The sequence below is a fragment of the Pseudoalteromonas sp. P1-13-1a genome (genome assembly GCF_001401875.1).
In the GTDB taxonomy this organism is placed as follows: domain Bacteria; phylum Pseudomonadota; class Gammaproteobacteria; order Enterobacterales; family Alteromonadaceae; genus Pseudoalteromonas.
Map to the genome: position 1 here is coordinate 1 of NZ_LKDV01000004.1, position 57,671 is coordinate 57,671.

At 40.3% G+C, this 57,671-nt stretch carries 56 protein-coding genes, 3 tRNA genes and 1 pseudogene; 34 read left to right on the forward strand and 26 right to left on the reverse strand.

Annotated elements, in window-relative coordinates; all coding sequences use genetic code 11:
- Positions 1-88, reverse strand: a tRNA-Ser gene (locus AN391_RS04455).
- Positions 89-339: 251 nt separating this feature from the next.
- Between AN391_RS04455 and AN391_RS04460 the strand changes: the two genes are divergently transcribed.
- Genes AN391_RS04460 through AN391_RS04490 form a run of 7 tightly spaced genes read left to right on the forward strand, consistent with a single transcriptional unit; the run spans position 340 to position 3,485 of the window.
- Entirely contained in the window at positions 340-1,005 is a 666-nt protein-coding gene (locus AN391_RS04460; RefSeq protein ID WP_004586716.1) for a Bax inhibitor-1/YccA family protein, read from the forward strand.
- Positions 1,006-1,060: 55 nt separating this feature from the next.
- A complete protein-coding gene (gene tusD / locus AN391_RS04465) occupies positions 1,061-1,414 on the forward strand; it encodes a sulfurtransferase complex subunit TusD (protein ID WP_055014280.1) in 354 nt (117 codons plus the stop codon).
- Positions 1,411-1,767, forward strand: coding sequence for a DsrE family protein (locus AN391_RS04470; RefSeq protein ID WP_055014281.1), 357 nt, complete (start codon positions 1,411-1,413; stop codon positions 1,765-1,767). Before tusD ends, AN391_RS04470 begins: the two co-directional genes overlap by 4 nt.
- On the forward strand, positions 1,764-2,030 hold the full coding sequence (tusB, locus tag AN391_RS04475) for a sulfurtransferase complex subunit TusB (protein ID WP_055014282.1): 267 nt from the start codon (positions 1,764-1,766) through the stop codon (positions 2,028-2,030). The genes AN391_RS04470 and tusB overlap by 4 nt, the downstream gene beginning before the upstream one ends.
- A gap of 3 nt (positions 2,031-2,033) precedes the next feature.
- The gene (locus tag AN391_RS04480) at positions 2,034-2,363 is read left to right on the forward strand and encodes a TusE/DsrC/DsvC family sulfur relay protein (RefSeq protein ID WP_055014283.1); all 330 of its coding nucleotides are present in this window, start codon (positions 2,034-2,036) and stop codon (positions 2,361-2,363) included.
- Positions 2,363-3,049, forward strand: coding sequence for a pseudouridine synthase (locus tag AN391_RS04485; RefSeq protein WP_055014284.1), 687 nt, complete (start codon positions 2,363-2,365; stop codon positions 3,047-3,049). The genes AN391_RS04480 and AN391_RS04485 overlap by 1 nt, the downstream gene beginning before the upstream one ends.
- The gene (locus tag AN391_RS04490) at positions 3,042-3,485 is read left to right on the forward strand and encodes an NUDIX domain-containing protein (RefSeq protein WP_055014285.1); all 444 of its coding nucleotides are present in this window, start codon (positions 3,042-3,044) and stop codon (positions 3,483-3,485) included. Before AN391_RS04485 ends, AN391_RS04490 begins: the two co-directional genes overlap by 8 nt.
- 54 nt (positions 3,486-3,539) lie before the next feature.
- Here the strand turns inward: AN391_RS04490 and AN391_RS04495 are convergent, their stop codons facing one another.
- Positions 3,540-4,808 (reverse strand): diguanylate cyclase, encoded by a 1,269-nt coding sequence (locus tag AN391_RS04495; RefSeq protein WP_055014286.1) that lies wholly within the window; start codon positions 4,806-4,808, stop codon positions 3,540-3,542.
- Between the two features lie 339 nt (positions 4,809-5,147).
- Here AN391_RS04495 and mnmA point away from each other — a divergent pair, with 339 nt between their 5' ends.
- The 5 genes from mnmA (at position 5,148) to AN391_RS04520 (ending at position 9,944) form a co-directional block, all read left to right on the forward strand.
- The gene (gene mnmA, locus AN391_RS04500) at positions 5,148-6,248 is read left to right on the forward strand and encodes a tRNA 2-thiouridine(34) synthase MnmA (RefSeq protein ID WP_055014287.1); all 1,101 of its coding nucleotides are present in this window, start codon (positions 5,148-5,150) and stop codon (positions 6,246-6,248) included.
- The gene (gene hflD, locus AN391_RS04505) at positions 6,248-6,850 is read left to right on the forward strand and encodes a high frequency lysogenization protein HflD (protein WP_055014288.1); all 603 of its coding nucleotides are present in this window, start codon (positions 6,248-6,250) and stop codon (positions 6,848-6,850) included. Before mnmA ends, hflD begins: the two co-directional genes overlap by 1 nt.
- Positions 6,851-6,882: 32 nt before the next feature.
- A complete protein-coding gene (gene purB / locus AN391_RS04510; protein ID WP_055014289.1) occupies positions 6,883-8,253 on the forward strand; it encodes an adenylosuccinate lyase in 1,371 nt (456 codons plus the stop codon).
- A 77-nt stretch (positions 8,254-8,330) separates the two neighbouring features.
- Positions 8,331-9,476, forward strand: a complete 1,146-nt coding sequence (locus AN391_RS04515; RefSeq protein ID WP_055014290.1) for a cupin domain-containing protein — start codon at positions 8,331-8,333, stop codon at positions 9,474-9,476.
- Between the two features lie 9 nt (positions 9,477-9,485).
- Complete coding sequence (locus AN391_RS04520; protein ID WP_055014291.1) at positions 9,486-9,944, forward strand: GNAT family N-acetyltransferase; 459 nt, start codon at positions 9,486-9,488, stop codon at positions 9,942-9,944.
- A gap of 45 nt (positions 9,945-9,989) precedes the next feature.
- Here the strand turns inward: AN391_RS04520 and AN391_RS04525 are convergent, their stop codons facing one another.
- Together AN391_RS04525 and AN391_RS04530 are read right to left on the reverse strand one after the other, a co-directional pair.
- Complete coding sequence (locus AN391_RS04525; protein ID WP_029772653.1) at positions 9,990-10,436, reverse strand: DUF4826 family protein; 447 nt, start codon at positions 10,434-10,436, stop codon at positions 9,990-9,992.
- A 141-nt stretch (positions 10,437-10,577) separates the two neighbouring features.
- Positions 10,578-11,981: a M28 family peptidase gene (locus tag AN391_RS04530; RefSeq protein ID WP_055014292.1), complete on the reverse strand. Its 1,404-nt coding sequence runs from the start codon at positions 11,979-11,981 to the stop codon at positions 10,578-10,580.
- Between the two features lie 229 nt (positions 11,982-12,210).
- On the opposite strand from AN391_RS04530, the gene AN391_RS04535 reads away from it, so the two are divergent.
- Positions 12,211-13,008 (forward strand): spermidine synthase, encoded by a 798-nt coding sequence (locus AN391_RS04535; protein ID WP_055014293.1) that lies wholly within the window; start codon positions 12,211-12,213, stop codon positions 13,006-13,008.
- Position 13,009: 1 nt separating this feature from the next.
- On the opposite strand, the gene AN391_RS04540 is transcribed toward AN391_RS04535, so the two are convergent.
- Positions 13,010-13,408 carry a GFA family protein gene (locus tag AN391_RS04540; protein ID WP_055014294.1) on the reverse strand — a complete coding sequence of 133 codons (399 nt, stop codon included), beginning with the start codon at positions 13,406-13,408 and terminating at the stop codon, positions 13,010-13,012.
- A 197-nt stretch (positions 13,409-13,605) separates the two neighbouring features.
- Here AN391_RS04540 and AN391_RS04545 point away from each other — a divergent pair, with 197 nt between their 5' ends.
- The 4 genes from AN391_RS04545 (at position 13,606) to AN391_RS04560 (ending at position 18,378) form a co-directional block, all read left to right on the forward strand.
- Complete coding sequence (locus AN391_RS04545) at positions 13,606-14,445, forward strand: hypothetical protein (RefSeq protein WP_055014295.1); 840 nt, start codon at positions 13,606-13,608, stop codon at positions 14,443-14,445.
- Between the two features lie 91 nt (positions 14,446-14,536).
- Positions 14,537-16,384, forward strand: a complete 1,848-nt coding sequence (locus AN391_RS04550; protein WP_055014296.1) for an ABC transporter ATP-binding protein — start codon at positions 14,537-14,539, stop codon at positions 16,382-16,384.
- Positions 16,385-16,558: 174 nt separating this feature from the next.
- Positions 16,559-17,071 carry an outer membrane beta-barrel protein gene (locus tag AN391_RS04555; RefSeq protein WP_055014297.1) on the forward strand — a complete coding sequence of 171 codons (513 nt, stop codon included), beginning with the start codon at positions 16,559-16,561 and terminating at the stop codon, positions 17,069-17,071.
- Between the two features lie 32 nt (positions 17,072-17,103).
- Positions 17,104-18,378 (forward strand): Ig-like domain-containing protein, encoded by a 1,275-nt coding sequence (locus AN391_RS04560; protein WP_055014298.1) that lies wholly within the window; start codon positions 17,104-17,106, stop codon positions 18,376-18,378.
- A gap of 441 nt (positions 18,379-18,819) precedes the next feature.
- Here AN391_RS04560 and AN391_RS04565 read toward each other — a convergent pair whose 3' ends face one another.
- Together AN391_RS04565 and AN391_RS04570 are read right to left on the reverse strand one after the other, a co-directional pair.
- Positions 18,820-19,242, reverse strand: a complete 423-nt coding sequence (locus AN391_RS04565) for an MAPEG family protein (protein WP_055014299.1) — start codon at positions 19,240-19,242, stop codon at positions 18,820-18,822.
- A 144-nt stretch (positions 19,243-19,386) separates the two neighbouring features.
- Positions 19,387-20,532, reverse strand: coding sequence for an endonuclease/exonuclease/phosphatase family protein (locus AN391_RS04570; RefSeq protein ID WP_055014300.1), 1,146 nt, complete (start codon positions 20,530-20,532; stop codon positions 19,387-19,389).
- A 241-nt stretch (positions 20,533-20,773) separates the two neighbouring features.
- On the opposite strand from AN391_RS04570, the gene AN391_RS04575 reads away from it, so the two are divergent.
- Positions 20,774-22,036, forward strand: a complete 1,263-nt coding sequence (locus AN391_RS04575; RefSeq protein WP_055014406.1) for a valine--pyruvate transaminase — start codon at positions 20,774-20,776, stop codon at positions 22,034-22,036.
- 78 nt (positions 22,037-22,114) lie between these two features.
- Here AN391_RS04575 and AN391_RS04580 read toward each other — a convergent pair whose 3' ends face one another.
- Entirely contained in the window at positions 22,115-22,561 is a 447-nt protein-coding gene (locus AN391_RS04580) for a hypothetical protein (RefSeq protein ID WP_055014301.1), read from the reverse strand.
- Here AN391_RS04580 and AN391_RS04585 point away from each other — a divergent pair.
- Positions 22,546-23,733: a PQQ-dependent sugar dehydrogenase gene (locus tag AN391_RS04585; protein ID WP_055014302.1), complete on the forward strand. Its 1,188-nt coding sequence runs from the start codon at positions 22,546-22,548 to the stop codon at positions 23,731-23,733. The two genes, AN391_RS04580 and AN391_RS04585, sit on opposite strands and share 16 nt — an antisense overlap.
- A gap of 146 nt (positions 23,734-23,879) precedes the next feature.
- On the opposite strand, the gene AN391_RS04590 is transcribed toward AN391_RS04585, so the two are convergent.
- The 4 genes and pseudogenes from AN391_RS04590 to AN391_RS04605 all read right to left on the reverse strand — a co-directional run bounded on the left by AN391_RS04590 (position 23,880) and on the right by AN391_RS04605 (position 26,534).
- Positions 23,880-24,272, reverse strand: coding sequence for a hypothetical protein (locus tag AN391_RS04590; protein WP_055014303.1), 393 nt, complete (start codon positions 24,270-24,272; stop codon positions 23,880-23,882).
- Positions 24,260-24,553: a hypothetical protein gene (locus AN391_RS04595; RefSeq protein WP_055014304.1), complete on the reverse strand. Its 294-nt coding sequence runs from the start codon at positions 24,551-24,553 to the stop codon at positions 24,260-24,262. Before AN391_RS04595 ends, AN391_RS04590 begins: the two co-directional genes overlap by 13 nt.
- Positions 24,554-24,764: 211 nt before the next feature.
- Positions 24,765-25,811: pseudogene (locus AN391_RS04600) on the reverse strand (transposase).
- A 354-nt stretch (positions 25,812-26,165) separates the two neighbouring features.
- Entirely contained in the window at positions 26,166-26,534 is a 369-nt protein-coding gene (locus AN391_RS04605) for a DUF6794 domain-containing protein (RefSeq protein WP_055014305.1), read from the reverse strand.
- 127 nt (positions 26,535-26,661) lie between these two features.
- Here AN391_RS04605 and AN391_RS04610 point away from each other — a divergent pair, with 127 nt between their 5' ends.
- Positions 26,662-27,816 (forward strand): IS110 family transposase, encoded by a 1,155-nt coding sequence (locus tag AN391_RS04610; protein ID WP_055014306.1) that lies wholly within the window; start codon positions 26,662-26,664, stop codon positions 27,814-27,816.
- Between the two features lie 993 nt (positions 27,817-28,809).
- Here the strand turns inward: AN391_RS04610 and serS are convergent.
- The 6 genes from serS to lrp all read right to left on the reverse strand — a co-directional run bounded on the left by serS (position 28,810) and on the right by lrp (position 35,621).
- Complete coding sequence (gene serS, locus AN391_RS04615) at positions 28,810-30,114, reverse strand: serine--tRNA ligase (RefSeq protein WP_055014307.1); 1,305 nt, start codon at positions 30,112-30,114, stop codon at positions 28,810-28,812.
- 9 nt (positions 30,115-30,123) lie between these two features.
- Complete coding sequence (gene crcB / locus AN391_RS04620) at positions 30,124-30,504, reverse strand: fluoride efflux transporter CrcB (protein ID WP_004586743.1); 381 nt, start codon at positions 30,502-30,504, stop codon at positions 30,124-30,126.
- Positions 30,497-31,840, reverse strand: coding sequence for a replication-associated recombination protein A (locus AN391_RS04625; protein WP_055014308.1), 1,344 nt, complete (start codon positions 31,838-31,840; stop codon positions 30,497-30,499). The genes crcB and AN391_RS04625 overlap by 8 nt, the downstream gene beginning before the upstream one ends.
- A complete protein-coding gene (gene lolA / locus AN391_RS04630) occupies positions 31,833-32,459 on the reverse strand; it encodes an outer membrane lipoprotein chaperone LolA (protein WP_055014309.1) in 627 nt (208 codons plus the stop codon). The genes AN391_RS04625 and lolA overlap by 8 nt, the downstream gene beginning before the upstream one ends.
- Positions 32,459-34,987, reverse strand: a complete 2,529-nt coding sequence (locus AN391_RS04635; RefSeq protein WP_055014310.1) for a DNA translocase FtsK — start codon at positions 34,985-34,987, stop codon at positions 32,459-32,461. The genes lolA and AN391_RS04635 overlap by 1 nt, the downstream gene beginning before the upstream one ends.
- A gap of 154 nt (positions 34,988-35,141) precedes the next feature.
- Positions 35,142-35,621 carry a leucine-responsive transcriptional regulator Lrp gene (lrp, locus tag AN391_RS04640; RefSeq protein ID WP_004586747.1) on the reverse strand — a complete coding sequence of 160 codons (480 nt, stop codon included), beginning with the start codon at positions 35,619-35,621 and terminating at the stop codon, positions 35,142-35,144.
- Between the two features lie 142 nt (positions 35,622-35,763).
- On the opposite strand from lrp, the gene ald reads away from it, so the two are divergent.
- Positions 35,764-36,885 carry an alanine dehydrogenase gene (gene ald / locus AN391_RS04645; RefSeq protein WP_055014311.1) on the forward strand — a complete coding sequence of 374 codons (1,122 nt, stop codon included), beginning with the start codon at positions 35,764-35,766 and terminating at the stop codon, positions 36,883-36,885.
- Between the two features lie 115 nt (positions 36,886-37,000).
- On the opposite strand, the gene pssA is transcribed toward ald, so the two are convergent.
- Positions 37,001-38,326 carry a CDP-diacylglycerol--serine O-phosphatidyltransferase gene (gene pssA / locus AN391_RS04650; RefSeq protein ID WP_055014312.1) on the reverse strand — a complete coding sequence of 442 codons (1,326 nt, stop codon included), beginning with the start codon at positions 38,324-38,326 and terminating at the stop codon, positions 37,001-37,003.
- A 287-nt stretch (positions 38,327-38,613) separates the two neighbouring features.
- Between pssA and trxB the strand changes: the two genes are divergently transcribed.
- The 4 genes from trxB to infA all read left to right on the forward strand — a co-directional run bounded on the left by trxB (position 38,614) and on the right by infA (position 41,383).
- Positions 38,614-39,564, forward strand: coding sequence for a thioredoxin-disulfide reductase (gene trxB / locus AN391_RS04655; protein ID WP_024033489.1), 951 nt, complete (start codon positions 38,614-38,616; stop codon positions 39,562-39,564).
- A 96-nt stretch (positions 39,565-39,660) separates the two neighbouring features.
- Positions 39,661-40,377, forward strand: coding sequence for a leucyl/phenylalanyl-tRNA--protein transferase (aat, locus tag AN391_RS04660; RefSeq protein ID WP_055014313.1), 717 nt, complete (start codon positions 39,661-39,663; stop codon positions 40,375-40,377).
- Complete coding sequence (locus AN391_RS04665; RefSeq protein WP_055014314.1) at positions 40,370-41,074, forward strand: arginyltransferase; 705 nt, start codon at positions 40,370-40,372, stop codon at positions 41,072-41,074. Before aat ends, AN391_RS04665 begins: the two co-directional genes overlap by 8 nt.
- A gap of 90 nt (positions 41,075-41,164) precedes the next feature.
- Complete coding sequence (gene infA / locus AN391_RS04670) at positions 41,165-41,383, forward strand: translation initiation factor IF-1 (protein WP_002962494.1); 219 nt, start codon at positions 41,165-41,167, stop codon at positions 41,381-41,383.
- 242 nt (positions 41,384-41,625) lie between these two features.
- On the opposite strand, the gene clpA is transcribed toward infA, so the two are convergent.
- Positions 41,626-43,887 (reverse strand): ATP-dependent Clp protease ATP-binding subunit ClpA, encoded by a 2,262-nt coding sequence (gene clpA / locus AN391_RS04675; protein WP_055014315.1) that lies wholly within the window; start codon positions 43,885-43,887, stop codon positions 41,626-41,628.
- A 68-nt stretch (positions 43,888-43,955) separates the two neighbouring features.
- Positions 43,956-44,264 carry an ATP-dependent Clp protease adapter ClpS gene (clpS, locus tag AN391_RS04680; RefSeq protein WP_004586754.1) on the reverse strand — a complete coding sequence of 103 codons (309 nt, stop codon included), beginning with the start codon at positions 44,262-44,264 and terminating at the stop codon, positions 43,956-43,958.
- 209 nt (positions 44,265-44,473) lie between these two features.
- Here clpS and cspD point away from each other — a divergent pair, with 209 nt between their 5' ends.
- Both cspD and AN391_RS04690 read left to right on the forward strand, forming a co-directional pair.
- Positions 44,474-44,692: a cold shock domain-containing protein CspD gene (gene cspD, locus AN391_RS04685; RefSeq protein ID WP_004586755.1), complete on the forward strand. Its 219-nt coding sequence runs from the start codon at positions 44,474-44,476 to the stop codon at positions 44,690-44,692.
- A 447-nt stretch (positions 44,693-45,139) separates the two neighbouring features.
- Positions 45,140-47,362, forward strand: a complete 2,223-nt coding sequence (locus AN391_RS04690) for an NADP-dependent isocitrate dehydrogenase (RefSeq protein ID WP_055014316.1) — start codon at positions 45,140-45,142, stop codon at positions 47,360-47,362.
- Positions 47,363-47,482: 120 nt separating this feature from the next.
- On the opposite strand, the gene AN391_RS04695 is transcribed toward AN391_RS04690, so the two are convergent.
- The 3 genes from AN391_RS04695 to AN391_RS04705 all read right to left on the reverse strand — a co-directional run bounded on the left by AN391_RS04695 (position 47,483) and on the right by AN391_RS04705 (position 51,006).
- On the reverse strand, positions 47,483-48,727 hold the full coding sequence (locus AN391_RS04695) for an amidohydrolase family protein (RefSeq protein ID WP_055014317.1): 1,245 nt from the start codon (positions 48,725-48,727) through the stop codon (positions 47,483-47,485).
- A 10-nt stretch (positions 48,728-48,737) separates the two neighbouring features.
- Positions 48,738-50,120, reverse strand: a complete 1,383-nt coding sequence (locus AN391_RS04700) for an amidohydrolase (RefSeq protein ID WP_055014318.1) — start codon at positions 50,118-50,120, stop codon at positions 48,738-48,740.
- A gap of 100 nt (positions 50,121-50,220) precedes the next feature.
- Positions 50,221-51,006, reverse strand: a complete 786-nt coding sequence (locus AN391_RS04705) for a hypothetical protein (protein ID WP_055014319.1) — start codon at positions 51,004-51,006, stop codon at positions 50,221-50,223.
- A 250-nt stretch (positions 51,007-51,256) separates the two neighbouring features.
- Between AN391_RS04705 and AN391_RS04710 the strand changes: the two genes are divergently transcribed.
- Positions 51,257-51,622, forward strand: a complete 366-nt coding sequence (locus tag AN391_RS04710) for a DUF3718 domain-containing protein (RefSeq protein ID WP_055014320.1) — start codon at positions 51,257-51,259, stop codon at positions 51,620-51,622.
- Between the two features lie 49 nt (positions 51,623-51,671).
- On the opposite strand, the gene AN391_RS04715 is transcribed toward AN391_RS04710, so the two are convergent.
- Positions 51,672-52,364, reverse strand: a complete 693-nt coding sequence (locus AN391_RS04715) for a hypothetical protein (protein ID WP_055014321.1) — start codon at positions 52,362-52,364, stop codon at positions 51,672-51,674.
- Positions 52,365-52,473: 109 nt separating this feature from the next.
- Between AN391_RS04715 and AN391_RS04720 the strand changes: the two genes are divergently transcribed.
- On the forward strand, positions 52,474-53,337 hold the full coding sequence (locus AN391_RS04720; protein WP_055014322.1) for a fructosamine kinase family protein: 864 nt from the start codon (positions 52,474-52,476) through the stop codon (positions 53,335-53,337).
- A gap of 195 nt (positions 53,338-53,532) precedes the next feature.
- Positions 53,533-53,736 carry a CPXCG motif-containing cysteine-rich protein gene (locus AN391_RS04725; RefSeq protein WP_055014323.1) on the forward strand — a complete coding sequence of 68 codons (204 nt, stop codon included), beginning with the start codon at positions 53,533-53,535 and terminating at the stop codon, positions 53,734-53,736.
- Here the strand turns inward: AN391_RS04725 and AN391_RS04730 are convergent.
- A complete protein-coding gene (locus AN391_RS04730; protein WP_055014324.1) occupies positions 53,733-54,359 on the reverse strand; it encodes a riboflavin synthase in 627 nt (208 codons plus the stop codon). The genes AN391_RS04725 and AN391_RS04730 overlap by 4 nt on opposite strands.
- Positions 54,360-54,487: 128 nt before the next feature.
- Between AN391_RS04730 and AN391_RS04735 the strand changes: the two genes are divergently transcribed.
- The 4 genes from AN391_RS04735 to AN391_RS04750 all read left to right on the forward strand — a co-directional run bounded on the left by AN391_RS04735 (position 54,488) and on the right by AN391_RS04750 (position 57,189).
- A complete protein-coding gene (locus tag AN391_RS04735; RefSeq protein ID WP_055014325.1) occupies positions 54,488-55,837 on the forward strand; it encodes an MATE family efflux transporter in 1,350 nt (449 codons plus the stop codon).
- Positions 55,830-56,876 (forward strand): DUF3080 family protein, encoded by a 1,047-nt coding sequence (locus AN391_RS04740; RefSeq protein WP_055014326.1) that lies wholly within the window; start codon positions 55,830-55,832, stop codon positions 56,874-56,876. The genes AN391_RS04735 and AN391_RS04740 overlap by 8 nt, the downstream gene beginning before the upstream one ends.
- A 114-nt stretch (positions 56,877-56,990) precedes the next feature.
- Positions 56,991-57,067: transfer RNA gene (locus tag AN391_RS04745), tRNA-Val, on the forward strand.
- 45 nt (positions 57,068-57,112) lie between these two features.
- Positions 57,113-57,189, forward strand: a tRNA-Val gene (locus AN391_RS04750).
- Positions 57,190-57,671 lie beyond the last annotated feature (482 nt).

Consider the following 57,671-nt stretch of genomic DNA (forward strand, 5'->3'; position numbering starts at 1 on the left):
TGGAGAGATAGGGATTTGAACCCTAGATAGGCTACAAACCTATGCCGGTTTTCAAGACCGGTGCATTCGACCACTCTGCCATCTCTCCGCACGGCCTGCATAATAGGGAAACCCATTGGCTTTGTGAAGCTTTTTTTTAAAAAAATTGTTTAAGTGCTTAAAAAACAATTAATTTGTTTAAAGATAAAACAAAAAACTCATTTTTGGTGGTTAAATGAACTTTAATTAAAAAATAACACTCTATTGATCTACAAAGGTTTGCCCAAACATATAAGAGTTGGTAATCTAATTTTAGTTAAATTATCGAAACAAACATGTTTCACTTAAAGGAGCTCTACAATGGCATTTAATCATTCGTACAATACCGCTAAACCGGTAATGTCGACCATTGAAACAAACAAGGTACTTAAAAACACCTATTTCTTACTGGCCATGACATTAGCATTTAGTGCTGTTACGGCGGGTATTTCAATGGCATTACAATTACCTTACTTTATGGGAATTGTGTTCACACTGGTTTCGTTTGGTTTATTATTTGTTGTAAACAAAAAAGCAGACTCAGCTTCAGGCGTATTTTGGGTGTTTGCTTTTACAGGCTGTATGGGCGCAGGCCTTGGCCCACTTCTTAACTATTATGCGGCTATGCCTAATGGCCCAATGCTTATTATGCAGGCGCTTGGTTCTACTGCATTAATATTTTTTGGACTATCGGCTTATGCATTAAACACTAAAAAAGACTTCTCATTTATGGGTGGTTTTTTAACAGTAGGTTTATTAGTGGTTATTGTCGCAAGCATAGTTAACATATTCATTGGCAGCTCGCTAATGTTTATGGTGCTTAACGCAGCTGTTGTGTTAATTATGTCTGGCTTAATCTTATTTGATACTAGCCGTATTATTAATGGCGGCGAAACTAACTACATTCGCGCTACAGTGGCTTTATACTTAAACGTGTACAACTTATTTACTTCTTTACTGCACCTTCTTGGCGCAAGTGATGACTAATTAAATAGTTCTGTTAAAATAGCCCCTTTATTGGGGCTTTTTTATTGGAATTGTTTTGGCGCGATTTGTTCTTTCTTTACATACTCCTCCTTCAGATCATGACTCAACGCAACGTATTATAAAGTTTGCACATGCATGTTTAGCACAAGGCCACACCATAGATGCACTTTTTTTGTATCAAAATGGTATTTATCACGCATCAACTCATTTTGAGCTGGCCTCTGACGAGCTGCAAATCCCTATGCACTGGCAACAACTTGCAGACAAAAATATTAATTTAATGCTTTGCGTTACTGCAGCAGAAAAACGCGGTTTAAGTACAAGCCAAACCGGTGTGTTTACAGTTGCTGGGCTTGCAGAATTTGCCATGCTAGCCAGTGATGCAGATAAATGGATACAGTTTAAATGAAAAATGTTTTAGTCATGAGCCAATCCAGTCCCTTTGATGAACTTAATACCCGCGATGCCCTAGACATGTCGCTTATATTTGCCGCAGTTGATCAAAATATTAGCTGGCTATTTAGCGGCCCCGCCGTGCTTGCTTTAAAACATAATCAATCAACAGAGCAACTGGGTGTAAAAGATTTTTTTAAAAACATCAAAACGCTTGAAATCTATGAAGTAGAAAACATATACGTATGTGAAAAATCATTACTTGATTACAACTTAAACAAATCTCAATTAATTATTGATTCAATCAGCCTCAATTACACTGAGCAACAACAGTTGATCTGCCAGCAAGATTTTGTGGTGAACCTATGAGTACATTACATATTTTTTCTAAGCCACTGGCTTATTACGACTCAACCCAGCTTGAAAACTTAATCAAAGACACTGATAAAGTACTCCTTGTTGGTGATGCCTGTTACGCTGCTAAGCAATATTTTCAATTAAACGATTCGCTATTGTTGCTTTTAGAGGATGCGCATGCACGCGGGGTTAAACTAAGTCCTGGCCAATCAATTATTAATTACGATGAGTTTGTTGCCCTGACACTATCTACTAACCAATCTATTACCTGGTAACCTATGCTTGAATTTAATAATCAACAAATCGATACAGATAAACAAGGCTACTTGCTCGATTACACCATATGGACAAAAGAGTTGGCCCCTATTATTGCCGAGCAAGAAAACATTATCTTGAGCGAACAACACTGGGAAGTGATTAATTTTGTTCGCGATTTTTATTTAGAATATAACACCAGCCCAGCGATAAGAATGCTTGTTAAAGCCATGGCTAAAGCACTTGGCGAGGACAAAGGCAATAGTATTTATTTGTATAAATTATTCCCGAAGGGGCCTGCAAAACAAGCGACTAAAATTGCCGGATTACCTAAGCCCGCTAGGTGTATTTAATGGTGAATAAACCAATGCATAACCGCGCAACTAAAAGCACTAACAAACGCACTACAGGTAGAACTTACTCACGCAGTGCATTCACTAAAAAAAGCACAACTTCGCGTGAAGTTAAACCCGCGATAGCAGCTAAAGATAGAAAAATTGTTTTATTTAACAAACCCTACGATGTGCTTTGTCAATTTACAGATGATGCCAATAGAAAAACGTTAGCTGAATTTATTCCCATTAAAGATGTATACGCAGCAGGCAGACTCGACCGCGACAGTGAAGGGTTATTACTTTTAACAAACTGCGGAAAGCTTCAAAATACCCTTACCGCACCAAGTAAAAAAACCAATAAAACCTATTGGGTGCAAGTTGAAGGCGAGCCAAGTGCAGACGCTATTAATGCCCTATGTAAAGGTGTTGAACTAAAAGATGGTATTACCTTACCCGCAAATGTAAAAATTATTGATGAGCCTGAAGTTTGGCCTCGCGTGCCACCGGTTAGAGAGCGCAAATCGATTCCTACAACGTGGTTAAGCATTACAATTAACGAAGGACGTAATAGGCAAGTTCGTCGTATGACTGCGCATGTTGGGCACCCCACATTAAGGCTTATTCGCTACAGCATTGGTAATTATACGCTTGATGGCATTGAGAGCGCTCAGTACAGTGTTATCAAAGGTGGTAAAAATGCATAAGCCCCATGTGACGGTTGCTGCTGTAGTAAAAAAAGGAGACCGCTTTTTACTAGTAAAAGAGCGAGATAAATTTACTGCTACTATTTGCTATAACCAACCTGCCGGCCATTTAGAACTAGACGAAACACTGGCTCAAGCAGCCAGCAGAGAGCTTTTTGAAGAGACAGGTTTAACCTTAACCCCAATTGGTTTAGTCGGTATTTACAACTTACATGCAGCAAACGGAATACATTATTTGCGCTTTTGTTTTCTGTTTGATGGCGCTCAAATCACTACTGAGCCCTGCCCAAAAGATGCAGATATAATGAGTGCTGACTGGCACACTTTAGAGGACATAAAAACGCTGCCTCTCAGAAGCCATCTCGTTTTAAAATGCATTGAAGACAGCCTGAATCGCCCTATTCAGGACGTTAGCTTTATTTATGACGATAATTAAACATTTTCACTTTGTATAATTCTCAAATCTATATAAATAGTCCAACGCTATAAATTAACTTAATGCTAAACAATTTCGTCCCTGCCTTTTTGAATAATAAAGTGCGCTATCGGCGGCCTTAACAAACTCTTTTTGATCGCAATTATCATCTTCACCAATCGCGTTAATACCCATACTAAGGGTTAAGTAACCGGTAAAACTATCTTCATGAGGGATACGGAGCTCTTCAATTGCCTTTTGAATATGCTCAGCTATAAACAAAGCCCCTTGTTTATCTGTTTGTGGTAGCAATACAACAAACTCTTCACCGCCATAACGCGCTACAAAATCTTCGGTACGGCTTACCGTACACGCTATTGCTTGCGCCACGTTATACAAACATAAATCACCTTCAACATGTCCGTAGCGGTCGTTAAATAGTTTAAAGTGATCAATATCAATTAAAATAATCGCTAAATCGTCACCACATTCAACAGCTTTTTCAAACTCTTTACTTAGCTTTTCATCAAAACGACGTCTATTTGCTATTTGCGTTAGTGAATCTAAAAACGCCATATCGCGTAAAATATTTTGATCTTCCAAACGTTTGGTCGCATCGTTAAATACAGCAATATATTCATCCCCTAAGTTAATGCCAGATACTTCCATCGTAATCGTATTACCGTTTTTACATGTAACATGATAATCATGCGCGGGGATGTCTTGCCCTGTTTCATTGCCCACTTCTAACGCCGCTTGCCACGTTTTTTTCACAGATTCTCGATAGTGAGGGTCTGGGTATGCATTAACCCACCATTGCTCTAAGTTAGGTAAGTCATCGACGGTATAACCAAATACATCTATAAAGCGTTGATTAACCCTAATAATATCACCTGTTTTCGCACATACATTAGAGATAGGCATAGGCAAAATAGTAAATAAATGGGCGTAGTGGCTCATCTCGTGGCGCTTCATAGGATGATGCATTTTTTTAGATAAGAAGCTGTACGGCGCATCTTCTTTTTTACAAGAGAGCGAATTATCCATACTTAAAGCAAAATACCATTCACCCCACCAGCGCTTCATAGTTTCAAACAAGGCAACTTCTTGTTTGCTATTTACTTCATAAGAACGCGATACAGAATCGAAAATCTCATCAACAGGGCTACTGTGCTTTGTCTCTAAGGATAAAGTGTACCCAAAAACCTCATGAAAAAGCGTGTACGTATCACGTTTTAAATCACTTGTAGGCATATTGAGTAGTTCATTCAGTTTATCGCATGTATTTACAGCGTAAAACTGAATTAATGCTGAGAGCTTTTTAACCTGAAAGGCATAGTTCATATATTCATTCCATTGAAAATATTTTTATAATAAACCGCGAGTCTAGGGGATTGAATATTACTTGCAGCTGAATTCCACAGCTATGACAAGGTAATAAAGGTATTATTATCATTTTTACGCGTAATAATGGCACCGAAATAACTTTTTACAATGGCTTATTTAAATTTTTCATCATTTTTTATTTCAAATGCGATTCAGTCTTATTTGCTATTGGTTATATGAATAAAATAACGACAAAAACGTGCGTTTGCGCTACTCCTCCCTTTAAGCAAAAACAAAATGCGTGCTATAATCGCGGCCTTTCCAAGTTAACAGCAAACTGTATAAGCGAAATTATTCATGAGCGAAAATAGTCACATTAAAGTCATCGTTGGTATGTCCGGCGGTGTTGATTCTTCTGTATCTGCATATTTATTACAGCAACAGGGCTACCAAGTAGAAGGCCTGTTTATGAAGAACTGGGAAGAAGACGACAATGACGAATACTGTGCAGCCGCTGAAGATTTAAAAGATGCGCAAGCAGTGTGTGACAAATTAGGCATCGAGCTTCATACCGTTAACTTTGCAGCAGAGTATTGGGATAACGTTTTTGAGTACTTTTTAGAAGAGTATAAAGCGGGCCGAACGCCAAACCCTGATATTATGTGTAACAAAGAAATTAAGTTTAAAGCGTTTTTAGAATTTGCTGCCCAAGCACTTGGCGCCGATTTTATTGCTACAGGCCATTATGTTCGTCGTGAATTACGCGACGACAAGTACGTTATGTGCCGAGGCTTAGACGATAACAAAGATCAAAGCTATTTCTTATACACTTTAAGCCATGAGCATATAGGCCAAACCCTTTTCCCAGTAGGTGATATAGCTAAACCTGAAGTACGCCGTATCGCAGAAGAGCAAGACTTAATCACCCACGATAAAAAAGACAGCACCGGTATTTGTTTTATTGGGGAGCGCAAATTTAAAGACTTTTTACAAAAGTTTTTACCTGCTCAACCAGGTGTGATCGAAGACACAGATGGCAACAACGTAGGTGAACACGAAGGGCTTATGTATCATACACTAGGCCAGCGTAAAGGGTTACTAATTGGTGGCATGAAAGAAGGCTCTGGCGAGCCATGGTATGTTGTAGATAAAGACGTTGAGCGCAATGTACTGGTTGTAGGGCAAGGTAAAGACCACCCTCGCCTTTACAGCAATGGCCTAAACGCTAATCAATTACATTGGGTAGACCGTGTTGGCCCGCAAGGCACCACGCGCTGTACCGTTAAAACTCGTTACCGCCAAGAAGATATTAATTGTACCCTTCTCGTTGGCGAAGATGGTATGGCACGCGTATTGTTTGATGAGCCACAAAAAGCCGTTACACCGGGTCAGTCAGCTGTATTTTATGCCGATGAGGTGTGTTTAGGTGGTGGTATTATTGATTCGGTGATCAAGTAATGAATGAACACCAAGTCATGGCGCTTGCCGCCATGTGCCAAGTGGCTAAACAAGTACAAAAAATTGCCCAGTACGGCAGTGCAAACGATTCAGATTTAGATGTGCTTTTTACAAGTATTGTACAAACATCTCCCGCATCACCGGTTGATGTTTATCAAGGTACGCATAACTTACGCGACGGCTATAAAACATTAATGGCACAGCTGACTGCTGGCACTCAAAAAGATGTCGAAATAGTTAAGTACGTAGGTGGTTTAATGCAACTTGAACGTATTTTAAATAACGAGCCAAAAAGCTTAGCTGAACTTGGCCGCCGTATCGACGACATTCATCGTCGCTTAGATCACTTTGCCATAACCGATGACACCGTAGTTGCCGGTTTAGCAGATATATACTCGTCGGTGCTAAGCCCCCTTGGGCACCGAATTCAGGTTTATGGTAAACCCGAGTTATTAAAACAGCAGCAAACGCAAAATAAAATTCGTGCACTTTTATTAGCAGGAATTCGCAGTGCTGTATTATGGCGACAAATGGGCGGTAAACGCCGTCACTTTTTCTTTGCAAAAAGAAAAATTCTCGCTATTGCAAAAACAAAAATTTAATTATCGTTCAAAACTAAAATTTAGGAGTTATTATGGAGCTTTCAGCGTTAACCGCTATCTCTCCAGTGGATGGTCGCTACGGCAGCAAAACCACTGAACTACGCAGTATTTTCAGCGAATTTGGCTTAATCAAATACCGCGTAACCGTTGAAGTGCGTTGGTTGCAAGCCTTAGCTGCAGCAAGCGATATTAAAGAAGTACCTGCATTTAGCGAACAAGCCAATGCACTATTAAATGCCATTGTTGATAACTTCAGCGAAGCAGATGCACAGCGTGTAAAAGACATTGAACGCACCACAAACCACGATGTTAAAGCGGTAGAATACTTACTAAAAGAAAAAGTAGCCGATAACAGCGAAATCAACGCTATCAACGAGTTTATCCATTTTGCTTGTACCTCGGAAGATATTAATAACCTATCTCATGGTTTAATGCTTACAGAAGCTCGCGATAAAGTATTATTACCATACTGTGACCAATTACTTAACGCCATAAAAGAAAAAGCCATTGAGTACAAAGCAGTGCCTATGATGACGCGTACCCATGGCCAGCCAGCTACGCCCTCAACTATGGGTAAAGAGTTTGCTAACGTATACATGCGTTTAAAACGCCAACGCGACCAAATCGCACAGGTAGAAATGCTAGGTAAAATTAACGGTGCTGTAGGTAACTACAATGCCCACTTAAGTGCTTACCCAGATTACGATTGGCACACTCATGCAAGTAACTTTATAACAAGCCTTGGTTTAACGTTTAACCCGTTCACTACCCAAATAGAACCGCATGACTACATTGCCGAACTATTTGATGCTATTGCTCGCTTTAACACTATTTTACTTGATTTTGATCGTGACGTTTGGGGTTACATTGCCCTTAACCACTTCAAGCAAAAAACCATTGCTGGTGAAATCGGCTCTTCAACGATGCCGCATAAAGTAAACCCTATCGACTTTGAAAACTCAGAAGGCAACCTAGGCATCGCAAATGCTATATTTGCTCATCTTGCACAAAAACTGCCTGTTTCTCGTTGGCAACGTGACCTTACCGACTCTACGGTACTGCGTAACTTAGGTGTGGGCATGGGCTACACGCTTATTGCTTATCAATCGACACTTAAAGGCGTAAGCAAACTTGAAGTAAATGAGCAACGCTTACTCGAAGAGCTTGATCAAAACTGGGAATTACTTGCAGAGCCAATTCAAACGGTTATGCGTAAATACGGTATTGAAAAACCATACGAAAAGCTTAAAGATTTAACGCGTGGTAAGCGTGTAAATCAAGAGATTATGGCCGACTTTATTGATGGTTTAGACCTGCCAGAGCATGCAAAAGTTGAAATGAAAAAACTAACACCAGCCAACTACATTGGCCGAGCTGTTGAGTTTATTGACGATTTAGTTTAAGTAGTCAATTGCAAATATAAAAAGCGAAAGGATAATCCCTTTCGCTTTTTTTGTACTTAAAATTATAGGCCAACTCTATGTACCAATTAAAAATAAACCCCCTCAGTGAACAAGAATTTTTAAACCAATATTGGCAAAAAAAGCCACTATTGATTAAACAAGGTTTTACAGACTTTAAAGACCCAATAGAGGCAGAAGAGCTTGCCGGTCTTGCAATGGAAGAAAGCATAGAGTCGCGTATTGTTACTAACCATAATAACGATTGGCAAGCATACCAAGGCCCGTTTGAAGACTTTGAAAAACTCACTGAGCAACACGCAACTTTACTGGTACAAGCGGTTGATCATTGGCATAGCGATGCTGCACAACTGCTAGAGCCGTTTAGGTTTATACCTAACTGGCGAATAGATGACTTAATGATCAGCTACTCTACCCCTAAAGGTGGAGTGGGCCCACATTTAGACCAGTATGATGTATTTATAATCCAAGGTGAAGGTAAGCGCCATTGGCGTGTTGGCTTGCCCGACCCGACTCTTAAGCAATTTACACAAAATAAAAAACTACTCCAGGTTGAGCAATTTGAAGCGGTAATAGATTGTATTTTAGAACCCGGCGATATTTTATATATACCACCTGGGTGCCCACATGAAGGCTATGCTATAGAAAACGCCTTAAATTATTCAGTGGGTTTTAGAGCGCCTAACCAACAAGACTTATTTTCGAGTTTTGCCGATCATATTATTGATACTGATAGCGGCCAAAAACGCTATTCTGATCACACATTAACGCTAAGAGACGCTAAAGGTGAGCTTTTAGATAGCGAAGCCAATAAAGTTAAAACCCTTATGCAAGCGCTTCTTAATAACGATGAGTTATTTAAACAATGGCTGGGTAACACTCTAAGTCAGCCCAAGCATGAAATGGACTTAGCACCGCTTGAAGCCCCTTTAACTTGCGAACAAATGAGTGAATTAATTGCCAGCAATAACGATGAGTTTGAGCGTTTAGGTGGCACACGTGCTATTTTTCAGCAATGTGAAGATACCTTACTGCTAAGCATTAATGGTGAGAACTATTTATTACCCCTCTCGGATTTAAAAGCCGTTAGACTTTTAACTGATAATAGTTATTTTAACACTGAAGATTTAGACCAAGCCCAACCAAGCCTAGTTTTTATTCAAACTTTTACTACACTAGTTAATGAGGGAGTTTGGTTTAACTAGGGGTGTTCTATGAGCTATCAAGTTAATAAAGTAGAGTGGGATATACAAAAAGACCTGCTACAACAAATACGTGAAAAGGTTTTTGTATACGAATTACACATCCCCAAACGCATAGAATTTGATAGCCTCGATAAAATTGCTCACCACGTTTTAGTGACTGATGAATGCAAATTGCCTGTTGCTACAGGCAGGCTTTGTACCGACGGGTTAATAGGCCGAATTGCTGTACTGCCAGAGCACCGAAATCGTCATGTATACACATCGCTGCTGACCTTTATTGTTCAACTAGCCGCAAACGACGGCCATAAAGCCATTAGTATTAATTGCATATTAAATGAAGTAGAGCGTTTTAAGCAAAATGGGTTCAAGCAGCAAGGCACTGTATTTATGGAAGCAGGCATACCCAGACAGCGTATGCTCTGTGAAGTATCGCAGTTTGTTACCAAACCCTTTACGTTAGTACATTAAAAAAGGGCGTAAATTGCCCTTTTAGATGTTCATACATGCGTCTTTCTATTTTGGCTCATTGGCCCAAAGTTGCTCGTTTTCATGCATTTCGTATAAACCATGAGCACGGTTTATAAGTAAGTTAGCAAAATCGACTTGGGTTTTATCACGAGCACCCACACTCATTATTTGATCGGCTTTTAACTGCCATTGTAACGAAAAATAACGCATGGCATCGCGTGCATCTTTTGCTGCACTTACTTCAGCATGATCTGTTGGTAAGCGCCCTGTTATCACCCAATAGCTCTTACCGTTTTGTGCTTTAAATTTCCACATAGCACACAGTGGCGCTAAAAAACGGCTATCTTTGTCTATTACTGATTTAGGCATAATGCCTTTTTCTGCTAAATATTTTTGAGCGTTTTGAAAACATTCGCGTTGCCAAGCAACACGTTGCTGCTCTATTTGTGCTTGCTCTTGCGCTGTTAATGGTTTTTTTTCTTCTTGCTGCATTTTATTAACCTTTACTGCTTTTTTTTACACTCTAAGTGCATAACAAATAAGGTGCAAGCATAAAACAGCTGCTTTGCACCTTAAATACATCATTTGATTTGTTTTTAGCCACAATTACACTTAAACAATAATAAATCGCTGTTATTTTATATTATGATCAAACGAGCCCACATCTCCTGGGAACACCACTGGCGATTCAATCCCGTCTTTACTTATCGCTGCAACACCAAAATAATAGTTATCAATAACCACATTTTTAAGTGTGGCTGTTGTAACTTTCCCAACATCTTGGCTAAATTGCCATTGTGGCTCACTGGTATAGCGCCAATAAATACGATAACCGGCTATATTATCATCATCTGACTTTTGCCACGAAAGCGTGGTGTTAGCCTTAACCGCGCCTTCAATTTTCACCTGCTTAGGGGGTGCTGGGGCCCACGCCATTGAAGCCATAGTTACAGCGTTAAGCGAGGTAAGTTTTGCAGTGTAGTCAAAATCAACACCATCTATTGTATCGCCATAAACCACGCCATTTTCAGTGCGCAAGTCTTGATGCTGTCGGTCGTAATGCTCGTTAGTTTCCATAATTCTGACTGCAGCAAAACCTGCATCGTTAAAGGGTCTATGGTGCCCACCTCGGCCAAATCTATCTAACCGGTAAACTAACATTGTATCTAAATTTGGGATGTACCTATCAGCAATAGTATCTATATAGCGGGCTAAATTACGGCTCGCTGAGTCTACCTCACCGCCGGTAAATCGCCTCGTACGCGCCTGCTCTTTAGTTTCTACTACACGTGTTCCTTCAGAAAATATGCGTGCCGTTGTATTGTCGGTAACGCCATTAATACCGGTAATGTTGCCAATCATATCGTTATTTAAAACGCCATGAACTTGCCAATCATGCTTTTGCGCATACGCTGTGAGTATTTTACCACCAAACAAGCCTTGCTCTTCGCCCGAAAGTGCCGCATATACAACTGAGCCATTAAATTTATATTTGCTAAGTACACGTGCAGCTTCAATAACACCTGCCACGCCCGAGGCGTTATCATTGGCACCTGGTGAATCACTGGTAAAGTCCATAACATCACTCACGCGCGAATCAATATCGCCCGACATAATCACCATTCGGTTTGGCTCAGTACTGCCGCGCTGAATTGCAACAATGTTTACTACTTCAACAGGATTTGGGATTCGTTTTTCACCTGATATGGTGTCTTTAACTTCAATTACTTCTAGGCAGCCACCACATTGCGCTGATATTTTCTCAAACTCTTTTTTGATCCAACGCCTTGCAGCGCCTATGCCCCGCGTATCTGACTTAGTGTCAGAAAGCGTATGGCGAGTTCCGAAATCCACCAGCGTTTGTATATCACTCCCAATACGCTTAGCTGATACCTCGGCTGCAATATCATGTAGCTTTTGTTGTTCTTCATATTTTATGCTGGCATGAGCGTGTGCTATTAACCCTGCCGTACAAGCAAAAGCTAACGCACTCAATTTAATAAGTTTAGTTGTAATAGAAAAAGGGGTTTTGCGCATTATAAGCTCCTTATTTTTTACCTTACCTTTACTCAACAACCTATTTAGTGCAACTATTTTGAGTTAAAGCTTTGTACAAGTAAGCTCAACTGTAAAAATTAACCACAGTTACACACGCCTCCCTCGTTTATGCACCAAGCGTATTACAAACCTTGTTACATAAATATGTTATATACATTGCGTGTTTTCGTGGCAAACTAACAAGGTGTTTTATTTGTAATTGTAATCTATGCGCCAGCTTAAAGCCGATACGGTCTCTGCCAATTTAATAGCTTCTAGTAACAACCAATATGGGCCTATTTGTGTTTATCAAAATACGGCCTATCGCTGGTTAACACTTGCCCAAAATGCACAAAGCGATATTACTATTCAAGGGGTGATGAGCCTTAATGAGAATGAACAATTACTGATTGCGGTTAATCAATGTATGCTGTTATTTTTACTAAAAACAGCAGAGCCACTTCGGGTTTTAAATTTAGGTTTAGGCACTGCGGGCATTGAACGAGCCATTCATTATTTACATAACAAAACAGCTTATATAAATAACGTAGCTGTGTTTGACAGTGTAGAAATAAACCCCGCGATGATAAGCGTTGCTAAGGAGCATTTTAGTTTGCCCGCTAATCATACGGTGCACGTACAAAATGCAGAGTTGTTTGTTGCAACGTGCACGCGTACATACAATGTCATCACAATTGATATTTTTAGTGGCGATGTACACCAAGACTTTTTATCAGATAGTGTATTTTGGCAAAACATACGTCGCTGCAGTGAGCAAACCGCACAAATTATTATAAATTTAAACCCTAAAACAGGAAAAGAGCTTCAAGCTTTACTCGTCCTGTTTAGGCAACACTTTAGCTGCATCGCCCTTATAGAGTTTAACGAATACAAAAATATTGTCGTGATACTTTCTCAGCTAAGCTTAATGCACATCAATAAAGAAGAAATAGCTCATTCGCTATTATTTAAAACATGGGCGCCCACCCTTCACACCGACATAAACAGCATTTATCACATAGAGTAATTTATCGCCCAGGTTCGTGTTTTTCATAGCATGGTAAACGGGTTTCTAATTGCTCCCAATTGGCTTTAGAGGTAACAAAATTATGCGAAATGACCTGTTCAGTAATATCACTGTCTATCAACCCTAGACGTATACGCAAGCGTGATTCATCCAGAGCGTTCGCACTGTAAATGGGTGATCCACATGTTTTACAGTGCGAACGCCCAGGTTTAAAATTAAATTCAGTTAAATTATCTTTACCTTTGGTAAGTGTAAAATCGCGAGTATTTACAAAACCATTTGTGGCAAAAGCAGTCCCGCTGTTTTTTCTGCATAGTGAGCAATGGCAATGAATGATTTGAGAAATAGGCCCTTTAATTTCAATGCTTACCGCTTTACATAGGCACGTTCCTGTATACATATAATCCCTTTATTATTTTAATTTGTGTGTTGTTAGCTATTTTACCCGTTTAAAATATAAACGTCAGCAGATTAGATACAACACAATATTGGTTGACTAATTTGCAGCAAATTGGTTACATAGATTTCAAGGTTTAAAAATTAAAACCCATGTATTGGTATACCAATTTATATACTTACATTAGTAAAAGAGGGATTATGCGCGTTAAATACAGCTTACTATTAGTGGCCTGCTCAGGATTATTAGCCTGTAGCCAAAACAATCAAAACGCCCCCTCTGCAAAGTGGCTACTAGTAGATAACTTTGAACAACCACTAAAAGGCTGGACAAAGGCCGACACAGACAATCAAACTCAACCTTATGTCGCTAACCCACAAGTGACTAAAATAGAGGTTGAGGAGACAACCAAAGGGATTAACCATTTTTTAATTAAAAAGCCCGCCGAAAAGGGGATTGTTGGAAACCGTAAAGCCCTTAGCTATAAAAAGCTGCCAAAAACAGTGCCAGTTGGCGAAACCTACACTTTTTTTACACGTATTAACGTTGCCTCTTTTCCAAATAACCATGCTTTTGGCTTAAGTAATTTAGAGCCAGAGCAAATAAACGTTCATGGCTACGATGCCTTCGAAGCCACTCTTCGGGTTACAGATAAAACCGAATCAAACGGTTTAGTTAATACCGGTGCGCTAATGGTCAAAACTGATAAGGGCTATAGTAATATCCAAAACTATGCACAAGCGCAATCGGCTCAACCACTTGATACAAACAGTTGGTACAACATATGGTACGTTGTTAATAATGCATCGGTAAAAATGCAAGGTCAGCAATACAATGTATACGTGCAAGGCGGCGAATTTAAAAACCAAACCTTAGTATATAAAAATGCCACCTTTAGAATGAAACGCGAACGCCCACTTAGCTACTTTTTAGCTAACTGCAATACGGGCCCTCACAAAAATCCTTACGGAAATGGGGGGTTACGCTATGACGACATTTACATGATTAAAGGCGTAAACCTTACAAACCCTCTTCGATAAAATTAGCGGTGTCATTTAGTCGTTAAAGTTCTACAGTGCGCTCCTTAAATGATATGATCCTTTTCTATTATTTGTCATTTAAGTTTATAAAATGTATCGATTATTCGAAAAAATGACCAACGCATTTCCTGAGCAAAAGCCAACTCAGCCACCCTCTACCTTATTTGCGTTTTGTCGTCATTACACTAAAGGCATGGAATTGTCGCTAGTTTTAATGTCTGTTAGTGCTGCCCTGCTTGCTATTTTAGAAGTATCGTTGTTTAGCTATATGGGCCAATTGGTTGATTGGTTGGGCACCTACACACCACAAACTTTGTTTGAAGAGCAAAAAGCCGAGCTTATAAAAATGGCAGTAGTGCTTTTAGTGGTGTTGCCTATTGTGGTGTTTTTTCACTCGGCTATTTTGCACCAAGCATTACTGGGTAATTACCCTATGTCGATTCGTTGGTTGGCGCATAGATACTTATTACGTCAAAGTGTGAGCTTTTATCAAAACGAGTTTGCAGGGCGTATCGCCACAAAAGTAATGCAAACCTCACTGGCCGTGCGCGAAGCCGTGATGAAGCTGCTCGATGTACTAATGTACATAGTGGTTTATTTTGGCGCTATGGTGTTTTTAGTTGCCGAAGCAGACTGGCGTTTAATGCTGCCACTTTTAGTGTGGGTAATTGCTTATGCCGCCATTCAAATGTACTTTGTGCCAAAACTTAAAAAAATTGCCAGCTCGCAGGCCGATGCACGTTCAGAAATGACCGGCCGAATAGTCGACAGCTATACAAATATATCGACCATTAAGCTTTTTTCGTACACGCAACGCGAAGAACAATACGCTAAACAAAGCATGGATGTTTTTTTAAAACCGGTTTATAAGCAAATGCGGTTAGTAACCAGCCTTAACTTTGCTATTAATAGCCTAAATTACTTATTAGTATTTAGCGTGGCCGCACTCTCTCTTTATTTGTGGTCGTTAAGTGCAATTAGCGCAGGCGCAATTGCAGTGGCTGTAAGTTTATCGCTTAGATTAAATGGCATGGCGCAGTGGATCATGTGGGAAATAAGCAGTTTGTTTGAAAACATTGGTACCGCCACCGATGGCATGAAAACCTTATCGACGCCAATCAAAGTAGCTGACAAACCCAATGCGAGCACGCTTGAAGTTACTAAGGGCAATATTGAATTTACAAACGTGCATTTTAACTATGGTAAAGCCGCTAACGAAACCAATCGTGGTCCTGTAATGAACGGCCTAAACCTACATATAAAACCCGGTGAAAAAATTGGCTTAGTGGGCCGCTCTGGCGCAGGTAAATCAACCTTAGTGAATTTACTCCTGCGTTTTTACGATACTGACTCTGGCACCATTAAAATTGATGGCCAAAACATTACCGATGTAAGCCAAGAAAGCCTTCGCCGTTATATAGCTATGGTTACCCAAGACACCTCCCTGCTGCATCGCTCTGTAAAAGATAATATTTTATACGGCCGACCCGATGCCTCAGAAGCTGAAATGCTCAGCGCTGCCAAGCAAGCTAAAGCGCTCGACTTTATAAGTGATTTAGAAGATAGCAAAGGCAATAAAGGGTTTGATGCACAAGTTGGGGAGCGCGGTGTCACCCTATCTGGCGGGCAACGCCAACGTATCGCTATAGCGCGGGTATTACTTAAAAATGCACCTATTTTAATACTCGATGAAGCCACCAGTGCGCTCGACTCAGAAGTAGAAGCTGCCATACAAGCAAGTTTAGATGACTTAATGACAGGAAAAACGGTTATTGCAATTGCCCACAGGCTATCGACTATTGCGCAAATGGACAGACTTATCGTACTTGATAAAGGTGGTGTGGTAGAGCAAGGCAGTCATGAAGAGCTTATTGCACAAAATGGTATTTATGCTGGCCTTTGGGCGCATCAAACCGGTGGATTTATTGGTGTAGATTAATCATGATAAGAACGTAAGCCTAGAGTGGCGCGATTTTTATCACGCATTACGCTATTAAATCAAACATTTATAATCTGTTCCTAATCTTATCCAAGCGAATCTCTTCCCTTGATTAAGTTAAGTCAATTATATACCATCCTTACTTATAATAATTTACGGATAGTTTACTTTCATATGGAAAAAACTCTTTATCTACTCCTATTTTGTGCCTCAACGCAATGTTTTGCAGACACCGCATATATTGGTGTTGACTATGTATTACCTGAAATGGCAATTAGTAACGAAGATGTTAAGCCAAAATCAACTGCACTTCGTTTAGGGGTCAGTAACAATAATATGGCTTTTGAAGCCCAATACCTAACCGCCAACGAGAAAGATAACCTTTATCGGATTGAATTCGACATAGAAAAAAGTGCCGCGTTATTCTTCGTAATGCAATCTGATGTTGTTAACGGTTTCGGTTTAGATGTTTCAGTCGGCTATGCGCAAACAGATATAACGGTAAATGGCCCAGAAGAAACTATAAATGATGAGTTTCAATATAAAGGCTTTGCTTGGGGTGTGGCAATGCACCAAGATATTCCATACTTAGACAACACCCAAGTTAGGCTTGGCTATCAATCACTTTATGATAAAGATGATATCGAGATAACAGCTATTTCTCTTGGTTTTACTTACCAATTTTAGTCATTCTCTCATTTTAAAAGGTACAATCCTAAATGGCAATAAAATACACCTCCCACAAACTCTCTATTATTTCGATATTATTAATGGCAGTCACTGGTTGTGGCTCTGATACTGAGTCAACCGACCTAAAAAAAGCAGTCACTCTCGAAGAGCTTCGCACTGAAGGTACAATTATAGAAACCGTTACTATTATCAATAATCAAACACGCATTAGACCGGGAGAACAATTTCAGCTTAAAGCCATGGGTATTGATAGTAATGGAGAAACGAGGGATGTAACCGATGAGCTTACTTGGAATACAAGCGACCCAGAAGTAGCCACTGTCAATAGTCGTGGCTTAGTGACGGCCATTGCTAATTCTCCACTGGATCGAGGCTTGATTACGGTTACTGGCACTACAATAAATGAAATATCCGGTGAAGGACAAATGTCAATTAGTGATGAAGCTGTTTCGAGCATAGAACTAAAGCAAGCCTCACCAGAAATAGGTGACATTAATACCTGTATAGAAGCGAGTATTACTGCAGATATTACTTATTCAGATGGCTATATATCTTTAAATACAATAAAAGATATTAGTTTTACTCTTGATGATAAAACAAGCGCGTTAATCGATAACAACGGTACACTATATACCTCATCAAATGAAATTGAGAACACTTCAATTACTGCAAATATAGGCGACATATCGGATACCTTAATTGTCACTGCCAATCCAGTTAACCTAGAGAGTATTGATATTCTTTCTGATGATACATCTAAGGATATTATCAAATTAAACTTAGGTTCTCGTATAAACGTAGCTGCGCAAGCCAATCTAATAAACAATCCTTCTCCTTTCGATATAGACAATACTATAAAGTGGTCTACGTTAGATTCATATACTGTAGGTGTGACAAAACAGGGCGAAAATAAAGGTACTTTACTAGCATTAAAACCAGGCGTTACAGAGCTTGTTGCAAGTTGTGGTGGAGTGCATAAAACAGTAGCCGTACAAGTTGAAGGCGACGCAACCCTAGAAAGCATTCAAATTAATGACGTTGAAAATCCATTAACATTAAGCCCTCTGGGTACTTTAGATTTAACATTAACCGCTAACTATAGTGATAGCTCTTCTAGTTTGAATGTTTCAGAATTTGCCAATTGGAGTGTAAATGGTAGCACAATTGCAGATGCTGAATTAATTAATATTGGAACCAATCAGGCTAGATATAGGTTAACGAGTAATTCGAATAGTAACGGTACAGTTATCGTTTCTGTCAATTACGATGGGATAGTAACAAGTACACAAGTTAATATTGAATAAAAAATTACACACATAATACTAGCATAAGGCGAAGGCACTATTTGTAGCCTTCGATTTTTTTGCTTTGTTTGATTCTATATTAGCGAATAAATTTGCCTCTCTTAAGAGCTCTAAGCTTAGCTTATTAAGTCAGAGCTACTATAAACTTCATACACAAGTAGAAAATAATTTTATTAAAAGCTTCTGTAACTCCCATACTAATATTCTGAGGTTTTAACTTAGCAGGCCTTCATATATGGTAAATGCCTATTACCTTGATGCTACCAAGATATATGGTCGCAACTAAATTTAAGTAGTGTAAAAATCGCTAGAAAGACTAAACATAGGTTTGAGGGTATTTTAACTCCTCACGGATAACTACTAAATATTAATAACTTAGTACCATACATTTACCAAAAAATTCAATCGGCTAAAGAGGTTATAGGCTAATCGACTTTGTGTCTAGGAAGCCAGTAACCTTAAGCCAATTAAAATTAGCATGACAATATTGGCAATAAAACTGATTAAAAAGAAGTAAGTGCGTGGGCTTGGGTTTTTCTCGGTAGCTATAACGTAATACAATACCATATGAATTAATCGCGCTATTACATACACCCAAACACACATAGCAAATATAGGGCTTTGGTAATTTATAACAAATGCAAACAGCGCAGTACCAATAAATAGCGCACTGTTTTCTAGTGTGTTATGAAAAGTCCGATGAGCCCTGAATATAAAACTGTCGTGCGATAAATCATCGCTTATTTTACCTGGTACAGCATTAGGCTGTTTAGCTTTGCTAAAGGTAGCAACCGACCACTGTACCACTAACATTATTAAATAAACGTAAAACGCCATATAGGCAGAAAGCGCAACTTCAGTCATTTTTATTTCCTTAAAATTGTTTTAACTCATTAGTTACAGCAAGTTTCAAGCCTAAAATAAGTCATTTATAATTAATTACTTATAATTTATAGGGCCAGTAATAATGTAAAAGCTGCAAACCTATTTATAAATGTTACTCACGTATTAACTCCTTAACGTTAGCGTAATTGATACCACTGCATGATCTGTTGTTAAATCGTCTCGTTCGTATTCTGGGTTTATTAAATGCCTGTCGTATGTATGATAATCGCTCACTTCATAAAAGCTATCATCGTAACTTGGGTCAAACTCACACGAGAGTAAAATATAATCAAGTACCGAACTACTTGGTCCATAGTAATGGGTGGGGCTGCGCATAAATAACGGCGCAGTATTATTTATTTGCGAAGTAGCTTCGTTTATTGACTGTTGCAGCGCAGCAGAGCCATTACTTTGTTGATCATCTGTATGGCTGCCAGCGTTTTGCTGTGTGTTGTGCGCCGTAAGTTGGCTCATTTTTAGTGTTTTAAATAACTGCCACGCGTCATTTAAACAATATTTAGCAAGGTAGGCTTTAACGTCAAACGCTGGGGCAGATCGCAATGTATTCGTTAATAAATGACTCAACACGCCATCTGCTAGGTCGTTATTAAAATCGCCCATTAACACCATTGGCTGTTGTGTGGCTTCGCGTCGGGTAATCATTTCTATCATTAGTAAGGTGGCTTCACTGCCACGCTGAATGGTGGAGCCCCATGAACCGGCCACATTTGCTTTAAACGCTTCAATTATGCTTTTTTCGGGCGAAAGTTCGTTATCTGTGATTGCCAATGATTTCGTGTTTTCGTCAGGCTCTAATATTGGGCGTTTAGATTTAAAGTGAACAACGTAGCAATCAGTATTACCTACATGAGGCAATGAAATAGTGGCTCTTAATACTTTACGGCTAAACGTAAAGTCACTGCAAAGGCCAAGGTCACTTGCAAGGGCAGCATTGTGCTTAACCGCTTCTGTGGCAGTTATAGGGTATTTAGAGGCAATAGCAACTACAGGGCTTTTATAAATAAAATCATCAATAATCTCTGGCGAATCAACCACAGCAAAATACGCGTAACCTTGCTGCGCCATTAGCGCTTGTAACGATTCAATGCTAAACACTTCTTGAAAGCCGACTACATCAGGCGCGTACTCATTTAAATAATCTACAATCCAGCGTTGTTTGCGGGCCCACTGCTCTGCGGTATAAATTTTTTCAAAATCGTAATACGCATTAGGCGGCTCAAGGTAGTTAAATAAATTAAACGTAGCCATTTTAAATTGCGTGTTTTTTACTACAGGCTCGTTTAAATCGTCGGCAGATTCAGCCTCAAGCGCAGTGTGATGTAGAGTAGATTCAAAATTACTGATAACAATAGCCTAGCGTATTAAAGTGCGTTAATTATACCCTAAAGGGTTTAAAGTTCTAAGCCCGTGAATTATTCTCAACATGCAATTTAAAGCCCTTTATTTACGCTATACTGCCCTCCTCGTTATTAGCGCACACGTAGGTATTATGAACTACTCAAATTTTGGAACTAAATTTACACAACCCAACGGAATAACGCAGCTTATGGAAGATTTAGGCAGCGCTAACGCAAGCAATAATCCAAATATTGTTATGCTAGGTGGCGGTAACCCCGCACACGTACCACAGGTTAATGCCGTATTTTTAGATGAATTACAAAAGCTAGTAGCCAGTAATAAAGTATCGCAAGTATTTGGTTTGTACGATGGGCCAACTGGCAATGACGAGTTTAGAGCTGCCCTTGCTAAACAGCTAAATAGCGAGTTTGACTGGGGTTTAACAACGCAAAACATAGCACTGGGTAATGGCAGCCAAGCTAACTTTTTTGTGTTGTTTAATATGCTTGCGGGCAAAATGAGTGATGGCAGTACCAAGCGTATTCTCTTCCCTCTTGCACCTGAATACGTAGGTTACGCCGACCAAGGTTTATCTGATGATATGTTTGTGGCAATCAAGCCCGACATCGAAATTTTAAATACACCCAGTGGCTCTAAGCAATTTAAATACGTGATTGATTTTGGTGCGGTTGAAAAAGTACTTGCTGAAGATAGCAGTATTAGCGCGCTGTGCGTATCGCGCCCTACCAACCCAACTGGTAATGTCATTACCGATGAGGAAGTACGCCACCTTGACGCCCTAGCACACAAGTACAATATTCCCCTAATTATTGATAACGCCTACGGCGACCCTTTCCCGGGCTGTATTTACACCGATGCAAACCTTACTTGGAACTCAAACATTATATTATGTATGTCGCTTTCAAAATTGGGCTTGCCAGGCCTGCGTACAGGTATTGTGGTTGCCAATAACGAAATAATTAAAGCCATTGGCCGTGTTAATGGCTCAATGGTGTTATCGCCTAACGCTATTGGCCCAAGCTTAGTAACCCGCTTAATTAACGAAGGCGAATTACTGCCTTTGTGTAAAAATACGGTATTACCTTTTTATAAAAATAAAGCAGAGATAGCCATAAACCTGTTTGATGAAATTTTTGCAGACTTGCCTGTTTACTTACATAAACTCGAAGGCGCGTTTTTTATGTGGCTATGGTTTAAAGACTCTAAAATAACCAGCGAAATGCTTTATCAAAAACTTAAAGAGCAAAACGTATATATAATTCCTGGGCATAACTTTTTTATTGGCATTGACGATAGCTGGGAGCACAAACATCAGTGCGTACGTATTAACTACGCCAACGATGAAGCCACCCTTAGAAAAGGTTTAGAGGCAATTAAAGCGCTTATTATGTAGCGCTTTAATTAACGTTTTACATCGTATTTTTACGAGGTGGTTAATGCTTAGCGTTAGCCACTGAGTTTTTTATTTAACCTACTGTTTAGTGGCTAACGCCTTAGTTAACAGGGCAAACAGCAAGCCACCTAGCGCACCTGCTAGTAACTGTAAATAAAAGCCCCATCTACGTGCGCCCGCTATAATATGAATATTCATAATCGACTCAATAGCCACTAAAACCACAGCAAAAGCAGTAATACCCGCAGCAATAAATAACGCCATACTGTATTGTTTAACTTTTTTAGTAAGCTTTGCAGTCACTAAAAACGCAATGGCAAGCGCTATGGCAATAATAGCGCCATAGGTAGGTAATAAACCTAACCAATCATCTAGCGTTAAATTGATACGCTCGCTTAAGCTGACGACTACGCCTACATTAACTAATTGATTGACAACGTATTGGCTATGAAACAAGCTAGCAAGAGTAAAGGTAAGTAACCAAGAAACTAAAAATATAGGGAGTACACGTGTTAAAAATGGCATGGTTATCTCAACTTAAAATAAAGCTTTTTCCTTACAGTAGCAAAGGCTTGCAATGTAAACAACGACTCTCTCAGTTCGCACTATGTTTATATGTAGGGCTTTTTGCATCAACGGCCAGTGCATCTACATTACCTAAAGAGCAGTACAGTACTCACACACTCGCTACCAAATTAAATTCGCCGTGGAGCATGGTTAAACTTCCAAACGGGACATGGCTAATCACAGAGCGCGACGGACACATTGTTATTGTAAAAAACAATCAGCAAACTAGAGTAAATTTAAACCTTGAAGGCTTATACGTTGCAGGCCAAGGCGGCTTACTTGATATAGTGCTGTCGCCTAATTTTAACACCACCAAAGAAGTCATATTTACTTATGCTCAAGGTGATGCAAGCGAAAACAGGCTTGTTGTTGCCAAAGCCACCTTTAATGGCACTGACTTTTCAAAGCCTAACGTTATTTATAAAGTAACGACTGATAAAAACACCCCACAGCACTACGCTGGCCGCGCCCTTATTTTACCCGACAACACCCTACTGTTTTCAACCGGTGATGGCTTTGATTTTAGAGAGCAAGCACAAGTGATAACCAGCCAACTGGGCAAACTATTACGTATAAACCTGGATGGCACTATCCCAAAAGATAACCCGTTTATTAATCACAAAAACCCCCATGCACACGCTGTTTACTCGCTCGGTCACCGTAACCCACAGGGCTTAGTATATGATTACGATACCGATCAAATTGTCAGCCACGAGCACGGCCCCGCCGGTGGCGATGAGCTAAATTACTTAACGCCAGCTACCAACTACGGCTGGCCGGTGATCACCTATGGCAAAGATTACTCGCAAGCGCATATTTCGCCCTTTACGGAATATAAAGGTATGCAAAAGCCAAGCGTAGATTGGACGCCATCAATCGCCCCGTCAGGCATGGCGTATTACGGCACTAAACACACTGCATTCCCTTCACTTGCACAACATGTACTCATCACCACACTCGTTGATAAAAAGCTCTACAGCGTTAATTTGGCAAATGGTGAATTCACCCAGTCTCACGTATTTCCAGAAGCAACAGGAAGATTAAGAGATGTTTATGTAACCACGCAAGGTCATATAGCGATATTAACCGATGGGAAAAATGCTGAGCTGATGTTGATAAAGCCAAAGTGATACTCACTTAAATGAATGATGATTGTCTCGTAAGATTTATTTTAATGATGTTTAACTTTTAAAATAAATCTTACAAGACTAAACATAGTACCAAGCTAAATTTATACTTAAAGTCAGATCCTTTAGGTAAGCTTTACAAAAGATTTTTATGGTGTGTTTAAATTAACTTTCCTCTCGCAAGCTTTTTGAAAATCATCAGGAGAAATTACGATTTGCCGCGTTGTATTTTTAACCTTCTTTTTTACCTCTTCTCTATTAAAAGCTATGTAACAGCCACTGTCGTCACTTATCTCAATTGAAGATAAATATTTATCCATTATTTTTGATTCACTTGATGACTGCTCATATTGCCAAACATTTACTTCACCTGCTTTTAATGGCATGTCCATTACCTGAGTACCGTACTCAGTTTTAAAGACCAATTTAACCATTAACTCTTCAGCTGTAGAGTTTTTAACACTAGCCCAGTAAATGCTTGAACATGAGCTCAATACAAAAGTTATTAGTAATCCAAAAATTAATACCTTTAATCTTTCCATAGGACCTCAGAACTCCAAATTAATCTTTTTATATCAACTTCAAGCGCTTCACTGCGTGTAATGCGTTGCTTTAGATTAGCCGTATTTTTTGTGTCATTGTAGTACTTCATAAGATCAATCTTTCCTTGATTTGGATAACCTGGAGAAGACGCTTTAACATTTTGAAGGAGAACATTTGTACTACCTTTATGACCCCAAGATAAATTAATACCTCCTACATAAATAAGTATAGAATGGCCAAACTCATGCGCTGAAACCAACTTAAATTCATCATCGATCAATTTTGATTAAAGTTTAACTAGACACCCACTCTTATTTAACAAGCAAAACTGTATTATTAAATTTACTTTTTTTACTCAGCGTTTATCTCTTTTTCTATCGTTATTCATAAAGCACTCATTAAATAAAACATGACCGCTGTTAAACCTAAATTACACGCATAAAAATAACTGCATGTTGCAGTTTCAACTTATCAGCTGAGTAATTAAAGCTTTATGCTAATAGCTTTTCACAATTACTTATATTGGCTCGTCGTTTTCTATTTAAATTTTCGCAGTAACCTATTTGTGAAGTGGGCCTGCCTACTGCACCATTGAAATACGCGTGTAAATCGGGTCGTGAGTTTTAACCAGTTTTCGGGGGAAATATTCACTCTTTCGAGTAAGGGTAAGTGTGTACTTTTAATATACCCTCGCTTATCTTCTCTTATACAACGCCCTGTTAACTCTACAAGTTTAAGGTACGATTTAAGCTCAAACGGTAACCCTTTTGGAATAATTTGACGTGACATGTCTGCAAAGCGAAGTAACTGTTTTGATTGTTTACCCTCTTTTGCGTACGTTAAACGTTTTTGGACGCTGGTATGGTTTGACTCTTCTGGAGTGTTAGCCATTTTAGCTCTAATTGGGTTTAAATCTACATACGCCATACAGGCGGCAAATGCGGCTTCATCAAGGAGTGCTTGAGATTTAAACCGACCTTCCCACAAAGTTGTATGGAACAACTTTGAATGCCTTAGGCGGCCCGAAGGGTGAGCGCCATGGATGGCAGCGAATAAAATCGACCTGTGCAGTTATCTTCTTTATTTGCTCTACGCGCTATATTTTCATTCAATAAGCGCATAAACCAGCTAATGCTTGATAGGCGCTCTCGATATTCTTTTACTGTTTGATTAAAAAAAATAAGCTCTGCTTTACCTAGCTTTTCGCCCTGTATGTACTTTTGCGTAAGTACGGTGCCTTTGCACAGCTTGTGCCACCGAATAACAATCGCTTTATTATTAAGCCTATTCGCTTTTTTATTATCAACATATAACACTAAGTGCGTATGATTGCTCATGACTGCATAAGCACAGACGTCAATACAAAATATCTTGGCTAATTCAAGCAACTTATCTTCAACCCACCCTCGTCGATGCTCGTAAGATTGACCTGTAATGTGGTCTTCGCCACACAGAAAAGCACGTCGAACACAGCGCGAGATACAGTGGTAATATTTTGTATCAACCAAACTTACTTGTCGCTTTCTTGCAATTGCCATAAGACACCCTGCTTATTTTTTATACTGACAAAAGCCTAGTACTACGCTTGCTAAACTGCAAAATTAAGATGGGTGTCTAGTTTATTTATAGGTGTCTAGTTTATTTATAGTTGCTAAGAAACCACTATGAGTTCTTAAGTCTATATTTTCTGAGAATTCCAAGGGGGTCTTCAATCTTGCAGCTTTCTCATTTAATGCAGTAGTGTTGGGCACGTCGCTCAACGTTAAGATGACATAAAGTGTCATTGACATATATAGTTCCTTCTAGCCTTCATTTAGGCATACCAACGCTCAGCTAAACGGCGCGAGCTTGCGAGCGTCCGGCAGGCGAAGCCTGCGTATTTGAGCTGCTTGTTACATGTTGGCGCCATTAATAATCTCCCAAACTCCGTCCATGATTATCCCAGATGCATTGTCGGGGTGCATGTCTTGCTCTCCAATCGATTTAGCGCAAGATTTTCTGATTGGGGAGTTTTCCGACCACAAGCCATAGCTATTTCTTATCCCCATGCCCCAGGACATATGAAACATAATCAAATCTTCCTTTTTCGTTTCCTTGAGAGTCTTGATGCTATCGTCATCGAGGCTTTCAGCCACTTTCTTAATTGCGCCTTCACAGGTTTGTGGGATCTCAGAATTATTAATGGCTTCCACTTCTTTGGTTGGCTTCGAAGCACAGCCAACAAGGATAAATATTAGTAACGATGCAACTAAAAATTTCATCAGTTCCCCTAAGACATGTAGACATAATGACTCCCACACGGTGTTAGCCTCCGCTTTTCGTGGGTTAGCTTAATTCAAAGCCAGAGCCATAATTAGTTTGTCAAATAACTAAATAGCAGAGGCTAACATGAACAAACATAGCATACTTTTTATCGGACTTGATACACATAAAGAATTCAATGAAGTCGCCTATATTGAAGAACATAGAGGCGCGCAACCCGTTCATCTTGGCCGAATTTCTTCTTCCAAAGTGGCCGTTCAAAAGCTTGTTCGTCAGTTTGAATCCAAATACCCTGGCGCAACGCTACACTTTGTCTATGAAGCAGGCCCTTGTGGTTATTGGATTTACCGATTAATTACCAGCCTTGGCCATTGCTGTTATGTGGTTGCACCCTCTCTTATTCCTAAAAAGCCAGGTGAGAAGATTAAAACCGATAAACGTGATGCCCTTAAGCTTGCTAAATTACTTAAGTCTGAAGATTTAACACCTATTTATGTCCCCGAGCCTGAAGATGAAGCTGTACGCGATTTATCTCGTGCACGCGAAGTAGCCATGAAGGATTTAAAAGATGCTAAATATCAGTTAAAAGCGTTGCTGCTTCGCAATAATATTAATTATAAAGGCACCGCAAATTGGTCACAAAAACATTTACGTTGGCTCACTGAGCTTGTGTTGCCACATCCCGCGCAGCACATCGTCTTACAAGAGTTTTTACACACAATTACTGAACGAATAAGCCGACTTGAGCGGCTAGACAATGAGCTAACACATCACGTCCATCAATGGCGCTATTATCCTGAAGTAAAAGCAATACAAGCTATGCGTGGTGTTCGTTTGTTAGTCGCCACCGGCGTTGTTGCTGAGCTTGGCGATTTATCGCGCTTCGACCACCCCCGCAAATTAATGAGTTATCTTGGTCTTGTACCTAGTGAACACTCGAGTGGTGGCAAACGCCATATTGGCGCCATCACAAAATGCGGGAACGGCCGAGCAAGACGCCTTCTTGTTGAAGGTGCACACACTTATCGATATGCAGCAAATATATCAACAGATATGCAAAAACGACAAGAAGGTTTACCAAAGGACATTATTGATATTGCGTGGAAAGCACAACTTAGGCTCTGCAAGCGCTATAAAAAAATGATAGCCAAAGGGAAACATTACAACCTGGTTGTCACCGCCATTGCTCGAGAAATGATTGCATACATATGGGCAATTGCAAAAGAAGTGGTGCTAACGCCAGTAAATACAAAACTTAGATTGGCAAGAGTACCTGCATGATAAACGAATTAGAGTTAATGCATAGGATCAAGCATCGGGTGTGGCACAACCACCGACGGCGTTAGGATGGCAATGCAGTTAACGCTGCATTGAACCACGAACATAGACTGAAGACAGGTGCCATCGGTGACCGCCACAGGACGCAATAAGTAAGGTCTACTCTGTTACTAGAGATAGTAATAACCAACGAATATCAGCAAGATAACCGACGACATTACTTGCTTCATCCTATGTATTAACTCGCTCTAATTCGAGCTGAAGTAATTATGGCTTAAAAAGTTAAGCAAGGATCAGTGTGTTTAACTTGACAATGGGAGTCATACCAACGCCCGATTAACGGGTAAAAAATTGTGGGCTAAAATTGAGCGAAGCGAATAGCCCGCAAGTTTTTTATCCCTGTTTAATTGCTTGTTATGCGTTGACACACCACCTCCAAAGCGCTTGCGCCTGCACTAGCTAGCTAAACTTTTATTTAAAAAAAACAGTCACCAAACCAAAAATTGCAAAGAAACGTTCGACTGGTGAATGATGATTCTGGTCACAGCTTAAATTGAAAAAAGAAAAGCCAAGACCAACTTAAAATTTGATTACGCCACTGTACCTAAAAGCTGATTTGATGGAAAGACTTGAAGTAAAAACCGTTTTAAAGACAGCAATTTAAAGTGACGCATAACAACTTTGTATCCGACATTTGTCGCTTTATAAACCGACAAATGTCCAAATATTACGAAGCATCTAATGTAACCAGCGAATAAGCACATGTAAACAATTAGTTAGCTCTTATATAAATTTACTTGATGTAGAAAAACACCAAAATGGTAGAGATCAGTAATATCGGACAAAAGAGTAATACACTAATAAACAACAAAACTTAAACTTTTCTTTCGCCTTGAACCTTTTACCTTTAACTTTTTACCCACAAAAAAGCCGCTGTTCGTTAAAACAGCGGCTTTTCTACTTAAAGCTGATAGCTAAAAACTGACAGCTTGTATTTTAAGCTTTACCAATCACTTCAAGCCCACCCATGTATGGGCGTAATACTTCTGGTACTACTACTGAACCATCGGCTTGTTGGTAGTTTTCTAGTATGGCGACTAGTGTGCGACCAACCGCTAAACCTGAACCGTTTAGTGTATGGAGTAACTCTGGTTTTTTAGCACCTTCACGGCGAAAACGTGCTTGCATACGGCGCGCTTGGAAATCGACCATGTTTGAACAAGACGAAATTTCGCGGTAGGTATCTTGCGCCGGTAACCATACTTCTAAGTCGTATGTTTTGGCTGCGCCAAAGCCCATGTCGCCCATACATAAAATGACTTTACGGTATGGTAGTTCTAGTGCTTGTAAAATTTGCTCTGCGTGGCCGGTTAGCTCTTCAAGCGCTTGCATTGAATCTTCTGGTTTTACTAGTTGTACTAGCTCAACTTTATCAAACTGGTGCTGGCGAATTAAGCCCCGTGTATCGCGACCGTAGCTGCCCGCTTCACTTCTAAAACACGGTGTGTGCGCAGTTAAGCGAATCGGTAAATCGCTTTCTTCGTAAATTTCGTCGCGTGCGCTATTAGTAAGCGGTACTTCTGCTGTTGGGATTAAGCTAAAGCCAGCTTGTTGTTCGCCGTCGTCGTTTACTAGGCCTAATGTATGGAATAAGTCGCCTGCAAACTTAGGTAATTGGCTTGTGCCGTATAGGCTTGCGCTATTTACTAAGTACGGTACATACATTTCTGTATAGCCGTTTTTATCTGTGTGGGTGTCTAGCATGTATTGCGTAAGTGCACGGTGCATACGCGCTACTTGGCCACGCATTACTGTAAAACGTGCGCCACTAATTTTAACGCCCATTTCAAAGTCTAGGCCGTTTAGGTCTTGGCCTACGTCTACGTGATCTTTTACTTCAAAGTCGTACTTTTTAGGCGTGCCCCAAGTAAGTATTTCAACGTTGTCGTCTTCATCAGCGCCCTCTGGTACTGATTCGTCTGGCAAGTTTGGAATTGCTAAAGCAATGTCGTTAATAGCGTTGAGTACTTCGTCTTGCGCTTTTTTAGTTGCGTCTAATTCGCTGCCTAAATTTGCCACTGCATCTAGTAGTGGTTGTGCGTCTTCACCTTTTGCTTTTGCTTGGCCAATGGCTTTAGCACTGGCGTTACGTTGACTTTGAAGCTCTTGCGTTTTTACTTGTAATGTTTTGCGTTGTTCTTCAAGTTCTGTCACTTTTGCAACATCAAGCTCGTAGCCACGAGCCGCTAAGCGTGCTGCAGTTTGCTCAACGTCTTGTCGTAAATATTTAGAATCTAACATGTTAGTTTTTTAACCTTTTTGCATTACCAGCTGAAGGCCCAGCCAAGCCATAAAAATACAGATCATCACATTTAAGATGATATTGAGGGCCATTTTAATAAAGTGACCTTGTTGTAATAACAACAACGAGTCCATTGAGAATGTTGAAAAGGTGGTTAACGCACCTAAAAAGCCAATACCAATAAGGGTTTTAGCGGGGCTTGTGGCGATAATTTCTTTCTCTATCAAACCGTACAAAATGCCCATTAACAATGAACCCAGAATATTAACCGTCAACGTGCCAAAAGGGAATCCCCTACCAAGGAGTTTTAGCATGGTTTCGCTAATAAAAAATCGTAAACAGGCTCCTGAGGCGCCGCCAAGGGCGATCATCATATAAAGTTTAATCATTTTCGTATCGTTTAAGTGGGCTTTGCGCGTCGCGATCTTTTAGGTAATCAAGCTTTTGCTTAATTTTTTGCTCAAGGCCGCGATCGCTCGGTGTATAATACTGTTTGTCTTGAATTTCTGGCGGTAAGTACTTTTCACCTGCAGCAAAAGCGCCCTCTTCGTTGTGTGCGTAGCGATACTCAGCGCCATAGCCTAAGTCTTTCATTAGGTTGGTGGGCGCGTTTCGTAAATGCTCAGGCACTGGGTAACTTGGCTCATTTTTGGCATCTGCCTTTGCTTGGTTAAACGCCATATAAACGGCATTACTTTTAGGTGCGCTGGCTAAATATAAGGTAGCTTGTGCAATGGCGCGCTCGCCCTCACTTGGGCCCACACGCTGAAATATATCCCATGCGTTTAACGCCACTTCCATTGCGCGAGGGTCGGCGTTCCCTATGTCTTCTGTGGCAATGGCAAGTAAACGCCGTGCTACATAAAGTGGGTCGCCGCCGCCGGCTAAAATACGGCAATACCAATACAGCGCACCATCGGGGGAGCTACCTCGTACTGATTTATGAAAAGCCGATATTAAATCGTAAAATTCATCGCCGCCTTTATCGTATTTAGCTAAATGGGTTGGCAGTACTTGGCTTAATACGTGCTCATCTACGTTGTATGTGCCGTTTTGCTCACTCGTTAAATCAACCGCTTGCTCAAGTAAGTTTAATACTTTACGGGCATCGCCGCCGCTTGCTTGGCAAAGCGCCTGTTTGGCGTTATCGGCAATAACAATGTTTTTTTGGTTTAGTTGCTCATCTTGCTTAAGTGCGCGCTCTATCACAGTGTATAAGTCGCTTTCCTGCAAGGATTTTAAAACATACACGCGTGCGCGCGACAAAATAGCGTTGTTAAGTGCAAATGAGGGGTTTTCGGTTGTTGCGCCTACAAATATAAAGGTACCATCTTCTATGTGAGGTAAAAATGCATCTTGCTGCGATTTATTAAAACGGTGTACTTCGTCAACAAACATTAAGGTGCGTTGCCCGCGGCTTTGTAGGTTATCGTGGGCTTGCGTTACGCTGTCGCGAATATCTTTTACGCCTGCGGTCACAGCCGACATTTGTATAAGTTCGGCATCGGCGTGGTTTGCAATAATTTGCGCAAGGGTGGTTTTACCTACTCCAGGCGGCCCCCACAAAATTAAGCTGTGGCAACGTCCTGCAACAATGGCTTGGTGCAAGGGTTTATCGTCACTAAGTAAATGTTGCTGACCTATGTATTCGTCAAGCGTTGTTGGGCGCATTCGCGCCGCAAGCGGGCGTACATCTGGCCCAAAATTAAAGCCTAAATTATTCACCGTTACTCTGATCGTCTATTTCTACACCCTCTGGCGGGGTAAATTCAAAGGTGCTTGTATCAAGCGCGGTATTTACTTGTGCATCGCTAAAACTAAATGATGAAAGCTGACCAGAGTTATCTGTCACTACTAATTTAGCAAGGCCTTGCTCGTTACCTGCAAAGGTAATATCAAGTTGCTCTACTTGGCTCTCTACGCCTTTATTTGGTGTTACACTAAAGCCAGAGTCTGTGGCTTGAACACTGTATTTTTCCCATTGTGCAGCATCTTTTGAGGTAAGCAATACAAACGGCGTTGAATCTATAAGGCTATGGGTATCCATAATAGTTACTTGCTCAGCAAAGCTGTCGAAGTAATAGGTTTTATCACCATTTGATACAAATAAGGTATCGTCTGGGTTTGTTTGCTGCCAGCGGATCATCATAGGCTGTTTAAGGGCTATGGTGCCCTCGCCTTGCATAACTGCTTGGCCTTGCGAATCGGTTACGTTTTGTGAAAACTGCGCTTTAAAACTTTTAAGTGTGGCGAGTTTGTCTTGCAGTGCTTGGCTGTCGTCAGCAAAGCTAGGCGTGGCAACTAAGCTACCAAGCACTAATAATAAACTGTTTAATTTTTTCATTAATTTGCTCCATTAGGTACTAATACATCGCGAGCGCCGTTATGGCCTGGGGAACTCACGATACCCGATGTTTCCATTTGCTCTACTAGTCGTGCTGCGCGGTTATAGCCAACACGTAATTTACGTTGTACAGACGATACTGATACTTTGCCAGTTTCGATTACAAACGCTACGGCTTCGTCGTAAAGCGGATCTGACTCGTCATCTGCGTTTTCACTGGTTTCACCTGGTAATAAAACATCTTCTGTTGCATCACCATTTAAAATTTCATCAATGTAATTAGGTTTACCACGTGCTTTCCAATCGTTAACTACCGCATGTACTTCATGGTCGTCAACAAATGCGCCATGCACACGCTCTGGTACGCTTGTGCCTGGCGGTAAATAAAGCATGTCACCCATACCTAATAGGTTTTCAGCGCCTTGCTGGTCCAAAATAGTACGCGAGTCTATTTTGCTCGACACTTGAAACGCCATACGCGTAGGTATATTGGCTTTAATTAAGCCGGTAATTACATCTACCGATGGGCGCTGTGTTGCCAGTACTAAATGTATGCCTGCTGCACGTGCTTTTTGCGCAATACGGGCAATTAGCTCTTCAACTTTTTTACCTACAATCATCATCATGTCGGCAAATTCGTCAATAACCACCACTATGCTTGGTAGTTTGTCTAGCTCATCGGGGCCTTCTTTCATGCCGTCGGTGTCTTTAAATAATGGGTCAAGAATTGGGTAACCCGCCTCTTTGGCTTCCATCACTTTTTGGTTGTAACCTTTTAAGTTACGCACGCCCAGCGCCGACATTAACTTATAACGGCGCTCCATTTCACCGACACACCAACGCAGCGCGTTAGCGGCTTCTTTCATGTCGGTAACAACTTCACACAATAGGTGCGGAATACCTTCATAAACCGAAAGCTCAAGCATTTTCGGGTCAATCATGATCATACGAACATCATCTGGGCCCGATTTGTACAGTAAGCTTAATATCATTACATTAACGCCCACTGACTTACCTGAACCTGTGGTACCGGCTACCAGTAAATGGGGCATTTTACCTAAATCGGCACACACAGGTTGCCCTGCAATATCTTTACCTAACACCATGGTTAGAGGCGATGGATTTTGCTCAAATTTAGGGGCGTTAATGACCTCAGATAAACGTACGATTTCGCGGTATTTATTAGGCAGCTCTATCCCTATGTACGTTTTACCAGGTATAACCTCTACAACACGTACACTAATTGCCGATAATGAACGGGCTAAATCTTTTGATAAGCCCGTAATTTTAGACACCTTAATACCCGGTGCTAAATCAAGCTCAAAACGTGTTACAACTGGCCCTGGGTATACCCCTACTACAGTGGCTTGTACGTTAAAGTCGAGTAATTTTGTTTCAACAAGGCGCGATACACTTTCAAGCTCTTCTTGTGATATCGGGTTTTTTGCTTTGTCGGGTCTGTCGAGTAAATCAAGCGATGGTAATGGCCCTGGTGGTGGCTCTTTATCAAGTAACTCTTCAAACTTTTCTTTAGCTGTTGGCGGTGGCTGATACGCAGGTTTTGGCTTAGGCATTGGCCTTGCTGGCGATACCACCGTGGTAACTGGTTTTTCAGGCTCAACAACTTGGCTTTGATCTAGTGCATTTAACGCGGCCGCTGTATCCATAGGCTCATCGTCTATGGCGCTAAAGCCAATTTCTTGGTCGAGTATATCGTCTAGCTCATCAAATGGGCTGTAGTCATCACTAATTTGCGGCTCGCTAAAGGTTGGCTGCTCTTTAGTAATGGCTTTTTGTTTAGCTGGTTTTTTACTTTTTGCAGGCGCTTGTTCAAATTCTGGTGATTGCTCGTGTATGGTATCGCTTTGCTCATAATTATCAGCGTCATCATTAAATTGGGCATCGGCCTGCACAGGGCTTGCCGCAATGCGCTCTCGTTGCATCCAACCTTGGGCGTAATTAAAAGCATAGCGGTAGCCTCTAACCACTAAATCACCAAGGTAGTCTACAAATTCAACCCATGACACGCCGGTTAATAAAGTAAGCCCAGCAAAAAAGAAGCACAATAATAAAATAGAGGTACCGGTAAAGTTAAATGCTGGCATCATGGCCGATGCAATCACATCGCCCACTACCCCACCGGATGAAAAGTTATAAATATCATCAAAGTTAATGCTGCTAATTGCCGTTGCCGAGGTAATAAATAATGCAAAGCCAATAACACGCAAGGCAAGTGTGGTGTAATCGAGCTGTAAAATACGATGAGGTTGCTTAAACAGTAAATAGCCAAACAGCTGAATAGCGGCCGGCACTAAATAAGCAAGCCAGCCAAATGAAAGTAATAGTATATCGGCCACCCAAGCACCAGCAGTGCCTGTAATATTTTTTACGTTTCTAAATTCACCCGTTTGCGACCACGCGGGGTCTGCAGGATCAAAGCTGATTAAAGCACATAAAATGAATATTGCCGCAAAGGTGCTGATGATCAGCCCTGTTTCTAATAGTCTTTGCACACCATTTAGGCGCATAACTTCCTATCCCTCTTTATTGTTCTATTGGCACTTGCTTGCAATCAAATACCTTAGCAGGAAATGCAATTTGATGCACTTTATCTTAATATGTATGGCCTGATTATGAACAAGTTTTTATAAATTAGAGTGTGTTTATCTTTTGCGGTTGAATTTACGCAATGTAAGGGCGAATAATTACGCCGTCTTCACCTTTTACTTCTTCCATTACTACATAGGTGCGGCTTTCACTCACATTTGGTAGTTTTAAAAGTATGTCGCCTAGTACACCGCGGTATTCTGACATATCGTTTACACGGGTTTTTAATAAAAAATCAAAATTACCCGATACCAAGTGACACTCTATTATCTCTTCGTGCTGTTTAACCGCCGCACTAAACTCATCAAATACGTCGGGCGATGTTTTGGTAATAGTTACCTCAACATACACCGATAAGCCTTGGCCAAGCTTTGCTGGATCAACCACCGCTTTGTAGCCAAGTATGTAGCCTTCACGTTCTAACTTTTTTACGCGCTCCAGACAGGGCGTGGCGCTTAGGCCAACTCGTCGGGCCAGTTCTACATTAGAAAGGCGTCCATCGTGCTGTAATTCCATTAAAATTTTACGGTCAATTCTATCTAATAACTGATGCATACACCCAACTAGTTTAATATTCTGTTTATTTTTATTATTTAGATAATAACACTGGTTACCCTTTTAAAAAAGGTGAGACACACTGCCATATGATGAATATAATAGTGAAAAATGTTAATCCGTTCTTAATAAGGCAAATTTTATGATTATTGGTGTACCTAAAGAAATTAAAAACCATGAATACCGTGTAGGTATGGTTCCTGCGAGTGTTCGTGAATTAGTAAATCACGGCCACCAAGTGATTGTTGAAACAGATGCAGGTATGGGCATTGGTTTTACTAACGAAGATTACACTCAAGCTGGCGCTGAAATTTTAGCCACTGCAGCTGATGTTTTTGCAAAAGCAGACATGATCGTAAAAGTAAAAGAGCCACAAGCTGTTGAGCGTGCAATGCTACGCGAAGACCAAATTTTATTTACGTACCTTCACCTTGCACCTGATCTTCCGCAAACTGAAGACCTTGTTAAAAGCAAATCGATTTGTATTGCTTACGAAACAGTGACTGATGCACGTGGCGGCTTACCGCTTCTTGCACCAATGAGTGAAGTAGCTGGTCGTATGTCTATTCAGGCCGGTGCACAAGCGCTTGAAAAATCTAACCACGGCCGTGGTATGCTACTTGGTGGCGTACCAGGCGTTGAAGCAGCTAAAGTTGTTGTTATTGGCGGCGGCATGGTGGGTCGTAGTGCGGCGCAAATGGCTGTAGGCATGGGCGCAGACGTTGTTGTACTTGATCGCAACATCGATGTATTACGTTCATTAGACGCGCAATTTGGTAACAAAGTTAAAGCGATTTACTCAACTGCCGATGCACTTGAAAAACACGTACTAGAAGCTGACTTAGTAATTGGTGGCGTACTAATCCCAGGTGCAGCGGCACCTAAACTTGTTACAGCTGAACACATTAAAGCCATGAAGCCAGGCGCTGCAATTGTGGATGTTGCTATTGACCAAGGTGGTTGTATTGCAACGTCTAAAGCGACTACACACGCTGATCCAACATACATTGTTGATGACGTTGTGCACTACTGTGTAGCTAACATGCCAGGTGCAGTACCACGCACTTCTACCTTTGCACTTAATAATGCAACATTACCGTTTATTATTAACCTTGCAAACAAAGGTTACAAAAAGGCACTACTTGATGACGCGCACTTCTTAAAAGGCTTAAACGTAATTAAAGGCCAAGTAACGTATAAAGAAGTAGCAGAAGCGTTCAACATGGAATATGTTGATCCACGTACTGCAGTAGAAAACGCGTAATTTTGCGTTTAGTCGTTAGGTGTTATTGAATAAAATAGTTACCTAACTACAAACAATAAAAAAGCAGCTAATTAGCTGCTTTTTTTGTATCTAAATTTCGACTATATAAAGTAATTTATATAAAACGCTTAATTATAAAATCCACTTTTACGCGTTTAGCTTGACCAAGTAGCTTTTTAACCGGTTGTGGGTAATCTTCTACTGTTTCTAAATCATTTGGACCAGTTAAACGGCGGCAGTGTTTTAAAATTTCCTGCTTTTCGTTATCTATGGCTTGCATAATACTTTGCTGTGGGTCTTCAATTAAAATACCGTTTTCAATATCAAGCCCCCACGCCCGCGGATTAAGATTGTGGCCGCTTAATAAATGGCGTTGTCGGTCTGCGCAAATACCTTTTAAGTGAAACGAGTTACTATCGTGCTTCCATAAGTACACGTTTAAATTGCCGTTATCTATATGGCGCTTTTGCGATTTTACAAATTTATGCAAAATGGTTTCGTATAAATACGGTAATGCACCAATTTTACTAAACGGCTCATTTGGCGGCAGGTAAAAATCGTTCGCCGTTTTATCACCCACGACAATGGTTACCTGCTTACCTTGTTTTAATAATCTACGAAGCGAGCGCATAAGCGGCGCCGGAAAATTAAAATACGGTGTGTAAAGTACAAGCTCTTGCTCTGTGGTATCAAACAAATTTTTAATTAATCGGTTAAGGCTATTATTACGACGCCCTAAACCTAAAAACAAACGCACACCGAGTGGGTCGGTATTGGGCGTAGTTGGGTTTGCATAACTGGCCGACTTTAGCTCGCGCATTAATTGCTTTTGTTCAAATTTAAAGTCTATTAAGCGCTTAAGCGGGCGTGTATCAATACGCGGTACGGCTTGAGAAGCAATAAGCTTAGACTCAATAAAATCAATTACAGAGTCGCACAGCGCTGCTTGATTAACTAAAAAATAACGGTCCAGCCTGTAGCGATCATTATATTGTAAGTACACATTATTTAAGCTAGCACCGCTATACAAAAGCGTGTTATCGACCACAAAGCCTTTTAAATGTAATACACCAAAGAGCTCTTTTGCCTTAACGGGTACACCGTAAACTTGAACGTTTGATTTAAATTTTTCTAAATAGTCACAATATAAACTTGCGTTACCGTCTGATTTTGCTGCCCCAATAAGACCACGTTGAGCACGATGAAAATCAACCAACACTTTTATTTCAAGGTCGGGGTTCGCCAACGACACACGATGCAGCGCTTCGAGTATTTCACGCCCTGCTTCATCATCTTGTAAGTACAGTGCCGTAATGTAGATTCTTTGTTTTGCATTGCTAATTAAGCGTAGCAATTGCGTACGGTACTCTTGTGCGTTGGTTAAGACGTTAACGTCTTTTGAAGTCAACCCAAATGCGGGTTTTTCCTGCCAAAATAACATAGTTGCCTATTCACTAAGGTCACATAATCTATCAGTGACAAATAAAATTAAGTAAAACATATCAAAAAAATACTAACGGGTCATGAATTAACGAAGCTTTGTTGCTCATCTGTTTGTTTTTTAACCTCAACGCAGGCTTTTTTATCATTTACTGCAAGGTCAGTACATAATATTGCACAGCTTTTAATTTTGTCAGAAAAAAATATTCACATAATTTGTTTACTTGTGCCTTGTTTTTCTTAGAATCGAAGCCATTAAGTTCAGTATTAAACGTTTAGGAAAAGATCATGACTGAAGCAAAACACTCTAAGTTACTAATTTTAGGCTCAGGCCCTGCGGGTTACACTGCCGCGGTTTACGCAGCGCGTGCAAATTTAAACCCGGTTTTAATTACTGGTATTCAACAAGGTGGCCAATTAACGACCACAACTGAAGTTGAAAACTGGCCAGGCGATGCGCATGGTTTAACAGGCCCTGCATTAATGGATCGTATGAAAGAGCACGCTGAGCGCTTTGAAACGGAAATTGTGTTTGACCACATTAATAAAGTCGATGTGTCTAAGCGCCCTTTCACGCTTACTGGCGACCAAGGTACTTACACGTGTGATGCATTAATTATTGCCACAGGTGCGTCGGCTAAATACTTAGGCTTAGAGTCTGAAACTAACTTTCAAGGTCGTGGTGTATCTGCATGTGCTACGTGTGATGGTTTTTTCTATAAAGGGCGTAAAGTTGCCGTTGTAGGGGGTGGTAACACAGCAGTAGAAGAAGCGCTTTACTTATCTAACATTGCCGATGAAGTACACGTTATTCACCGTCGAGATAGCTTCCGCAGTGAAAAAATTCTTGCTGATCGCCTTAACGAAAAAGCGCAAAATGGTAACGTAGTAATGCACTACAACCGTACGCTAGACGAAGTACTTGGCGATGACATGGGTGTAACTGGCGTACGCATTAAAGATACACAATCTGATGCTACCGAGGAGCTTGATTTAGCTGGTGTGTTTATTGCTATCGGCCATAAGCCAAACACCGACATGTTTGAAGGCCAACTAGAGATGAAAGACGGCTATTTAGTTGTTGAGTCGGGCCTTAACGGTAACGCTACTCAAACAAGCGTACCTGGCGTATTTGCCGCAGGTGACGTGTCTGATCACATTTACCGTCAAGCAATTACATCTGCAGGTACAGGTTGTATGGCAGCCCTAGATGCTGAACGTTTCTTAGATAATCTGTAATCACGTTAAATATTTTAAAAGAGGCTGATAATTCAGCCTTTTTTTATGCCTAAAATGTAGTTACACTTTTATGATAATTAATAAGTTAAGCCCTCTATGAGAAACCAGCTATACCAACTCAGTGAAACCGATATAGCATTTCCAAATCCCGAATATGCACTCACCTCCCCCGATGGCCTGCTTGCCATAGGCGGCGATTTATCTGTAAAGCGATTAAGTAACGCCTACAAAATGGGTATTTTCCCGTGGTTCAGCGAAGGTGAACCCATTATGTGGTGGTCACCAAGTGAGCGTGGCATTGTAGAGCTAAATGACTTTCATATAAGTAAAAGCTTGCGTAAACATTTAAAAAAGCACCCTGTCAAAGTAACTGTTAACAATGCCTTTGCTGAGGTGATAGAAGCGTGCTGTGAGCAACGAATAGACACCGAAGGCACGTGGATAACAAACGAGATGTTAAGCGCTTATATTGCTGCACATGACGCTAATATTGCGCATAGTGTTGAGGTATGGCAAAACGGCGAACTTGCCGGTGGGCTTTATGGCATTATGCAAAATGGCATTTTTTGTGGCGAGTCGATGTTTCATCACCAAACTAATTGCTCAAAACTCGCCATGTGGGCGTTAGTAAATTGGTTAAAACGACATAACGCACATTTTATTGACTGCCAACTAGAAAACCCCTATTTAAGCTCTTTAGGTGCAAAAGTGATCCCTCGCTCAGAATTTTTGACTAGACTTAAATTAGCAGATTCTTACAGCCTCAACCCGATGATGTGGCAGCCACAGGAGTTAATAGCAATTTATGAGTGAACACATACCTTCTCGCGTAGGCCTTAGCCAAGAGTTTGCTTGTAGCTATTTACCTGACAGGCAAGAACAATTATTGGTAATACTTGACCCTACCTGTTACAGCACGCAAAAATTTGAGATGCTTTTATCGCTCGGCTTTAGGCGTAGCGGTAACCAAATTTACCGACCTCATTGCCCGTCGTGTAGTGCCTGTAATTCTGTACGCGTGTTAGCTCAAGAGTTTGACCCGTCAAAATCCCAAAAACGAAAACTCAATAAAGTAAAAGCACACTTTGAAGTTAAATACACTCAGGCTAAGCGCGAAGAATATTACCCGCTTTATAGTAAATACATTTCATTACGTCACAGCGATGGCACTATGTTCCCCCCTAATATAGAGCAATTTCAAAGTTTTTTATTTTGTAGCTGGCTAGAAATAACGTTTATTGAACTTTGGCACCAAGACATTTTAGTTGCAGTAGCCGTAACCGATTGTATGGATAATGCTGTTTCAGCTATTTATACGTTTTTCGATCCCGACTTTGAGCACTACAGTTTAGGCACTGTGATGATTTTACAGCAGCTCGAATTTGCCAAACAACAAAATAAAGAATTTGTGTATTTGGGCTACCAAATCGATGAATGCACCAAAATGAAATACAAAACTCAGTTTTTACCCGCGCAAAAACACGTTAATGACCAGTGGTTGGCTATTTAATTTGCAAAAATGCCCGCTGCGCCTTTACTTATTGGCGTATTTTGGGCAAAATCTGCAGCGTTTAACTATTAAAGAGGTGTTACGCTAAACATGGCGAAAGAAGACGTAATCGAAATGCAAGGGACTGTCCTTGATACTTTACCAAATACAATGTTCCGAGTTGAGCTAGAAAATGGTCACGTAGTTGTGGCTCATATTTCAGGTAAAATGCGCAAAAACTACATCCGTATTTTAACCGGCGATAAAGTAACGGTAGAAATGACGCCTTACGATTTATCGAAAGGACGTATCGTATTCCGTGCTCGCTAAGTGCGTAAACGAGATTTAGTTTTTGGCTAGTGTAAACTAGCTTAAAGCGTTTATTAAATGTAATTGATGGTGCTGACTAGCAATTACATTTAATAAACAAAAAACCCAGCTTTTGCTGGGTTTTTTGTTGCCTATTAAAAAGCACAAAAAAGCCCACGCGTATGGCGCAGGCTAGTTTATATACCCATTCACATAATTAAGTTACTATTTAGCGGATGGTTATTATAAGTAAATACACTGATTTAAGCGGGTGTTAAATTACTTTCATAGTCAAAGTTAATTTTCTTATCTTTAACAGATACTTTAACAGTACCGCCATCAACCAGTTCACCAAAGAGTATTTCGTTAGCCAATGGCTTTTTAAGCTCATCTTGAATAACACGTGCCATAGGACGTGCACCCATTGCTTTATCGTAGCCTTTATCTGCTAACCACTCTCGGGCCTTAGAGGTCAGCTCAAGATTAACTGACTTCTTATCTAATTGAGCTTGCAGCTCAACTACAAATTTATCGACCACTTGCAAGATAACCTCTTTTTCAAGGTGGTTAAACCAAATAATATTATCTAAGCGGTTTCTAAATTCAGGTGAAAATACCTTGTTAATTTCACTCATTGCATCGTGCGTATGATCTTGCTCGGTAAAGCCAATCGACTTGCGTGTTGTTTCTTGCACACCGGCATTGGTTGTCATAACCACCACGACGTTTCTAAAGTCAGCTTTACGACCATTGTTATCAGTTAACGTACCGTGATCCATGACTTGCAGTAGTATATTGTAAATATCTGGATGCGCTTTTTCAATTTCATCCAATAATACAACTGCATGCGGGTTTTTAATAACAGCTTCGGTGAGTAAACCACCTTGTTCAAAACCAACATACCCAGGAGGCGCACCAATTAGACGGCTCACTGCATGGCGCTCAACGTACTCTGACATATCAAAGCGAATAAACTCTACGCCCATACACTTAGCCAGCTGTTTAGTCACCTCTGTTTTACCTACACCTGTAGGTCCAGCAAATAAGAACGAGCCTACTGGCTTGTCTTCGTTTGCAAGCCCCGAGCGAGATAAACGAATCGCAGATGTTAGCGCGTCGATAGACTGATCTTGCCCAAACACTAACATTTTAAGATTACGATCAAGATTTTTAAGCGTTTCTTTATCGGTCGATGACACGCTTTGAGCTGGGATACGCGCCATTTTAGCAATAATCGATTCAATATCTGATACACCAATGGTTTTTTTGCGCTTAGAGCTTGGCTGCAAACGTTGGTTGGCACCGGCTTCATCTATTACATCAATGGCTTTATCAGGTAAGTGACGCTCATTAATGTATTTAGCACTTAGCTCTGCAGCTGCTTTTAGTGCTTTTTGTGTGTAACGAATGCCATGGTGTTCTTCATAACGCTCTTTTAAACCATTTAAAATTTTAGTGGTATCAGCCACACTCGGTTCAAGTACATCAATTTTTTGGAAACGGCGAACTAACGCACGGTCTTTTTCAAAAATATTTTTGTACTCATTGTAAGTGGTTGAGCCCATACAACGTAACTGCCCGCTCGAAAGTAGCGGTTTAAGTAAGTTAGATGCATCCATAACACCACCCGATGCAGCACCTGCACCAATAATAGTGTGTATTTCATCAATAAATAATATTGAGTTAGGTTTAGCTTGTAACTCTTTTAACAGGCTCTTAAAGCGTTTTTCAAAGTCGCCGCGGTATTTAGTGCCAGCAAGCAATGCGCCCATATCAAGCGAGTAAACAACAGCATCGGCAATCACTTCAGGCACTTGCTCGTTAACAATACGATACGCAAGGCCCTCTGCAATGGCTGTTTTACCAACGCCGGCTTCACCAACAAGCAATGGGTTATTCTTTTTACGGCGACATAAAACCTGCACCGTACGCTCTACTTCGCTGTCGCGACCTACTAATGGGTCTATGTTGCCGTCTTTAGCTTGCGCATTTAAGTTAGTGGTAAAGCTATCTAACTTACTTGCTTCTTCGTTTTGAACCTCTTGTACTTCTTCATGAATATCGTCAGTGTCATCACCTAACTCATCATCGGATTTAGAAATACCATGAGAAATAAAATTCACTATATCTAAGCGAGAAATATCACTTTTCTTAAGTAGATAAACTGCTTGGCTTTCCTGTTCAGAAAAAATAGCAACAAGGACGTTTACTCCCGTCACTTCGTTTTTACCTGATGATTGAACATGAAAAACTGCACGCTGAAGCACGCGCTGAAAGCCCAGTGTTGGTTGGGTTTCGCGTTCTTCTTCTAAGTCGGGAATAACCGGTGTGGTTTCGTCTATAAATTCTAATAGCTCGGTTTTTAAACCTGAAATATCCACCCCACAGGCGTTTAACGCTTCGCCTGCTGAAGGATTATCTAAAAGCGCAAGTAAAAGGTGTTCTACCGTCATAAACTCATGGCGGCGTGTACGCGCTTCACGAAACGCGGCGTTTAACGTTAGTTCTAAGTCTTTGTTTAGCATTGGCAACCCCTTACTGAGATAATTATTTTATACCACAACAATGAGATGATTGATCACCTAATTGGTATTTATTCCTGCTCACAACTACAAAGCAGTGGATGCTCGTTATCCCGTGCATAACGGTTAACTTGTTCCGCTTTGGTATGGGCTACATCGGCGCTAAATACACCGCATATCCCCTTCCCTTTTTCGTGAACTTGTAGCATCACATCAGTTGCTCTATCGCTATCCATATTGAAAAACGTCATCAGGACTTCTATTACAAAGTCCATTGGCGTGTAGTCGTCGTTATTTAAAACAACTTTGTATTTTCGCGGTGGTTGCAGCTTTTGCTTTTCACTATCGCGAACTGTGTCTATGACACCTGAATCTTTCATACCACTCATAATTAAATATAGTCTTGTCTTTAGAACTCAAGCAAACTTGAATAAAAAATAAATTAAATGTTAAAAAAATAACACAAAACACTTGACTGACTGGCCAAATAAACTACAGTCAGAAGTAGATTGATTAATCCTTAGTCAGTCTAGCAAATTATACGGTTTAGAATAACTAAATTAGTCAACTTATAGAAGGATGTAGAAGTATGGCTTGTGGTAAAGTCAAATGGTTCAACAACGCCAAAGGTTTTGGTTTCATCGTAGAAGACGGCTGCGAGAATGATATTTTCGCTCATTACTCAACGATTGTAATGGACGGTTATAAGACACTTAAAGCTGGTCAAGATGTAACATTCGAGCTAGAACAAGGCCCTAAGGGCTTACACGCTAAAAACATAGCCCCTAACGGCGACATTTTAGAGTGAACAAAATTTGTTCGACTAAAGCGAGCGACCTAATTTAGATCCTCGCTTAATTTCCCACTTACCATTCAACACTCTCCTTATTACTAAATTGCTCCTATACACACTAAATTCAACCCTTTTCCTTGATTTTATTTTATATACCCCAATGTTATAACAGTTACCTGCTAATTTAGGCTGTACAAAAGCGCAAGCCCTAGCCCTTTTTAAACAAGCTTGTTACACTCTTGTTGCTAAATTACGCGGTTACATTTTAGCTAATGCGTTTACGCTGCTAAATACGTGTACTTTGCAACCTATAAAAATCAGTTAGTCAGGTGTGACTATTCTGCCTTATGGCATATTAAGAGTACCGACACCTAACAAACTGCTTATTAACGCAGTCATGCGCTAATGAGTTTCTTTGCATTGTTGAATACGGCCACTGCGGCCTACTATCTAGGAATGATGATGACATCAAAAATTATCTACACTAAAACGGACGAAGCTCCGGCGCTAGCAACCTACTCGTTGCTACCAATTATCCAAGCCTATACAAATGCGGCAGGTGTTGAAGTTGAAACTCGCGATATCTCATTAGCAGGTCGTGTAATTGCAAACTTCGCTGATTACCTTACTGAAGAGCAACGCATTGGCGATGCGCTTGCAGAACTTGGCGAACTTGCAAAAACACCAGAAGCAAACATCATCAAATTACCAAATATCAGTGCGTCTGTACCGCAATTACGCGCTGTGATTAAAGAGCTTCAAGAAAAAGGTTACGCACTACCAGAATACCCTGCTGAGCCTAAAAATGATGAAGAAGCTAAAATTAAAGCAACTTACGACAAAATTAAAGGCAGCGCTGTAAACCCAGTATTGCGTGAAGGTAACTCAGATCGTCGTGCGCCTGGCTCTGTTAAAGAATATGCACGTAATAACCCGCATTCAATGGGTGCGTGGAGCAAAGATTCACAATCATACGTTGCGAGCATGAGCGAAGGCGATTTCTTTGGTTCTGAGCAATCAGTAACCGTTGATGCAGCAACTGATGTACGTATTGAACACGTAGCGACTAATGGCGAAGTAACTGTACTTAAGCAAAGCACTCCGCTAATCGCTGGCGAAGTAATAGATGCGTCACGCATTAGCGCAGCTAAATTACAAGCGTTTTTAGCAGCAGAAATTGATGCCGCGAAAGAAAAAGGCGTATTATTTTCGCTTCACATGAAAGCGACAATGATGAAAGTATCTGACCCTATTATTTTTGGTCACGCGGTAAAAGTTTTCTACAAAGACGTATTTGCTAAACACGGCGAGCTTTTTGAAGAGCTAGGTGTTGATGTAAATAACGGTTTAGGCGACGTTTATTCTAAAATTCAATCATTAGATGATGCTAAGCGCGAAGAAATTGAAGCAGACATTCAAGCGGTTTATGCTGATCGTCCTGCCATTGCAATGGTTGACTCTGACCGTGGTATTACTAATTTACACGTACCAAGCGATGTGATCATTGATGCATCTATGCCTGCTGCTATTCGTTCAAGCGGTCAAATGTGGAACAACGACGGTAAACTACAAGACACTAGCTTTGTGATCCCAGATCGTAGCTACTCAAGCGTTTACCAAGCGACTATTGATTTTTGTAAAGAAAATGGCGCATTTGATCCTACCACTATGGGTAGCGTTCCAAACGTAGGCTTAATGGCTCAAAAAGCAGAAGAATACGGTTCTCACGATAAAACGTTTGAAGCAAAAGCGGATGGCTCAATCCGTGTTGTTGATGCAAATGGCACTACGCTACTTGAGCACACTGTTGAGCAAGGCGATATTTGGAGAATGTGTCAGGTTAAAGACGCACCAATCCAAGATTGGGTTAAACTTGCGGTAAACCGTGCACGTGCAACGGGCGTACCTGCTGTTTTCTGGTTAGATGAAAATCGTGCTCACGATGCTCAGCTTATTAAAAAGGTAAACAAATACTTACCAGATCACGATACAGATGGCCTAGACATTCAAATTTTAGCGCCGCTTGAAGCAACTTTATTCTCATTAGCGCGTATTAAAGAAGGTAAAGACACTATTTCTGTAACAGGTAACGTATTACGTGACTACCTAACAGATTTATTCCCAATTTTAGAGCTGGGTACTAGTGCTAAAATGCTTTCAATTGTACCTCTTATGAACGGCGGTGGCTTATTTGAAACTGGTGCAGGTGGTTCAGCACCTAAGCATGTTCAACAGTTCGAAAAAGAAAACCACTTACGTTGGGATTCGTTAGGCGAGTTTTTAGCATTAGCGGCTTCGCTTGAGCACCTAAGTGTGAATACAGGCAACAAAAAAGCCCAAGTACTTGCTGACACACTAGATAAAGCAACCGGTACGTTCTTAGCTGAAAACAAGTCGCCTTCACGTAAAGTAAAAGAAATTGATAACCGTGGTTCTCACTTCTTCTTATCTCTATTCTGGGCACAAGAGCTGGCTAAGCAAGACGAAGACAGTGAGCTTAAAGCGCAATTTACACAAATTGCCAACGATTTAGAAACGCAAAAAGAGCAAATCGTAAACGAGCTTAACGATGCGCAAGGTCCTTCAATGGATATTGGTGGTTACTTCCAACCAAATGATGAGGCAGCGTTTAAAGCAATGCGCCCAAGCCCAACCTTTAACGAAATTTTATCTAAATTAGTATAATTTTAGATTAAATTAAAAAACCGCTTACGTAAAAAGTAAGCGGTTTTTTGTGCCTGGCTTTTGTATAAAAAATCCGCTATTTATAAAATAGCGGCCTGTAAACAATTAAAGCTATTTTAATTATTTTGTATAAGCTCGCGGCATAGATGACTCAGTAGTGTAGCGCTCACGTAGTTTATCTTGGCGAGACTGTGTAGATACTTCTTCACCATTAATAATCATTTTACTTACATGACTGCTTAACTCAAACGGGTCATTGCTCCACATCACTACATCAGCGGCTTTTCCAACTTCAATACTGCCAGCATTAATATTAAACACACTTGCTACATTAGATGTAACGGCCTTTAATGCGCCTTGTTGGCTCATGCCATATGAAACAGCATTGCCTGCATCAAAACGAAGTTGGTAAATATTATGACTGGCATCGCCGCCCACGGTTAAAATAACCTTAACCCCTGCTTTTTCTAGCACGGCTGCGTTATCTAAACTGGCATGTAGCGAGTCAAAGCTTGAGGGTAAGCTATCCATAGCACTCATAATTACGGGTACTTGCGCTTTAGCAATCTGCTCTTTAACAACAACCGCATCTTGTGCGCCATTGAGCACTAAATTAATACCAAATTGCGCTTTAACTTTAAGGAGCTCAATAATATCGGCCGCACGAGATACGCCAACTACCATTGGCATATCGCCGCTAAGTACTTTACGCATGACTTTATCTTCAGTGCTAGGCTTGCTGTCGTCGTCTTTTTTAGGCTTTTTAGCTGCTTTTGTTTGGTGCTCTTCAAGCTTATTAATGAGGGTTTGCAATGTAAATGCGCGCGACCCCTTGCTGCGCTCACCCAAATAAACCACTAAAGCAGCTTGCTTTTGTATATCGCTTTGTAAATTTCCGCTTAAATCAACAACACTTGCTAGGCCTGCAAAAATACTATCGCCCCCATGTGGGGTAATAATATCGCGAGTTACACCACCTTTACGTGCATAAGGGATAAGGCTTGAGTGAGCGTTGTAAGCAAGGCTTACGTCAAAATCAATACCTGCTTTTTCTTCGCCAGCATCACGTGAGCCTGCAACCGCGCTGACTTCTACTAAGCCAAGTTGGTTAATACTGGCAATAAACCCTGGCGTAACAATGCGGCCTTGAGCATCGATAACTTGGTCTGCATATACTTGTTGCGGGTTAATAGCGGTAATTTTACCGTTATCCATTATAATACTTGCGTTCTCTAGCACACCTTGCTCAGTAGCGGTATGAAGCGTTGCATTCACAATGGCAAGCGAGCGAGCATCCACTGTAGCTGAGGCTAACAATCCGGCAGCAACCAGAGATAGCGAAAACGAACGTGATAAATTTTTCATTCTGGGCTCCTTATTGTTGGCCTAACATAAAATCACTTTGTGCCTGAAATGCGCTGTCGTTTCTATCGTAAACTTTTGCGCCATCAATAAATACTTGTTCAGCTTTTGCGTAAACGCTAAATGGGTTTTGGTTCCAAATAACAACATCGCCTTGCTTACCTGCTTGAAGCGAACCCGTTTTATCTTCAATACCCAATGATTTAGCCGCGTTAGAAGTGATCCACTTAATTGCGTGCTGCTCCGAAATATCAAAACCATTTTCGTTTGCACGGTACATTACTTTACCCGCTTCTTGGTTTAAGCGCTGAATAGTGGTGTCTGAGTCAGAGTGCACAATAGCGCACGAATTTTTTACCGCATCAACAATAGCTACGTTTTCTTGAACCATGTCGTAGGCTTCCATTTTAAAGCCCCACCAATCTGGCCAAAGTGCAGCACACGAACCATTTTCAGCCAGTAAATCTGCAATTTTATAAGCTTCTACACCGTGATGGAAAGTACCTGCGTGATAGCCAAATTCTTTTGACAGATCGATCATCATTGCCATTTCTTCAGCTTTATAACAATGATTATGAATTAACACTTCACCTTCAATAACCGCTTTTAGTGTATCGTGCTTAATGTCGCGAGCCGGTGCTTGTGGGTTTAAGCCTGCTTCGTAATCAGCGTCGTACTTGTCCCATGCACGTTTGTACTCTTGTGCTTCTGCCCATGCCATTCTGTAGCCGGCCATGTTACCCATACGGGTTGAAGGTAAAGTACCTTGGCGGCCATATACGCGTTTTGGGTTTTCACCACAGGCCATTTTTAAGCCATTAGGTGCATCAGGAAATTTCATTGCTTGCATTGTATGCGCAGGAATGTTTTTGAGTGTTACGCCACGCCCGCCAAATAGGTTAGCTGAACCTGGTAAAATTTGTAGTGAAGTAATACCACCTTCGCGGGCGCGGTTAAAGCCTGGATCTTGAGGCCATACAGAATGCTCTACCCACACCTCGGCAGTATTTGGGCTGGTCATTTCGTTACCATCTTGATGAGACTCAACTGATGGGCTTGGGTAGGCACCTAAGTGAGAGTGTACATCAATAATACCTGGGGTAACCCATTTACCCTGTGCATCAATGATTATATCTGCATTGGCCGATAAGTCTTTACCTACTTGTTGTACTTTACCATCAACAAGTAGTACATCAGCATCATTTAAACGCTCGCCTGTACCGGTAAGTACGGTTGCATTGGTAATTAAAGTGCTTTTACTTGCCAGCGGTGTGTAAGTGCTTGGGTATGGGTTTTTATTAATGGTGATTTTTGCATCTTGCGGGCCGTTTTCTTGGCAACCAACAAGCGCAGCAGCTAAACCAACTGCTAACAATGAGGGTGCAAATTTTTGCATGTTGTTAGGTTCTCCTGTTTTTTTGCTACTTTAGCTAAAGCGGCGTAATAAAGCTAAAAAAACAGGTAAAAAAGCGATTAATTGAGTTAAACGGCTGTCATTATTTTTTTATATAATTGTTATACAACTTTTCTAGCGCGGCTTCGGTAGTAAGGGAAGGATCTTTGTTTATAAAGTGTTTAACCGTGCGTGTCACAAAGTCTGAATTTTGCTTATGTTGCTTAGCAAAATCCTTAATTAAACTATTGCCATCGCTTGCTGTTGTTACTTTATTATGGCGATGACGATACTGGCTAAGCGCCCTGTTAAAATCGCCATTATAATCCTCAACCAGTATTTTATAAAAATCACTTTTTTGAACTTTAAGCACGTTAATACAGTAATTTAATGCCTCTTTAAAGTCGGTAAAAACGGTGCCTTCTACATCAAACTCTTTGGTTTTTTCGCGTACGGTTACACGGGCTTCTTCGGTGGCATATGTAAAGCCTGTAAATGCTAAACGCTCAGATGCCTCTTTACCTAATTTCATACCCGCTTGAATGCTGTGCGCAAATTCATCGCTCATTTCGCTTAATTCGTTTTCTTCCCACATGTTATAAACACGCAGCGCTTTAGCATACTTATTAGAGAGCTTTTTTTTAAGTTTTGTAAAGCGCTCATCTATTGTCATTAGCCTTTCATTATGTAATAAGGCATGGCACTCGTAACATGCTGCAATTGATATAAAATCGGCCTCTTCGCCTAAATCAATAATGCTCTGTAACATGTGCAGGGGCGGGCAATGGTCGCGCTCTGTGGCTTCGCACCCACAATAAAAACATTGGTTAAAATGTTTGTGCTCGCAGGCATACGCTTGCTGGTAATAGCTGGCTAACGTTTTGCTCACTGGTTCTCCTAAAAATTAAGCGCGTAAATATTGGGGGCGATGATAGCAGGCTGAGAAAATATGTCAGTAGCTGTAAAATAATTTTACCTAAGTGTGTCAAAAAACACACTTATTAGGGCTTAAATTCAGTCACCTAGGTTAAATGTGTATTTTTAAACATACCTGCTTACACCTTGTTGCGTTTGGTTAACAGCTTTTTAGTTTAAATCGCTCAATAATAAAGCTGAACCACAAACAATGAGGACTAATTATGAACACGTTAAAAGCGACTTTTTGCACAACTATGGTACTAGGGGCAACTTTATTAATCGCAAAACCAGCATTAGCAACGCAGTTTATCGCGGCTGATTCTTCGCCAGGTACACAGGCTTGTATGGCTGTTGCAGCGAATAAATCGTACAGTTTGCGTAAAGCGTTACGCGATTTAAATATAAGCAAAGCGGTAATGAGCAAAAAACTGCACTGTAATAACTTATCAATGGGCGACTTTGTTAGTTTATATAACCTTGATAAAAGCGCTAATTATTTAAATATTGATACCAGCACGCGCACATCAATTAAAGATTTAGCTAAGTCGAACAACCCAGAAAAAGTCATTATCACAGGGCCAAAATAGTATGGTGTTAACACAAAACTAAGTCTGCTTTGCAAGCAGGCTTAGTTTATTAAATAATGGCCGCAATTAAGCCAAATAAACCGCCAAACACACCGCCCCACACAACTAGCCAACCTAAATGCTCACGTATCATCGTTTGAATAATGTCTTTAACCATTTTAGGGGTGAGTTCATTTAAACGCTCATCAACTAATTTAAGTACCGTAGCATGTAAGCTTTGTGCGCTATTGCCTTGCGACAACGTATCGTTTACTAGCGCTTTAAAATCGTCTGTTTGGCTAATTTGCGCAAGTGATAGCTGCATTTTTTCAATAAACTTTTCTCGCATTGGCTCTATTGCCTCTGTGCCGCCAAACATACCTAGCATGCTACCAAACTGTGATTGCTCTATCACGTGCAGTAGGTTGTCGAACGCAGGGTTTAAATCAACCTTAGTAATAATGCCTTCAAAGTCGATATTAGGTTGTGCTTTGTTAAGTAGATTATTAATTTTTTGCTCTGAGAAAAACTCAGTCAAAATTAAATTACGAATAGCCACTTTAAAACTTTCAAATTTTAGAGCAATAACGCCCGAGCCATATAACAAAGGGACCTTTTCAAATAACATATGAACAGCCAATAAGTTTGTGACAGCACCAGATAGCGCAAATAACCCCACCGATAATACAATGGCCTGGTTAAAAAAGTAGCCTATCACGACACACAAAACCGCAAGCAAATTGGTGATAAAACTTTTGTTCATTGTTACTCCATTAGCATTTTTTATATCGTTAATTTTACAACGATTAGTTTGTTTAATTAATACTTTTTTGCCATAGTTTAAGTATCTGTTTAAAAGGCGAGCAATTGATATGTGGAAAACAGTAAACGAGCACATTAGCCAAGCCATTCATTATGACTTTAAACATACTTACAAACGCCAGCTGCAAAGTACAAATACCGATAAACTCTATCAATTAACTGATGGTAAGCACAATTACCTGGTTAAAATAGCCCTTAAAAACGAGCTAGATCGTCTAGAAAGCGAAGCGATTGGGCTTAAACAGCTTACCCAAAATAGTGTTTTTATGGTGCCTGACTGCATTGTAACAGGTGCTAATATTGAATTTTCGTTTATTGTACTTGAGTGGTTACTACTTGATAAACAGCCCCACACTCATTGGCACGATATGGGTAAGCAACTGGCTATGCTGCATCAAAAGCACGACCAAGCAATGTTTGGATTTGACGAAGATAACTACCTAGCCACAACCGTGCAACCAAACCAATGGCATAAAAAGTGGGATTTATTTTACGCAGAAGAGCGTATAGGCTGGCAACTTCAACTATTAGCCGAGAAAGGTATTGAGCTTGTAGAGCCTGAGCTATTAATTAACTTGGTAAAAGAGCAACTACATAGCCATGTAGTTCAGCCCTCTTTAGTACATGGTGATTTTTGGCGTGGAAATATGGGTTTTATTAAAAATGTACCCACCTTGTTTAACCCAGCATGCTATTACGGTGACCGCGAGGTCGATATCGCAATGAGTGAGCTATTTGCCCCCTTACCAGATGATTTTTATAACGCCTATAACGCGCAATACCCACTAAGCGATAACTATAATAAGCGTAAAGCGATATACCAGCTTTACCCTATTTTAAATCACGCAAATATTTTTGCAGGGCATTACCTTACTCAAGCTAAGCAACATATTGATACGCTGCTATCGCTTTAAATAATAATGCCTCTAAGGCGTAAAGTTACTGTCATAAACGTCGCTTCAGCACTATAGTTAAAAGGATGTAATTAAGGCTCAATACCTTGTTGTTTAGTTCAGTTTTGAGCCATCAAGTTGTTGCTAGTATAACCGCACAACTTAATTAATGCGTATCAACAAGTTAATTCTTACCTTGGTACTATTGGAGTGATTATGAAAGATTTTTTATCACAACGTATCACCTGCCCTCACTGTGGCAACCACATACACCTAGATATCGACGCAAGCATGGGAGATCAAGACTACATTGAAGAATGCAGTGCCTGTTGTAACCCTATTCATTTAAATATGCATATAGACCATGCTCATAAAAAATTAGAGTTACACATAGACAGCGACGATGAGCAAATTTTTTAGCCCTGGTGGCGTAAGTAATTTTCTACCGTGTTAACAATGGTATAAGTTTGTTGATCAACTTCTATATTTAGTTCATCACCCTCTTGTGCGTTACCTAAATTTGTAATGGCCAGCGTTTCGGGGATCAAGTGTAACCAAAACCCCTGCTCGTCAATTTCGCCCACGGTTAAACTTGCGCCATTTATTGCTACAAAGCCTTTGTATAAAACATACTTTTGCCATTTAGACGGTAGGCTTAACTGAATTTTACAGTTGTTTTGCTCTTTGACTATTTGCTTGATTTGGGCAGTACAGTGAATGTGCCCAGATACAATATGGCCACCTAGTTCAGTACCAAAAGTGACTGAACGCTCGTAATTGACTAAACTACCTACTGCAAGCTTGCCTAAATTGGTAAGTAATAATGTTTCATCGATTACATCAAAGTGCACTTGTGCCACTACATCATGGTTACTTAATTCTACTTTAACCACTGTTAGGCAACAGCCATTAATTGCAATACTGGCCCCTAAATCAAGGTGTTTAACGTATTCATCACCTACCGATACAACCAAGCGTAAAACCCCTTCAGTGTGTGTGGTAGATACAACAGTGGCTTGAGTTTGAACGATTCCTGTAAACATAAAATCACTTAAAATTATTACAAAGTGCTAGTTTAACGTATCAACGGGTAAAATCATTCACTACAGTGATTTTTATTTGAAACACAATCGATTACAATTGCGCCCTGTTTTATCAAATAGCTGTTTTTATGACCTTTAGTAGCTGGGAAGCCAAACGTTTAATTACCCTTGCCGTACCTGTATTTTTAGCACAAGTAACACTCGTTTTAATGTCGGTGGTCGACACTATTATGGCAGGCCAAGTAAGCCCCACAGATTTAGCTGCGCTATCGATTGCAACCGGTATATGGAACCCGTTATTACTAGCGCTGCAAGGTATTTTGCTCGCGTTAACTGGGATTATTGCCCAATTTGCAGGTGCTAATGATAAAAAAGGCATTAGCCATTATTTTCAGCAAGCACTGTATTTAACCGCAATTTTAAGCACAATTGGTTTTGGTATCGCCAACCTAGCCGATATTGTTATTTTAAAACTCGATACAACCCCCGCTATTGCAAGCCTTGCGCATGACTATATTCATTTTGTGAAATGGGGCGCCTTTGGTTTTTTAATTTTTACCGTTTATCGCAATATGACCGAAGGCATGGGGATGACAAAACCGGCTTTTTATATCAGCTTGCTGGGCCTTGGCGTTAATATTCCGGCTAACTATATTTTTATAAATGGTTTATTTGGCTTACCAGCTTTAGGCGGTGCGGGGTGTGGCATTGCTACGGCATTGGTACTAACTGTAATGGCTGTTGCACAAGTAACCTATTGCCAGTTTAGTAAAAAAATAGATGCAAAAGCCCTGCTGGCAAATTTTGAAAAGCCCAATATTAAAACCATTGGCATTATTACTAAATTAGGTATACCCATTTCGTTGGCCACCTTTTTTGAAATTACGCTATTTGCGTGCATACCTTTGTTTATTGCACATTTAGGCGCTGTTGCAGTGTCGGGCCATCAAATTGCAGGAAGCGTAACTGCATTATTATTTATGATGCCACTGAGCTTATCTATCGCCATTAGTATTCGTATTGGTAATTTATTTGGTCAAAACCATTTAAGCCAATTAAAAACTGCTATATCGACTAGCTACATATTAGCCATTGCTATAGCGTTATTTTTAGCATTTATAACCTTTATTGGCCGCAATTTAATAAGCCAACTATACACCGACAGCCCTGCTGTTATTGCCTTAGCTAGCTCTATTATGATTTTAGCCTGTATTTATCAAATTCCTGATGCACTGCAAGTCGCTGCCAATGGCATATTAAGGGGTTTAAAGCATACTCAGCCTATATCGTATATCACGTTTATATCGTACTGGTTAATCGGTTTTGCTTTAGGCTACGTATTAGGAAGAACAGATTTAATTGTGCCCGCCATGGGGCCGCACGGTTTTTGGATAGGTATTATTTTTGGTTTAACCGTTGCTGCTGTGTGGCTTATGTTCACCGTTAATAAGCGATTAAAGCAGGCGCCATTTGTATAAAAAAGCCCTTACATTATTATTTAGCAAAACATGGTTAAGCTTTTTATTAGCTGTGTGTTGCGCCGTGCTTGCTGGGTGTTCAAAAGCGCCCAGCACCACGTATCAAACATACACAGAACGCTTAAGTAATACCCTTGAAATCCAGGCCCCAAGCTTAAGTAAGCCTGCTCCAATTAGCCCGCTATTACCCCCAAATACGCTTACTAAAGGCAGCACTATCAGCTTGGTCGAACTTGCCAGTCTAAGCCATTGTAAACTCAGCTTACTTATTAGCGAGCATAATAATCAGCTAGGCAAAACGGCAGGCTATGCCAGTGTTTTAAAGTATCAAATAGAGTTTGTGCAAAATGCGCAGCAGTGCTTAAGCACACTTGAGCCTGACTCAAACATTTACAAAACCCTATTAAATGCAAAAGCGCAAAAAGAGCAAACACTAAACCACTACTTTAATTTAATGCTGTATAACGAATTAGAGCTTAAAAACACGTGGCAAGCTAGCAGCGCAGAGCTTGCTGTGGCGCCGGCTGGGTATAGCGACACCGTAGCGGCCATGCAGAAGCTTGTACAGTTAAAGCGCCACATACTCAATAAACACTATTTAAAAATCAACTCCGCAGACATATTTAACGCGTTAGAGCAGCTTAACAAGTACCGTTTTAACCAATTACTTATTTACTCTGCGCGTTTGCAAATAGCATTTAATAATTCAGCAACGCAATTTATTCAGTCGCAATCAATTGATGAGATATGCCCAGCAGGAAAAAATAAAAAAGTAGCGACAATAGTTAGCAACGTCTTCCAAAAGTTTTACCTCAGAAAAATACAGCCTTATCAGGCTAATTTAGCAGGCTACCTTGAAACACTATTACCTCTGTATAGCCAACTTTGGCTTGACGAACCCATAACAAATAGCCAAATAAACATTTTGATAGCGCAGAATTCGCAAAATAATCTATTAAACCAGCTTAAAGGCTCAGCCAAAAAACACGTAACCTGGTGGCAAAACTTTTATAAAACGTGTGAAATCAGCCCAATATGAATAAAAAAACGGCAAATAAACCTAAAAGCAACAAACTTGCTTGATTCACCACTCACCACGCTATATATTAGCGGCCGCTGGTAAATTATATTCACCGCATCTTAATTAGGTAATACGACCGTAGCTCAGTTGGTTAGAGCGCTACCTTGACATGGTAGAGGTCGGTGGTTCGAATCCACTCGGTCGTACCAAATTTATTCTTCCCTATGAATAAATATAATTAAGTTATTATTTATACGACTGTAGCTCAGTTGGTTAGAGCGCTACCTTGACATGGTAGAGGTCGGTGGTTCGAATCCACTCAGTCGTACCAAATCAAAGACTTAAGATTAAATTTTAATTCTTTCTTGAATTACCGCATCACCCAAAAAAATTTTTATCTATAAATAAATATAAAAGAGAATTTATTAACGTTTTATTTTAGGCTGTTTTCTGCGTGAGAAATCACCTAAAAATCAAACTAAAAAGTAATTTTGTGCCCAATGTTGTGCACGTGCCCTGAAACTAAATTTACAATTTTATTCACCTTCTTTTTTGACCAACACCCAAACCAAAAGTGGCAATCCCTACCCTATAGAAAAATTAAAAAATAAAGGTCAAAAATAATGACCACAACCTTAGATTATTCATTTTAGGCACCGTGCCAAGCCGATTTTCGTGCCTAAAAGTATTTTCACTTACTAACTCTTAAAATAAATGTTTTTCTAAGTTAAATGAATCTAATCATAAAAACATTTAAAAGCTATAAAAACGACGGTTGAATAATTCTCCCGCCGTGCTGAAAGTATCTAAATA

Excerpts from the sequence above, each read along its gene's own strand:
- AN391_RS04460 (WP_004586716.1), top strand. The coding sequence starts at position 340 with ATGGCATTTAATCATTCGTACAATACCGCTAAACCGGTAATGTCGACC.
- AN391_RS04470 (WP_055014281.1), top strand. The coding sequence starts at position 1,411 with ATGAAAAATGTTTTAGTCATGAGCCAATCCAGTCCCTTTGATGAACTT.
- tusB (WP_055014282.1), top strand. The coding sequence starts at position 1,764 with ATGAGTACATTACATATTTTTTCTAAGCCACTGGCTTATTACGACTCA.
- AN391_RS04480 (WP_055014283.1), top strand. The coding sequence starts at position 2,034 with ATGCTTGAATTTAATAATCAACAAATCGATACAGATAAACAAGGCTAC.
- AN391_RS04485 (WP_055014284.1), top strand. The coding sequence starts at position 2,363 with ATGGTGAATAAACCAATGCATAACCGCGCAACTAAAAGCACTAACAAA.
- AN391_RS04490 (WP_055014285.1), top strand. The coding sequence starts at position 3,042 with ATGCATAAGCCCCATGTGACGGTTGCTGCTGTAGTAAAAAAAGGAGAC.
- AN391_RS04495 (WP_055014286.1), bottom strand. The coding sequence starts at position 4,808 with ATGAACTATGCCTTTCAGGTTAAAAAGCTCTCAGCATTAATTCAGTTT.
- mnmA (WP_055014287.1), top strand. The coding sequence starts at position 5,148 with ATGAGCGAAAATAGTCACATTAAAGTCATCGTTGGTATGTCCGGCGGT.
- hflD (WP_055014288.1), top strand. The coding sequence starts at position 6,248 with ATGAATGAACACCAAGTCATGGCGCTTGCCGCCATGTGCCAAGTGGCT.
- purB (WP_055014289.1), top strand. The coding sequence starts at position 6,883 with ATGGAGCTTTCAGCGTTAACCGCTATCTCTCCAGTGGATGGTCGCTAC.
- AN391_RS04515 (WP_055014290.1), top strand. The coding sequence starts at position 8,331 with ATGTACCAATTAAAAATAAACCCCCTCAGTGAACAAGAATTTTTAAAC.
- AN391_RS04520 (WP_055014291.1), top strand. The coding sequence starts at position 9,486 with ATGAGCTATCAAGTTAATAAAGTAGAGTGGGATATACAAAAAGACCTG.
- AN391_RS04525 (WP_029772653.1), bottom strand. The coding sequence starts at position 10,436 with ATGCAGCAAGAAGAAAAAAAACCATTAACAGCGCAAGAGCAAGCACAA.
- AN391_RS04530 (WP_055014292.1), bottom strand. The coding sequence starts at position 11,981 with ATGCGCAAAACCCCTTTTTCTATTACAACTAAACTTATTAAATTGAGT.
- AN391_RS04535 (WP_055014293.1), top strand. The coding sequence starts at position 12,211 with ATGCGCCAGCTTAAAGCCGATACGGTCTCTGCCAATTTAATAGCTTCT.
- AN391_RS04540 (WP_055014294.1), bottom strand. The coding sequence starts at position 13,408 with ATGTATACAGGAACGTGCCTATGTAAAGCGGTAAGCATTGAAATTAAA.
- AN391_RS04545 (WP_055014295.1), top strand. The coding sequence starts at position 13,606 with ATGCGCGTTAAATACAGCTTACTATTAGTGGCCTGCTCAGGATTATTA.
- AN391_RS04550 (WP_055014296.1), top strand. The coding sequence starts at position 14,537 with ATGTATCGATTATTCGAAAAAATGACCAACGCATTTCCTGAGCAAAAG.
- AN391_RS04555 (WP_055014297.1), top strand. The coding sequence starts at position 16,559 with ATGGAAAAAACTCTTTATCTACTCCTATTTTGTGCCTCAACGCAATGT.
- AN391_RS04560 (WP_055014298.1), top strand. The coding sequence starts at position 17,104 with ATGGCAATAAAATACACCTCCCACAAACTCTCTATTATTTCGATATTA.
- AN391_RS04565 (WP_055014299.1), bottom strand. The coding sequence starts at position 19,242 with ATGACTGAAGTTGCGCTTTCTGCCTATATGGCGTTTTACGTTTATTTA.
- AN391_RS04570 (WP_055014300.1), bottom strand. The coding sequence starts at position 20,532 with ATGGCTACGTTTAATTTATTTAACTACCTTGAGCCGCCTAATGCGTAT.
- AN391_RS04575 (WP_055014406.1), top strand. The coding sequence starts at position 20,774 with ATGAACTACTCAAATTTTGGAACTAAATTTACACAACCCAACGGAATA.
- AN391_RS04580 (WP_055014301.1), bottom strand. The coding sequence starts at position 22,561 with ATGCCATTTTTAACACGTGTACTCCCTATATTTTTAGTTTCTTGGTTA.
- AN391_RS04590 (WP_055014303.1), bottom strand. The coding sequence starts at position 24,272 with ATGGAAAGATTAAAGGTATTAATTTTTGGATTACTAATAACTTTTGTA.
- AN391_RS04605 (WP_055014305.1), bottom strand. The coding sequence starts at position 26,534 with ATGAAATTTTTAGTTGCATCGTTACTAATATTTATCCTTGTTGGCTGT.
- AN391_RS04610 (WP_055014306.1), top strand. The coding sequence starts at position 26,662 with ATGAACAAACATAGCATACTTTTTATCGGACTTGATACACATAAAGAA.
- serS (WP_055014307.1), bottom strand. The coding sequence starts at position 30,114 with ATGTTAGATTCTAAATATTTACGACAAGACGTTGAGCAAACTGCAGCA.
- crcB (WP_004586743.1), bottom strand. The coding sequence starts at position 30,504 with ATGATTAAACTTTATATGATGATCGCCCTTGGCGGCGCCTCAGGAGCC.
- lolA (WP_055014309.1), bottom strand. The coding sequence starts at position 32,459 with ATGAAAAAATTAAACAGTTTATTATTAGTGCTTGGTAGCTTAGTTGCC.
- AN391_RS04635 (WP_055014310.1), bottom strand. The coding sequence starts at position 34,987 with ATGCGCCTAAATGGTGTGCAAAGACTATTAGAAACAGGGCTGATCATC.
- lrp (WP_004586747.1), bottom strand. The coding sequence starts at position 35,621 with ATGCATCAGTTATTAGATAGAATTGACCGTAAAATTTTAATGGAATTA.
- ald (WP_055014311.1), top strand. The coding sequence starts at position 35,764 with ATGATTATTGGTGTACCTAAAGAAATTAAAAACCATGAATACCGTGTA.
- pssA (WP_055014312.1), bottom strand. The coding sequence starts at position 38,326 with ATGTTATTTTGGCAGGAAAAACCCGCATTTGGGTTGACTTCAAAAGAC.
- trxB (WP_024033489.1), top strand. The coding sequence starts at position 38,614 with ATGACTGAAGCAAAACACTCTAAGTTACTAATTTTAGGCTCAGGCCCT.
- aat (WP_055014313.1), top strand. The coding sequence starts at position 39,661 with ATGAGAAACCAGCTATACCAACTCAGTGAAACCGATATAGCATTTCCA.
- AN391_RS04665 (WP_055014314.1), top strand. The coding sequence starts at position 40,370 with ATGAGTGAACACATACCTTCTCGCGTAGGCCTTAGCCAAGAGTTTGCT.
- infA (WP_002962494.1), top strand. The coding sequence starts at position 41,165 with ATGGCGAAAGAAGACGTAATCGAAATGCAAGGGACTGTCCTTGATACT.
- clpA (WP_055014315.1), bottom strand. The coding sequence starts at position 43,887 with ATGCTAAACAAAGACTTAGAACTAACGTTAAACGCCGCGTTTCGTGAA.
- clpS (WP_004586754.1), bottom strand. The coding sequence starts at position 44,264 with ATGAAAGATTCAGGTGTCATAGACACAGTTCGCGATAGTGAAAAGCAA.
- cspD (WP_004586755.1), top strand. The coding sequence starts at position 44,474 with ATGGCTTGTGGTAAAGTCAAATGGTTCAACAACGCCAAAGGTTTTGGT.
- AN391_RS04690 (WP_055014316.1), top strand. The coding sequence starts at position 45,140 with ATGACATCAAAAATTATCTACACTAAAACGGACGAAGCTCCGGCGCTA.
- AN391_RS04695 (WP_055014317.1), bottom strand. The coding sequence starts at position 48,727 with ATGAAAAATTTATCACGTTCGTTTTCGCTATCTCTGGTTGCTGCCGGA.
- AN391_RS04700 (WP_055014318.1), bottom strand. The coding sequence starts at position 50,120 with ATGCAAAAATTTGCACCCTCATTGTTAGCAGTTGGTTTAGCTGCTGCG.
- AN391_RS04710 (WP_055014320.1), top strand. The coding sequence starts at position 51,257 with ATGAACACGTTAAAAGCGACTTTTTGCACAACTATGGTACTAGGGGCA.
- AN391_RS04715 (WP_055014321.1), bottom strand. The coding sequence starts at position 52,364 with ATGAACAAAAGTTTTATCACCAATTTGCTTGCGGTTTTGTGTGTCGTG.
- AN391_RS04720 (WP_055014322.1), top strand. The coding sequence starts at position 52,474 with ATGTGGAAAACAGTAAACGAGCACATTAGCCAAGCCATTCATTATGAC.
- AN391_RS04725 (WP_055014323.1), top strand. The coding sequence starts at position 53,533 with ATGAAAGATTTTTTATCACAACGTATCACCTGCCCTCACTGTGGCAAC.
- AN391_RS04730 (WP_055014324.1), bottom strand. The coding sequence starts at position 54,359 with ATGTTTACAGGAATCGTTCAAACTCAAGCCACTGTTGTATCTACCACA.
- AN391_RS04735 (WP_055014325.1), top strand. The coding sequence starts at position 54,488 with ATGACCTTTAGTAGCTGGGAAGCCAAACGTTTAATTACCCTTGCCGTA.